This window comes from Desulfomicrobium apsheronum (assembly GCF_900114115.1).
Taxonomy (GTDB): domain Bacteria; phylum Desulfobacterota; class Desulfovibrionia; order Desulfovibrionales; family Desulfomicrobiaceae; genus Desulfomicrobium; species Desulfomicrobium apsheronum.
Window position 1 is genome coordinate 53,128 of the sequence record NZ_FORX01000016.1, and the last position, 57,671, is coordinate 110,798.

51 protein-coding genes (1 of these 51 running past the window's edge) are annotated in these 57,671 nt (G+C 60.6%); 37 read left to right on the top strand and 14 right to left on the bottom strand.

Translation table 11 applies throughout. From position 1 onward, the window contains the following. The first annotated feature begins 48 nt into the window (after window positions 1–48). Together BMZ40_RS14085 and BMZ40_RS14090 are read left to right on the top strand one after the other, a co-directional pair. On the top strand, window positions 49–450 hold the full coding sequence (locus tag BMZ40_RS14085) for a TraR/DksA family transcriptional regulator (RefSeq protein ID WP_177193183.1): 402 nt from the start codon (window positions 49–51) through the stop codon (window positions 448–450). 64 nt (window positions 451–514) lie between these two features. Further along, window positions 515–1,702 (top strand): PhoH family protein, encoded by a 1,188-nt coding sequence (locus BMZ40_RS14090; protein WP_092377074.1) that lies wholly within the window; start codon window positions 515–517, stop codon window positions 1,700–1,702. A gap of 41 nt (window positions 1,703–1,743) precedes the next feature. On the opposite strand, the gene BMZ40_RS14095 is transcribed toward BMZ40_RS14090, so the two are convergent. Next, on the bottom strand, window positions 1,744–4,182 hold the full coding sequence (locus tag BMZ40_RS14095; protein WP_092377076.1) for a glycosyltransferase: 2,439 nt from the start codon (window positions 4,180–4,182) through the stop codon (window positions 1,744–1,746). 217 nt (window positions 4,183–4,399) lie between these two features. Between BMZ40_RS14095 and BMZ40_RS14100 the strand changes: the two genes are divergently transcribed. Genes BMZ40_RS14100 through BMZ40_RS14145 form a run of 10 tightly spaced genes read left to right on the top strand, consistent with a single transcriptional unit; the run spans window position 4,400 to window position 13,162 of the window. Next, a complete protein-coding gene (locus tag BMZ40_RS14100) occupies window positions 4,400–4,933 on the top strand; it encodes a GAK system XXXCH domain-containing protein (RefSeq protein ID WP_177193184.1) in 534 nt (177 codons plus the stop codon). 9 nt (window positions 4,934–4,942) lie between these two features. Further along, window positions 4,943–6,082 carry a hypothetical protein gene (locus tag BMZ40_RS14105; protein WP_092377081.1) on the top strand — a complete coding sequence of 380 codons (1,140 nt, stop codon included), beginning with the start codon at window positions 4,943–4,945 and terminating at the stop codon, window positions 6,080–6,082. A 14-nt stretch (window positions 6,083–6,096) separates the two neighbouring features. Beyond that, entirely contained in the window at window positions 6,097–6,366 is a 270-nt protein-coding gene (locus tag BMZ40_RS14110; RefSeq protein WP_092377083.1) for an amphi-Trp domain-containing protein, read from the top strand. An 8-nt stretch (window positions 6,367–6,374) separates the two neighbouring features. Then, complete coding sequence (locus BMZ40_RS14115; protein ID WP_092377086.1) at window positions 6,375–8,012, top strand: phosphate signaling complex PhoU family protein; 1,638 nt, start codon at window positions 6,375–6,377, stop codon at window positions 8,010–8,012. An 8-nt stretch (window positions 8,013–8,020) separates the two neighbouring features. Continuing rightward, window positions 8,021–8,890, top strand: coding sequence for a GAK system ATP-grasp enzyme (locus BMZ40_RS14120; RefSeq protein ID WP_092377089.1), 870 nt, complete (start codon window positions 8,021–8,023; stop codon window positions 8,888–8,890). Next, entirely contained in the window at window positions 8,883–9,953 is a 1,071-nt protein-coding gene (locus BMZ40_RS14125; RefSeq protein ID WP_092377092.1) for an HprK-related kinase B, read from the top strand. The genes BMZ40_RS14120 and BMZ40_RS14125 overlap by 8 nt, the downstream gene beginning before the upstream one ends. Then, a complete protein-coding gene (locus tag BMZ40_RS14130) occupies window positions 9,950–11,140 on the top strand; it encodes a GAK system CofD-like protein (protein WP_092377095.1) in 1,191 nt (396 codons plus the stop codon). Before BMZ40_RS14125 ends, BMZ40_RS14130 begins: the two co-directional genes overlap by 4 nt. Window positions 11,141–11,159: 19 nt before the next feature. Next, window positions 11,160–11,471 carry an amphi-Trp domain-containing protein gene (locus tag BMZ40_RS14135; RefSeq protein WP_092377098.1) on the top strand — a complete coding sequence of 104 codons (312 nt, stop codon included), beginning with the start codon at window positions 11,160–11,162 and terminating at the stop codon, window positions 11,469–11,471. After that, window positions 11,449–11,844 carry an HU family DNA-binding protein gene (locus BMZ40_RS14140; protein WP_177193185.1) on the top strand — a complete coding sequence of 132 codons (396 nt, stop codon included), beginning with the start codon at window positions 11,449–11,451 and terminating at the stop codon, window positions 11,842–11,844. The genes BMZ40_RS14135 and BMZ40_RS14140 overlap by 23 nt, the downstream gene beginning before the upstream one ends. Before the next feature lie 46 nt (window positions 11,845–11,890). Next, window positions 11,891–13,162: a radical SAM protein gene (locus BMZ40_RS14145; protein ID WP_092377104.1), complete on the top strand. Its 1,272-nt coding sequence runs from the start codon at window positions 11,891–11,893 to the stop codon at window positions 13,160–13,162. A gap of 47 nt (window positions 13,163–13,209) precedes the next feature. On the opposite strand, the gene BMZ40_RS14150 is transcribed toward BMZ40_RS14145, so the two are convergent. Further along, window positions 13,210–13,752: a DedA family protein gene (locus tag BMZ40_RS14150; RefSeq protein ID WP_177193186.1), complete on the bottom strand. Its 543-nt coding sequence runs from the start codon at window positions 13,750–13,752 to the stop codon at window positions 13,210–13,212. 177 nt (window positions 13,753–13,929) lie between these two features. Between BMZ40_RS14150 and BMZ40_RS14155 the strand changes: the two genes are divergently transcribed. The 4 genes from BMZ40_RS14155 to BMZ40_RS14170 are packed head-to-tail and all read left to right on the top strand — an operon-like array spanning window position 13,930 to window position 19,497. Beyond that, entirely contained in the window at window positions 13,930–16,308 is a 2,379-nt protein-coding gene (locus tag BMZ40_RS14155; RefSeq protein ID WP_092377110.1) for a hypothetical protein, read from the top strand. Between the two features lie 20 nt (window positions 16,309–16,328). Continuing rightward, window positions 16,329–17,333: a phosphatidylserine decarboxylase gene (locus BMZ40_RS14160; protein ID WP_092377113.1), complete on the top strand. Its 1,005-nt coding sequence runs from the start codon at window positions 16,329–16,331 to the stop codon at window positions 17,331–17,333. Between the two features lie 34 nt (window positions 17,334–17,367). Beyond that, window positions 17,368–18,399: a prolipoprotein diacylglyceryl transferase family protein gene (locus tag BMZ40_RS14165; RefSeq protein ID WP_092377116.1), complete on the top strand. Its 1,032-nt coding sequence runs from the start codon at window positions 17,368–17,370 to the stop codon at window positions 18,397–18,399. After that, window positions 18,400–19,497 carry a hypothetical protein gene (locus tag BMZ40_RS14170; RefSeq protein ID WP_092377120.1) on the top strand — a complete coding sequence of 366 codons (1,098 nt, stop codon included), beginning with the start codon at window positions 18,400–18,402 and terminating at the stop codon, window positions 19,495–19,497. 2 nt (window positions 19,498–19,499) lie between these two features. On the opposite strand, the gene BMZ40_RS14175 is transcribed toward BMZ40_RS14170, so the two are convergent. Continuing rightward, window positions 19,500–19,700 carry a hypothetical protein gene (locus BMZ40_RS14175; RefSeq protein ID WP_092377123.1) on the bottom strand — a complete coding sequence of 67 codons (201 nt, stop codon included), beginning with the start codon at window positions 19,698–19,700 and terminating at the stop codon, window positions 19,500–19,502. Further along, on the bottom strand, window positions 19,697–20,170 hold the full coding sequence (locus tag BMZ40_RS14180) for an Lrp/AsnC family transcriptional regulator (protein WP_092190906.1): 474 nt from the start codon (window positions 20,168–20,170) through the stop codon (window positions 19,697–19,699). Before BMZ40_RS14180 ends, BMZ40_RS14175 begins: the two co-directional genes overlap by 4 nt. 177 nt (window positions 20,171–20,347) lie before the next feature. Here BMZ40_RS14180 and BMZ40_RS14185 point away from each other — a divergent pair, with 177 nt between their 5' ends. The 5 genes from BMZ40_RS14185 (at window position 20,348) to BMZ40_RS14210 (ending at window position 25,500) form a co-directional block, all read left to right on the top strand. Further along, window positions 20,348–21,532, top strand: coding sequence for a glycine C-acetyltransferase (locus BMZ40_RS14185; protein WP_092377126.1), 1,185 nt, complete (start codon window positions 20,348–20,350; stop codon window positions 21,530–21,532). A gap of 441 nt (window positions 21,533–21,973) precedes the next feature. Then, window positions 21,974–23,011 (top strand): L-threonine 3-dehydrogenase, encoded by a 1,038-nt coding sequence (gene tdh, locus BMZ40_RS14190; RefSeq protein WP_218143779.1) that lies wholly within the window; start codon window positions 21,974–21,976, stop codon window positions 23,009–23,011. Window positions 23,012–23,405: 394 nt separating this feature from the next. Further along, window positions 23,406–23,885, top strand: a complete 480-nt coding sequence (gene ilvN, locus BMZ40_RS14200; RefSeq protein ID WP_092190765.1) for an acetolactate synthase small subunit — start codon at window positions 23,406–23,408, stop codon at window positions 23,883–23,885. Continuing rightward, window positions 23,885–24,811, top strand: coding sequence for a phosphate acyltransferase (locus BMZ40_RS14205; RefSeq protein ID WP_092377132.1), 927 nt, complete (start codon window positions 23,885–23,887; stop codon window positions 24,809–24,811). The genes ilvN and BMZ40_RS14205 overlap by 1 nt, the downstream gene beginning before the upstream one ends. A gap of 251 nt (window positions 24,812–25,062) precedes the next feature. Beyond that, complete coding sequence (locus tag BMZ40_RS14210) at window positions 25,063–25,500, top strand: Hsp20/alpha crystallin family protein (protein ID WP_092377135.1); 438 nt, start codon at window positions 25,063–25,065, stop codon at window positions 25,498–25,500. A 62-nt stretch (window positions 25,501–25,562) separates the two neighbouring features. Here BMZ40_RS14210 and BMZ40_RS14215 read toward each other — a convergent pair whose 3' ends face one another. The 9 genes from BMZ40_RS14215 to BMZ40_RS19660 form a co-directional block, all read right to left on the bottom strand. Continuing rightward, a complete protein-coding gene (locus BMZ40_RS14215; RefSeq protein WP_092377139.1) occupies window positions 25,563–26,384 on the bottom strand; it encodes a hypothetical protein in 822 nt (273 codons plus the stop codon). A 163-nt stretch (window positions 26,385–26,547) separates the two neighbouring features. Further along, window positions 26,548–27,702, bottom strand: coding sequence for a phosphate ABC transporter permease PstA (gene pstA, locus BMZ40_RS14220; RefSeq protein ID WP_092377218.1), 1,155 nt, complete (start codon window positions 27,700–27,702; stop codon window positions 26,548–26,550). A gap of 15 nt (window positions 27,703–27,717) precedes the next feature. After that, window positions 27,718–28,947, bottom strand: a complete 1,230-nt coding sequence (pstC, locus tag BMZ40_RS14225; RefSeq protein WP_092377143.1) for a phosphate ABC transporter permease subunit PstC — start codon at window positions 28,945–28,947, stop codon at window positions 27,718–27,720. Between the two features lie 84 nt (window positions 28,948–29,031). After that, window positions 29,032–30,048 (bottom strand): PstS family phosphate ABC transporter substrate-binding protein, encoded by a 1,017-nt coding sequence (locus BMZ40_RS14230; RefSeq protein ID WP_092377146.1) that lies wholly within the window; start codon window positions 30,046–30,048, stop codon window positions 29,032–29,034. 279 nt (window positions 30,049–30,327) lie between these two features. Then, on the bottom strand, window positions 30,328–31,377 hold the full coding sequence (locus tag BMZ40_RS14235) for a sulfite exporter TauE/SafE family protein (RefSeq protein ID WP_092377149.1): 1,050 nt from the start codon (window positions 31,375–31,377) through the stop codon (window positions 30,328–30,330). A 26-nt stretch (window positions 31,378–31,403) separates the two neighbouring features. After that, complete coding sequence (locus BMZ40_RS14240; RefSeq protein ID WP_092377152.1) at window positions 31,404–31,700, bottom strand: hypothetical protein; 297 nt, start codon at window positions 31,698–31,700, stop codon at window positions 31,404–31,406. 55 nt (window positions 31,701–31,755) lie between these two features. Then, on the bottom strand, window positions 31,756–33,966 hold the full coding sequence (locus tag BMZ40_RS14245; RefSeq protein ID WP_092377156.1) for a SulP family inorganic anion transporter: 2,211 nt from the start codon (window positions 33,964–33,966) through the stop codon (window positions 31,756–31,758). Window positions 33,967–34,057: 91 nt separating this feature from the next. Continuing rightward, complete coding sequence (locus tag BMZ40_RS14250; RefSeq protein ID WP_143075650.1) at window positions 34,058–34,585, bottom strand: hypothetical protein; 528 nt, start codon at window positions 34,583–34,585, stop codon at window positions 34,058–34,060. A gap of 30 nt (window positions 34,586–34,615) precedes the next feature. Beyond that, window positions 34,616–34,792 (bottom strand): hypothetical protein, encoded by a 177-nt coding sequence (locus BMZ40_RS19660; RefSeq protein ID WP_177193187.1) that lies wholly within the window; start codon window positions 34,790–34,792, stop codon window positions 34,616–34,618. Between the two features lie 257 nt (window positions 34,793–35,049). Between BMZ40_RS19660 and BMZ40_RS14255 the strand changes: the two genes are divergently transcribed. The 5 genes from BMZ40_RS14255 to BMZ40_RS14275 all read left to right on the top strand — a co-directional run bounded on the left by BMZ40_RS14255 (window position 35,050) and on the right by BMZ40_RS14275 (window position 42,184). Then, window positions 35,050–37,080, top strand: coding sequence for a S16 family serine protease (locus BMZ40_RS14255; RefSeq protein ID WP_177193188.1), 2,031 nt, complete (start codon window positions 35,050–35,052; stop codon window positions 37,078–37,080). After that, on the top strand, window positions 37,068–38,534 hold the full coding sequence (locus BMZ40_RS14260) for a sensor histidine kinase (protein ID WP_092377162.1): 1,467 nt from the start codon (window positions 37,068–37,070) through the stop codon (window positions 38,532–38,534). Before BMZ40_RS14255 ends, BMZ40_RS14260 begins: the two co-directional genes overlap by 13 nt. Beyond that, a complete protein-coding gene (locus tag BMZ40_RS14265; protein ID WP_092377165.1) occupies window positions 38,531–39,925 on the top strand; it encodes a sigma-54-dependent transcriptional regulator in 1,395 nt (464 codons plus the stop codon). The genes BMZ40_RS14260 and BMZ40_RS14265 overlap by 4 nt, the downstream gene beginning before the upstream one ends. Window positions 39,926–39,939: 14 nt before the next feature. Beyond that, complete coding sequence (locus tag BMZ40_RS14270; protein ID WP_092377169.1) at window positions 39,940–40,695, top strand: hypothetical protein; 756 nt, start codon at window positions 39,940–39,942, stop codon at window positions 40,693–40,695. 106 nt (window positions 40,696–40,801) lie between these two features. Further along, a complete protein-coding gene (locus tag BMZ40_RS14275) occupies window positions 40,802–42,184 on the top strand; it encodes an MATE family efflux transporter (protein ID WP_092377172.1) in 1,383 nt (460 codons plus the stop codon). Between the two features lie 19 nt (window positions 42,185–42,203). Here the strand turns inward: BMZ40_RS14275 and BMZ40_RS14280 are convergent, their stop codons facing one another. Further along, window positions 42,204–42,971 carry a GGDEF domain-containing protein gene (locus BMZ40_RS14280; protein WP_245751118.1) on the bottom strand — a complete coding sequence of 256 codons (768 nt, stop codon included), beginning with the start codon at window positions 42,969–42,971 and terminating at the stop codon, window positions 42,204–42,206. Between the two features lie 369 nt (window positions 42,972–43,340). Between BMZ40_RS14280 and BMZ40_RS14285 the strand changes: the two genes are divergently transcribed. The 11 genes from BMZ40_RS14285 to BMZ40_RS14335 form a co-directional block, all read left to right on the top strand. After that, window positions 43,341–44,036 (top strand): response regulator transcription factor, encoded by a 696-nt coding sequence (locus BMZ40_RS14285; RefSeq protein ID WP_092190795.1) that lies wholly within the window; start codon window positions 43,341–43,343, stop codon window positions 44,034–44,036. 8 nt (window positions 44,037–44,044) lie between these two features. Continuing rightward, window positions 44,045–45,853 (top strand): ATP-binding protein, encoded by a 1,809-nt coding sequence (locus BMZ40_RS14290; RefSeq protein ID WP_092377175.1) that lies wholly within the window; start codon window positions 44,045–44,047, stop codon window positions 45,851–45,853. A gap of 2 nt (window positions 45,854–45,855) precedes the next feature. Next, on the top strand, window positions 45,856–46,617 hold the full coding sequence (gene pstB, locus BMZ40_RS14295) for a phosphate ABC transporter ATP-binding protein PstB (RefSeq protein WP_092377178.1): 762 nt from the start codon (window positions 45,856–45,858) through the stop codon (window positions 46,615–46,617). 49 nt (window positions 46,618–46,666) lie between these two features. Then, on the top strand, window positions 46,667–47,335 hold the full coding sequence (gene phoU, locus BMZ40_RS14300) for a phosphate signaling complex protein PhoU (protein WP_092377181.1): 669 nt from the start codon (window positions 46,667–46,669) through the stop codon (window positions 47,333–47,335). 126 nt (window positions 47,336–47,461) lie between these two features. After that, window positions 47,462–48,757, top strand: a complete 1,296-nt coding sequence (locus BMZ40_RS14305) for a hypothetical protein (RefSeq protein ID WP_092377184.1) — start codon at window positions 47,462–47,464, stop codon at window positions 48,755–48,757. Window positions 48,758–48,765: 8 nt separating this feature from the next. Next, on the top strand, window positions 48,766–49,521 hold the full coding sequence (locus tag BMZ40_RS14310; protein ID WP_092377187.1) for an MlaA family lipoprotein: 756 nt from the start codon (window positions 48,766–48,768) through the stop codon (window positions 49,519–49,521). Between the two features lie 300 nt (window positions 49,522–49,821). Continuing rightward, window positions 49,822–51,561, top strand: coding sequence for a YeiH family protein (locus BMZ40_RS14315; protein ID WP_092377190.1), 1,740 nt, complete (start codon window positions 49,822–49,824; stop codon window positions 51,559–51,561). A gap of 57 nt (window positions 51,562–51,618) precedes the next feature. Further along, complete coding sequence (locus BMZ40_RS14320; protein ID WP_092377193.1) at window positions 51,619–51,852, top strand: hypothetical protein; 234 nt, start codon at window positions 51,619–51,621, stop codon at window positions 51,850–51,852. 203 nt (window positions 51,853–52,055) lie between these two features. Continuing rightward, on the top strand, window positions 52,056–54,497 hold the full coding sequence (locus BMZ40_RS14325) for a c-type heme family protein (RefSeq protein WP_092377195.1): 2,442 nt from the start codon (window positions 52,056–52,058) through the stop codon (window positions 54,495–54,497). A 2-nt stretch (window positions 54,498–54,499) separates the two neighbouring features. Next, window positions 54,500–55,942 (top strand): sigma-54-dependent transcriptional regulator, encoded by a 1,443-nt coding sequence (locus tag BMZ40_RS14330; protein ID WP_177193189.1) that lies wholly within the window; start codon window positions 54,500–54,502, stop codon window positions 55,940–55,942. Between the two features lie 338 nt (window positions 55,943–56,280). Further along, window positions 56,281–57,671: the 5' portion of a PAS domain-containing sensor histidine kinase gene (locus BMZ40_RS14335; protein ID WP_177193190.1), read on the top strand. It continues 973 nt past the right edge of the window; the window shows 1,391 of its 2,364 coding nt (coding positions 1–1,391); the start codon lies at window positions 56,281–56,283; its stop codon lies off the right edge, out of view.

Here is a 57,671-nt window from a genome sequence, read left to right on the forward strand (position 1 = left end):
TCCGGGTGTTCCGGGTGGACCGACTTGCCACACACAATGGAGGTATCCATGTCGCGTGTTTGTCATATCCATCAGGGAATCGAGCTTCAGCTGCGAGAAAAATTCAGGAAGATCGAAAAGGAAAACGATGTGTTACGGGAAGCCATGAGCCAGAACAGGGAGCTTGAGCCGGACCTTGCGGATCAGGCCAGTACCGCTTCCTCCCAGGACTGGAACATGATACGCTACAATCGCAATGTTAAGCTGCTGAGGGACATCACCGTCGCCCTCAAGGCCATTGACAACGATTCCTACGGGATCTGCGAAATGTGCGGAGAGCATATTGCCGACCGCAGGCTCCTGGCCATACCGAGCGCGCTCTTTTGCATAGAGTGCCAGGAGATGGTCGACAGGCATCCCGGAGAATTCGGGCGCACCGGACTTGGGGACGGGGTTCTGGCAGCAGTCTGATCGGCCGCCCTCTCCCGTCAATGGTCCGGACCGGGGCCACCGGCCCCTAAGGATTGAGCCGTCCATGCAGAAGAATTACGTACTTGATACGAATGTGCTCATTGACAACCCCCAATGCATCCGCGCCCTGCGCAACGGCCAGGAGAACCGGGTCATCCTGCCGTACACCGTCCTGCGAGAGCTGGACAAGCTCAAGCGCGAGCCGCGTGTGGCCCACATCGTGGCCCAGGCCATTGCCGCCCTGCAGGACGACCCGGATGTCCTGTTCCTTCCGCCCCGGACGTTCACGGACGCGGAGAGCAAGAGCGGCGATGACCTGATTCTTGACGAACTCAAAGACAGCGGCGTGGATGCGCCCATTCTGGTCACCAATGACCGCATCCTTCAGCTCAAGGCCCGCATTCACGCCGTCGCCAGCGAGGGGTATCGCGATTCAAATCCCTTCCGCTCCGAATCTCAGTCCTACACCGGCTTTGTGCGCGAGGGCGAGCCGCCCATTGCCAACAGCTTCGCCTGGGTTGGCGGCCAGCCGTACATGCACGCCACCTCCGGGCCCCGCTTCATCGATTTTCAGCACAACGTCTGGAACGTGCGCCCGCGTAACGTCTATCAGAACCTGGCTCTGGAGCTGCTTCTCGACGATGCCGTGAATCTGGTCACCATCCAGTCCGAGGCCGGATACGGCAAGACCTTCCTGGCCCTGGCCGCGGCTCTGTTCATGGCCCTGGAGAAGAAGGACAATCCATACCGCAAGATCTATCTTGTCAAACCCGTCATCGAGATCGGCGCCAAGCTCGGCTATCTGCCCGGCGATCTAGAGGAAAAGATGGCTCCCTACGTGCGCTACATCGGCGATCTGCTCATGAAGCTGCACGACCTGCGCCCGGCCAACCGCATCTTCGCCGACAGCGAGAGCGGCAATTTCCGGTACAACCCCAAACGCTTCGAGATTCTGCCCATAGCCTTCATCCGGGGCATGAACCTTGAAAACGCGGTGGTCATCATCGACGAGATGCAGAACCTCTCGCGTACGGAGACACGGGCGCTTTTGACCCGCATGGGCGAAAACGTGAAATGCATCTGCCTTGGCGACACGCGCCAGGTCGACAATCCCTATCTGAACGAATCCAACAACGGCCTGAACTGGACCGTGAAGATGCTCAAAGGGCTGCCTGGATACGGGCACATCGTGCTCAAGGGCGAACGCTCGCGCGGACCTATCACGGACATGGTCATTAAGACCGGGCTCTGATTTTCCGGGCGCCAACGACCCGGTCCTTTCCCCACAAATCTTTATACCCCGCCTGCCGCGTGATTATCTAACGCGGCGGGCGAGGTCGCGTCCTTGTAGAGTTCCCAGGTGGCCAGAAAGGCGGAGCCGAAGCTGCGCTCCTCGGCGAAGCTGCGCGCCGCCTCGCCCATGCGTTTGACTCTTTCCGGATCGCCGCAGAGTTCGATCATGGCCTGCGCCAGGGCTTTTGCATTCCGTCCGGGAACGATGAGTCCGGTCTTGCCGGGATCGATGTTCTCCATGGGTCCGCCCTTGTCGCTGACGATGATCGGCAGCCCCGAGGCCTGGGCTTCCAGAACCACATTGCCGAAAGTGTCCGTGGTCGATGGAAAGACGAAAAGATCGGCGGAGGCATAGGCCTCGGCCAGTGCCTCACCGTGCAGGACTCCGGTGAAGAGCGCCGGCAGTCCTGAAAGTTCCCGCTCCATCTCCTCCCGATACGGCCCGTCGCCGACGATGACGAGGCTGACCCCGTGTCCGCTCAATGACTCATGGGCCGACTTGAAGGCCTCGCAGAGGATGTCCAGATCCTTTTCCCGTGAGACTCTCCCGACATAGATGAGCTTGAACTGCTCCAGGCCCCGCCAGCGTTTGAAAAATCCGTTGCGCTTGATCGGATCGAAGCGCGCGGTGTCCACTCCGCGAGGGTAAACCCGGATGGCCCCGCGCTCCACGCCGAAGGACGACAATTCATCGGCGATGGCCTGGGACGGGGCGTAAACGACGTCCATCTGCTTGTAATACCAGGCCATGTACTTGCGGGTCAGGTCTTCAAGGCCTGAATCGCCGGTCAGGGAGGCGACATATTGGGGAAAGGCCGTGTGATAGGTGCCGTGGATGGGAATCTGCAGAATTCTGCTTATGGCCAGCGCGGCGAGGCCGACAGGACCGGGGGTGGCGGCCAGGATGAGCTTCGCGTCCGCTTCGAGGGTGTATTCGAGCATGCGCAAAAATGGTGGGTAGGAAACGGAAAGTTCGGGATACTCGGGTATCGCGAAGGTGCCGATGGGGTCGAAGACCTGGAGGCCCGGCGCGTTTTCGCCCTGTCCGCAGGTGATCACGGTCATGTTCTTGCCGTGTTCGAGGGCCATGTCCAGCTGCTGGCGGATGGTCCATGAGACGCCGTTCACGTCTTCGAACGTGTCCGTGAAATGCAGGAGCGTGAGGGGCCGGGGCCTCGCCTGTCCGAAAGCGCGGGCGCATTCGCGGCTGAAAGATCTTTCCCGGGCAAAGAGCCCGAAGGATACGAAATACGGGGCTAGCAGCGCGTACAGCGATCCGGCCGTGCCGATGGTGCTGAAGATGTCGAAGATGTCGGCGCCGAGCGCACTGGTGAGCAGGCGGTCCAGGAATGTGGCGATGAGCTTGTCCGAGGCCTGCCCGACGCAGCGGAACCATTCCTGGTCGAGGTCCGCTCCCGTCTCGCCCCTGGCGATGGCCGTGAACACGGCATCGTTCTCGATGATGCGGGTCACTTCCTTCAGGAGCACGGCCTTGATCCCTTCGGCGTCGGCCAGGCGCAGGTAGGTGCTGCTCTTGCGCGTGCCGATGGCTGCGTGCAGGCGGGCCAGAAAGCCGTCCCCGGACGTTTCGCTGGCGCCGAGCATGCGGTCGGCGAACTGCATGCAGAGCAATTTGGAGCGCGAGCGTCGGGTCTTGGCGCGGTAGAACTGGTAGGCAATGGCGTACAGATTGCGCGCCAGCGCATGTCCGGTGGCCGCGCGTCCGGACGGCAGGGAGTTTCGGCCGCGTACCGCTTCCAGAAAATCGTGCGGACCGTCCGCCCTGGCCAGGGTGTGCATGCTTGCGATGTTGAGGCTCGAATGATCGTCGGAGCCGCCGATCAGCCCCTTTTTCCAGGGCCTGGGGCCCAGTGGCGCTATTGCGTGCCTGTCGGCCAGGATCTCGATGGTGGATCGGTCCAGATCGGCCAGGATCTTTCGCAGCACCGTGTTCTGCATATCGTCCCGGCAACCGTTCAACTCGAAGATGTCGAAGAGCAGCAGGCTCTGCTCGAAATGGTCGATGTCCAGCTTGTCGTTGACCGCGAACAGGGGATGGGCCAGCGCGTGCACAAGGTTTTCGCCGCGCAGGTAGCCGCACAGGTCATGGACATTTTCCCGCAGGCGCTGGATCTCCACATGCTGGCCTTCCGTGATGTCATAGACCAGGACGTGCAACTTGCAGCGATCCTCGGGGAAATAGGTGGTGACCTCCTCGCTCACGAAGGCTCCCGGCAGATGGGCGATCTGCAGCGCTCCGTCGATGACGTTGTGGTCGGTGATGGTCACATAGTCCATGCCCGCGGCCTTGGCCCGCTCGTAAATGAAGGCCGGTTCCGTGAAGCTTTCCGGGCAGCCGAGCTTCTGTAGAATCCATTGTGAGGGCCTGCTGGAGAACTTGGAATGAACATGCATGTCCGCCTTGCGCTGTGGGATCATATGCGTACCTCGTTGTGGTTTAAGCACGTTATCCCGCATGGACGTCATTTTTGTTACGCGGTCATGACAATTCGATAAAGATATCGAATTCATGAAAGGCCAGGGTAGGGTTGTCACAAAACTGTGACGCAAATGTCACAGTATGGGAATTGACTTTGCGGCGCTGTTAACAGAAAAAATCGGCATTTATATATCACTTTTCACCAAGGAAGCGTGCATGGCATCGAAACTCAAACACAATTGGCTGCTCTCACGCGCGGAAGCGGCGGATCTGCTGCGCAAACTGGCGGATACCCTGGAGCAGGAGTCCGATGATCTGGCCGAATACGGGATCAGCCTGGCGGAACTTGTCAAATTCAAGGTCAAGGTCGACCTGGGACAGGACGACGCGCTGGAGGTCAAGTTCACGGGCAAGGGCATCAAGGTTTGCGGGGCCGAAGACCCCTGCGGGTCGGGAGTCGTGTGCGAGAGCTACTCGAAACTCAAGAAGCGGATGCAGATCTACTTCAAGGCCATGCGGGAAAGCATCGCTCGGGGCGAAATGCCTTCGCGGGAGATTGTCTCGGTTTTTCTCTTGGATTCTGAAAGGATGATTTCATATCACGGCTACGGCGACGAATTTTATCCTGCGTATGCTGAAATCTGCGAACGTCTGCGCCAGTCCTTCGACAATGAGGATCAGGCCGCGATTGCCGACGTGGTCGAGGAACTGGCCCAGTCCAAAAAATCCTGCCACGACCGTTACAAATAGGTCCAATAAATGCGTTCAATCGATCCCATGAACCCGGCGGCCTGGGACCCGGCCATCACCGAGCAGGATCACGCCGTTTTCGAGCGCGTGATCAGCACGGACCTTAGCGATGAAAAACTGAAGGAACTGGCCTCGCCGCCGCTCACCCTTCCCGTTCAGCAGAGCGTCATGGCCGTGCACTGGCACCCTGAATTCGTGCCCATGCCGGTCATTGAACAGCGCGTTCACAACATGTTTCCGGCCATGACCGAGAGCCTGATCATCCCGACTCAGCACAACGAGATTCTCGAATACGGCGATTTCAGCGGCGTGGAGGTGGACTGCTACTCCCACGGTTTCAACCAGAAAGTGCAGCTGTTGCTGCACTTTGCCACGGCCCGTCTGGACCATGCCCACACGCTGCGCGCCATGCTCCGGCACACCCTGACCTACCGCGCCTCGCAGCTCTTTGATTTCATGCACACCATCACGGCGCCGCTGGAAGACCGCATCGAACAGGCCGCCCGGGAGACCGGGGCCGATCTGGATCTGGTCGAATTCGTGCGCCATCATGTGACCAAGGTGCAGCGCATGGTGGAGGACAACCACGCGCGTCTTCCTCAGGACGCCCTCAAGAACAAGCTGCTGCGCAACTATTTCGACGCGCTGCGTCCCGTGTACGACAGCGAGCTCATCGACCGTATCCAAACATACCTTTCGGCGGTCAAGGCCATCGTCAAAACCCATTTTTCGCTGCGCTATTTCTACCGCACATCGGAGGTGATCGAGGAGGTCCGCGCCCTTGGCGGTGGGATCATCATCCCGCATCCCGAACAGTTCTGGCCCATCCTCCTGGCCGATTACGACGTGGACGGATACGAGGTCTGGAATCCCCAGTCCCAGCGCTATACGGATTTTCTGATCACGGTCGTGGGCAGGGTCAATGCCTGCGAGGGCCTGTCCCAGCGCCGCAAGCTGGTCTTCATGGGCGATGACACGCACATGGGCGAAAAAGTGAAGGACGTCTCACAGCGCAATTCGGAAAAAGCGAACCGTGAGATCGGGTATCAACCCGCCTGGGACGATCTGGAGCTCTCCAAGCGGCTCATCCTTTCGGGCATGAGCCGGGAAATCGTCATCCGGGAATATCGTGAACGCCTGCTGGGCTGAAACAAGGAATGATCATGTCTCAAGACGACAAATTTGAATTCGAGTCCGTACAGGACAGCCAGACCATCCAGAAATATCTGCAAGCCCTGCAGGATGGGTTCGCGCAGGGGCGGATAGTGCTTCATTCCGAGGGCTCGGAAATCTGTCTGCACCCCCGCGGCTTCATGAAATTTCAGGTCTCGGTGAAGAAAAAGGGTTCTGAAAACAAGCTCTCCGTCAAGTTCGCCTGGAAGGACAAGAGCGACGAATCCCCGGCATCCAGCACCATTTCCATCACTTCCTAGGACGGGTCATGCTCAAAAGTTTCGAAGGGCTCGATGAGAATTTCAGGTTCCTGATCATGGAAGTGCAGAACCAGATCAAGGCCACGTTCCAATTTCTGCTGGAGCCGACTCCGGCGACCTATGACAAGATCTTCAGCAAGGACGACTACATAGATAACCTGAAGAACGTCATAGAGAACAAGTGCTTCACCACGCTGAACCAGACCAAGCTGGCTCCGGATCAGATGAAGTGTCTGCGGGCCGTGCATGTCATCAGCATCAATCTTGAACGCATCGGCGACTATTGCGTGAATATCGCCAAGCAGATGGGCTATCTGTCCACCCCTCGCTTTTTGGAGAATTTCGACTATAAAGATAGCTTCCTGAAAATTCACGATACGGTGAGCGAAATTCTTCCCGTGCTGCAAAAGGCCAACCTGTCGGGCGCGCTGTCCATCTGTCGCATGGAGGACGAGCTCGACACCATGTACAAGGAAAATTTCGACAAGATCATGATCCACCTGCGCATCGGTCGCAACGTGGAGGATCACATCACCTCGCTTTTCATCATCCGGTACATGGAGCGCATTGGGGACAGCCTGCTCAACATCGGGGAGGCGCTGCTTTTCGTCATCATCGGCGAACGCATCAAGATTCAGCAGTTCCAGGCCCTGCAGCGCAACCTGAACAAGTCGGGCATGCAGGGGGACGTCACGGATGTGGATTTCCAGGGAATCTGGGGCTCGCGCTCCGGCTGCCGCATCGCCCGCGTGGAAGAGAAGAAATCTCCCCAGGCCCGGGATTCCATCTTCAAGGAAGGCAACCTGCGCAAGATCCGTCAGGAGAAGATCAACCTTGAATGCTGGAACGAAATATTTCCCGGACTGGTTCCGAGGGTTTTCAGTTACCAGGAAGACGGGGAGAATGCGTCGCTTCTGACTGAGTTTCTGTCCGGCTGCACCCTGGATGAGACCATTTTCAATCCGGACCGGGAGATTCTCAAAAACGCCCTCTTCATCTTCGAGCAGACCGTGCAGCACATCTGGGAACAGACCATGAGCGAGCACGCCCTGCCCACGAACATGATGCGTCAGGCCCTGGACCGCATGTCCTCGATCCTGCAGGTCCATCCGGAGCTCATGCGCCCCGCGATGGGCATAGGCTCCATCGCCATCCCCTCGGCCGGGGATCTGATCAAGGGCTGCATGGACATCGAGGCCAGATTCCCGGCGCCTTTTTCGGTCTTCATCCATGGCGACTTTAACATCAACAACGTCATCTACAGCCATCTTGATCAAAAGGTCTATTTCATAGATCTGTATCGATCCCAACATGCCGACTACGTGCAGGACGTCTCGGTCTTTCTCGTCTCCAACTTCCGCCTGCCCGCTTTTGACCGGGAATCGCGCGAACGTATCAGCGAAACCATCACCAGCTTCTACAATTTCGCCCGGAATTTTGCCCGGGCCCATGGCGACGAGAGCTTCGACATCCGGCTGGGGCTCGGTGTGGCCAGGTCGTTTTATACTTCGACCCGTTTCGAGCTGAACCGGGCCTTTGCCCATGCCATGTACAATCGCTGTCTCTTTCTCATGGAGCGGCTCACGGAACATGAATTGAAGTCTCCGGCTGATTTTTCTTTCCCCTTGGAAATACTCAACTATTAGGATTTTTTATGAAGATAGGAGTGGTCGGAACGCGCGGTGGGTGGTCTTCGGAACTTCTTGCGGCCACGGTGGCCGCCAAGACCGGATTTCGCCTGCTGGTGGACATGGAGCAGGTCTGCATGGACCTGGACAGCGGCAAGGTCTGGACCGAAGGGGTCGATCTTGGCAGTCTTGACGGCCTCATCATCAAGAAGATCGGCGCGCGCTATTCTCCGGATCTTCTCGACAGGCTTGAGGTGCTGCGCTTTCTGGCACAGCGCGGGCTGCCCATTTTTTCCTCGCCCATGTCCATCATGCGCGTGCTGGACCGTCTCAGCTGCACCGTGACCCTGCGCCTCGGGAATATCCCCATGCCTCCGACGACCATCACCGAGTCCGTGGACGAAGCGCTGGGCGCGGTTGCGCGTTATGGCGCGGCCGTGTTCAAGCCGCTTTTCACCTCCAAGGCCCGGGGCATGACGGTCATTGACCACGGAGCCGGGGCGCGCGCCGCCATCGAGGCCTTTCACGCGGAAAATCCCATCATGTACATGCAGCAGAAGATCGAGCTGCCCGGGCAGGATCTGGGCATCGTCTTTCTGGGCGGCAAGTACCTGACCACCTACGCCCGTTGCGGCACGGGGGCCTGGAACACGACCACCGAGTCGGGAGGCAAATACGCCCCGGCCACGCCTTCGCCCGAGGCCATGCGCACGGCCGAGGAGGCCCAGGCCCTGTTCAATCTCGATTTCACCTGCGTCGATGTGGTGGAAGCCGCCACCGGGCCAGTGGTCTTCGAGGTTTCGGCCTTCGGCGGGTTCCGTGGCATCCAGGATGCCTGCGGTCTTGATGCCGCGGCCATGTACACCGATTATGTCATGGAGAAGATTCGTGAATAATGACAACGCCCTGCGCGGGCTCGTGCACCATTTGAGCGCCGGCGTCGCGACACCGCACCAGGTCTGCCTGAGCATGGGCGACTGCCGTTTTCGGGTCATGACCAATTCCGGAAATCTGGCCCAGGAATTGACCAGATATTTTGCGCCATTCCTGAACCTAGGATCGGAAGCGGACATATCCATCACAGCCTTGCAGGGCGAGGTTCCTGATCTGGGGCTGATTTTTCAGGTCAAGGAGCCGGATCCGGGCAAGACCAAGATAAAAGAGGAGTGGGCCGACATCGAAGGCGGGCGGGTCATTCGCAAGCGCCTGACCGGCATGCATTTTCTCTTCGGAAACGGGGAAAATCTGGCCGTGGGGGACTGCGAGGCCAATCCCAACCAGGTCGTCAATTTCATCAACAACCGTTTCATCGAGCGCAAGTTGAACGACGGCTGTCTTCTGGCGCATGCCGCCGGAGTAGCGGTGTGTGAGACCGGCATGGCCATGGCCGGGTTTTCGGGCATGGGCAAATCGACCCTGGCCCTGCATCTGGTTAGCAAGGGCGTGACTTTTGTCAGCAACGACCGCCTGATGATCAGTCCGACAAGCTCCGCCCCGGTCATGTTCGGCGTGGCCAAGCACCCGCGCATCAATCCCGGCACGGCCCTGCACAATCCCGATCTGACAGGCATAATCTCCCCCGAGGACACGGCGCGTTTCCAGAGCCTGTCTCCGGAGGAACTCTGGAGCCTGGAGCACAAGTACGACGCCCTCATCGACCAGCTTTTTGGCCCGGACAGGTTCATCCTGCAGTGCCCCATGCGTTATCTGGTGCTGCTGAACTGGCACCGGGACGGCTCGCCCACGCGTTTCGAGGAGATCGACATCAACGCGCGGCACGATTTGCTGGAAGCCTTCATGAAGGACACCGGCCTTTTTTTCACCGCCGAGAACGGCTATGCCCCGACGCCTGACGACTATGCCAAGGCGCTGGCGGGGTGCAGGGTGTTCGAGATCAGCGGAGGCGTGGACTTTGACCAGGCCGCGGACGGCTGTCTGCGGCTGCTGGAAAAGGCATGACGGCCATACGGGTCACCCGGGAGGTCAACGTCCCGGATCCGGTGCGCGTGGCCAGGGCGTTGCGCAGCCCCGATCTTGGGCCGCGAATCCTCTTTTTCACCGGCGGTACGGCACTCAAGGAAACCAGCCAGGCCCTGGTGGGGTACACCCACAACTCCGTGCACCTGGTCACGCCCTTTGATTCGGGGGGCAGTTCTGCCGTGCTGCGACGCTATTTCGACATGCCGGCTGTGGGCGACCTGCGCAACCGGCTCATGGCCCTGGCCGATCGCACCCTGCACGGATACCCAGAGATTTTCGAGCTTTTTGCCCACCGCCTGCCCAAGACCGCAAGTTCCGGACAGCTGCTGGACGAACTCTCCGCCCTGGTCGCAGGCAGCCATCCGCTCATTACCCGGGTGTCGGACCCCATGCGCAAGATCATTCGTCATCACCTGCAACTTTTCGAGAAATCCATCGGCCCGGATTTCGACCTGCGCGGGGCGAGTGTCGGCAATCTCATCCTGACCGCCGGATATCTTGAAAACAGGCGGCACATCGACCCCATCGTCTACATCTATTCCAAACTGGTCCAAGTGCGCGGGGAAGTCCGCCTGCTGATCAATTCCAACCTGCAACTTCGGGCCGTGCTCGAAGGCGGCGGTCACCTCGTCGGCCAGCATTTGCTCACCGGGAAGGAGACTCCCCCTCTTTCCCGCCCTGTGTCCGAGCTGTCCCTCGTCGATCCCGCCAAGGGCAACGCGCCAGTGCGGCCGCTCATCCGCGACAAGATCCGCAGGGCCATCCAGGGCGCGGACCTCATCTGTTATCCGGTGGGCAGCTTCTACAGCTCCATCGTCGCCAACCTGCTGCCTCGGGGAGTGGGGCAGGCCGTGAGCCAGACGCCCTGTCCCAAGGTCTTCATCCCGAACACGTTCAGCGATCCTGAATCCGTGGGGCTTTCCCTGGCTGGTCAGGTCCGAACCCTGCTGCGGCACCTACGCGCCGACGCCCCGGACAGCATCGCCATCAGCGACGTTCTCGATTTTGTCCTGCTTGATCCGTCCGTGAGTTATCCGGACACAAAGAACCCGCAGCGGGAGCTGGCATCGCTTGGCATCCAGATCATCAAGACTCCCCTGACCGACACGAAAACCGGCGCCATTGACCCGCATCTGCTCTGCCAGGCCCTCATCTCCCTGGCGTGATATTTAAAAGGAGGATCTCATGGGAAAAGACAAGCTCAAATCCAAGAACATAATGACCAGGGATGATCTGGTCGCGTATCTGGAAACCGTGCTCTCGGGCCTGAAGCAGGGCACGCTCATCCTCGACAACGAAGAAAGGCCCCTGATTCTGAGGCCTTCGGACAGCATCGAGGCGGAGCTCGAAATAAAGCAGAAAAGCGACAAGGAGAAGCTTGAACTCAAGCTCTCCTGGGTGCCGAACAAGATGCAGCCACTGACCCCGGTGGCAACACAACTTGAAGCCCCAATCCTGTCTTCGCCCCCACTGGGTGACGAAGCAAAAAAAAAATGAGCTGAAGGAAGCGGCAGAAGCGGAAGAGGAAGAGGAAGAAGATAGGACCTATGGGACCTATAGGACGAATGAGACGAATGAGACAACCGAAATCACAGAACTTCCTGCAACCCATACGTCCCATGAGCCCCATACGACCCATTCTTCCCATACTTCCTATTCTTCCCCGCAAAAGGCCCTCTACGCCATCATCCGTGAGGCCCTGGCCCAAGGCCAAAAAATTCCCCTGCCGGGGCTCGGCTCTTTATCCGTGACGCTCCATGCCGCGCACATGGGCCGAAACCCGCGTACCGGGGAGAGCATCGCCATTCCTGCGCGCAGGCGGGTTCACTTCAAGGCGGCAAAGGGACTGCAGCAGCTGCTGAACCCATGACTTGCGCGGCGGCGTCCTGGAAATTTTTGGCCAAAGGAGCCTTTCAATGAAGTTTCTTTCCACCTGTCGCGCACTGTTCCGGGGGCGCCTTCCCGGCCAGGCCGTGATCCAGATCACCACCCGCTGCAACGCCCGTTGCGTGCAATGCGGTATGAGCGCGGACAATTCATTTGCCCGCCACAGTCTTGATCCCGAGATCGTGGACCGCGTTCTCGACACCGTGGCCAGGCTTGGGATGCAGGCCGTGTCCTTCACCGGCGGGGAGCCCCTGCTGGATCTCGGGCGTCTGACGGGCATGATCCGACGCGCAAAGAAGCTCGGTATTCCTTACATCCGCACCGGCACCAACGGGTTCATCTTTCAGCGTCATGAGGCCCTGGATTTTGCGGATCGCATGCGCCGCACGGCCGATGAATTGCTCGAAAGCGGCATCCGCAATTTCTGGATCAGTCTCGATTCGAGCGATCCGGACATTCATGAGAAAAACCGGGGCCTGCCCGGTGTGGTGCGGGGCATGGCCAAGGCTGTGCCCATCTTTCACGAACGCGGCCTTTACCCCTCGGTCAATCTGGGCATCAACCGCCTCTGCGGCGGGCGCATCCCGGCCTTGCAGGCCCCCTTCGATGAGCACGGTTTTCGGCAGGGGTTTTCCGAGGCCTTCACCCGCTTTTTCACGTTTGCGACGGAACTCGGCTTCACCATCGCCAACTGTTGCTACCCCATGAGCGACGAAGACCTTGCCGTGTATCAGGCCACCTCCTCGGACCCGTTCATCCTTTTCAGCCCCGAGGAGAAGCGGGCCATGCTGCTCGCGCTCAAGGATGTGGTGCCGGATTTCAGGTCGCGCATCCGCCTCTTCACGCCGCTGTCCTCCCTGGACGCCCTGGTGCGCCAGGCCGATGGCGAGCCCGGGCAGACATATGCCTGTCGCGGAGGCCTGGATTTCTTCTTCGTGGACGCCACGGCCGGGCACGCCTATCCGTGCGGCTATCGCAGCGCTGAAGACCTTGGGCCATTTTGGGAATTGCAGAATCTGCCCGACGGCGAGCCGGGCTGTCGGCGCTGTGACTGGGAGTGTTTTCGGGACCCGTCAGAGCTGCTCGGGCCCTTCGGGATGGCGCTCTCCAATCCGCTGGAGGTGCTGCGCAGGTTTTCGTCCCGCCGGGAGCTGCCCGGCCTCTGGTATTCCGACCTGCGCTACTACATGGCCTGTGACTTTTTTGACGGCACCAAACCCATGCGCGCGGAAAAAATGGCGCGCTTCGCGCCGCGTCAGGCCGCGCCCGCGCTTTTAGTTTCGACCGAAGCCGCGTCTTGAGCCGCCATCACACTTCGCTGGCCCATGTATTGAGCATGCCCGTGCGTTCAGGACCGGGCCTTGAAGCGATCGCGCACCAGCATCCCCAGACCAAAAAGCAGGGCCGCGCCCGCGCCGAGTAGCGGCAATCTTGCAACGACGGACGGATCGGTCAGGAATTTTCCGGCATGCAGTCCGAGCAGGGTGATGAGCACAGACCATAGTGTTGCCGTGAAAAGGTTGGCGGCGAGAAAGAAGCGCCAGCACAGATCCGAGACGCCAAAAGCAAAGGGGATGACTCCGCGCATGCCGTAGATGAACCTGTAGGTGCCAAGAAGCGGCAGGCGGTGGCGCAGAAGCAGGCCGCCGACGCGGGCGACCCTGGTCCCGAAGCGCGGATGTCCCGCCAGGTATGCGGACCCTTTGAGCCTGCCGAGCCAGAAGAAGAACTGATCTCCCGCCATGCTGCCCGCAAAGGCCGCTCCCACCACGGTCCAGAAATCAAACAGCCCCAGAGCCAGTCCCGCGCCGCCCAGAAGAACCGCCGTCTCCCCTTCCACGAAAGCGCCCAGTGCGATGGCCAGGGGGCCATATTGGGTAATGGTGTTCATATCCATGCCCTGTCTTTGCCGCGAGCCTTGAACCTGCCCGTGACGGGCGCGTGACGCTTCGGTGACAGTCCGGGCCCTCCGCCATGGGGCGCTTAGAAAGCTGTCACCGGGCGGTCACGAATTCTTCGCATCCCCTTCATGTTCGTCTGTTCAAGGCATTCAAACAAGGTGGTGTGCATGTTTTTCGATACAACAACGATGCAGGCGGGCATGGAAGGGCGGTTGGCCGACACGATGGGTTTTGAAGGCGGGTGGAACGACCGCCTCCTGGATTTGCTCCCTTTCGGCCCTGACGACGCCACGGCCGGAAGCGAGAGCGAGTTGCAGGTCGCGGTCATGGGTAGCCCTGATTGCGTGGACCTGCCGCTCAGAATCCGGGAATCGAGCTTTTATCAGAACGTGGCCCGGCGTACCGTGGCCGGGGATACGTCGAGCCACACCCTCCTTGAGCTTGAACGCTATCTGGAGGCCGGTCCGGATGCCGTCTGGGAAAACAGCTGGGTGCGCTTTCCCCTGGACCGGCTGAACACCTTTGCCCGCCATACCCTGGAGCGGGACCTCCTGGCGGACAAGAGCGATCCCGCGTCAGGGCGCAGGAAGGACAGCGCGGACTTCTTTTTTGTAAGGGACGGCGAAGACTGGCTGCGCATTCCCATCAGTTATCTGCTCAAACTTTCCCTGGCCGACCTGGCCGGGTCCGGCGTGACCTCCGAGGTGCGCAGGCTGGCCGAATCCTTTCTTGCCCATTTTCTGAACGACAACACCTCCCCCGAAACCTTCTCCTTTTATCCCGTGCCCATGGACGATGCGTTCCAGGGCGGGCGGGGCATCGCCCGGGAGACCAGCCAGCGTTTCCTGTTGTCCCAGCTCCTGCTCGACCACGCCAATGAAGGGTTCGGGCTCCTGGAACACGGGCAGCAGGCCATGATCTATTTCGCGCCCTTGCCCCCCGCCCGGCAGAAGCGCCTGAACGAGATCATCCCCGACGCCCATTACCGCGAGCTGTTCATGAACCCGTGCCTGTCGGGCTGGGACCGGGGGGAAGCCAAGAAGGAGTACATGGGCCTGTGTCACCGCATGCTCTCGCGCAGTCAGCTGAACACCATCGCCAAGCTGCGCGAGTCCGGCATCCTGACCAACAATCTGGTGGTCCTGCCCAACACCTCGAACACGTGCCTGGCCAACAACGGGACGCACATTTCGCTTGGCAGCAAACGCCTTGGGGAGCTTCTGCGCGCTAAGGGGGATTTTGGCGTCACCGAGGAGAAATACCTCGGGGACCTGGTCATCAAGATCGTTGAGCATTTTTTGCCGCTATTTGTCGGCACCTACAGCGCCGCCCCCATGCGCATGGATTTCGAGGATTTTCATCCGGAGAAGGCGCTCGGATTTCTGCCGCACGAGCTCGATTACACCCATCTGCGCATGATCTGGCGGCGCTGGAAGAAGAAGGCCAAGCTAAAAGTCTGCGGCCGCCCCCTGACCCCTTTTGGTCCGCCGCTCATGGACAGGACCATTGCCCGGATTTTCGGGCTGCGCGGCGACTTCATCCCGGATTTTCGCCTGCTGGACTACATGACCACGCTCATGAGCACCCACCGCTGCGCGGCGCTTGACGGCGAGGTCGGCAACGACCTTAGGCTCAAACGCGATCTTGCGGCCATGGGCGTTTTCCATGAATCCATGTCCACCTATCTGCTCTACAAGCAGCGCTCGTTCGAGGTGATGGGCTTTTCCGGTTTCGAGGGCCGATTCTACAGCCTCTTCGATTCCCTGGAGGCGGACATGCGGCCTGCGGCCCGCTTGCAGCAGTTTTTGAGCGCGCTGGCCTGCAAGCTCGTGCTCAGCGGGCGCGTCAGCCGGTCTTCGATTCCCGACAGTCCGGAAGTGGAGAGCGAGCGACGTCAGATATTTTTCGCCACGGCCATCAACCTGCCCACTTTTTTCGTGCGGCGGGATTCGGGCAATGCCCTGCTTCTTGATCTCGTGTCCAGGGCGTCCGGTGTTCGGGGTAGCCATCGCTATCCCGGCAACCTGCGCGTGCATGTGCAGGAGTATCGCAAGGCGCTGCTTGATTTCATTGAATCCGAAGGGCGGGACGTGATCGAACTTTTTGGGGCCGGGGAGTTGCTGCGCGATCTGCGCGCCCGCATCACGGACCCCGAACTTGGCGCGGGGGGAAAACTGACCCGGCGCATTCTGAAGCATGTCGGGGCGCGCACGCCGCTGGCCCTGCGCGCGCAGGACTTCAACATGGGCGCCGAGGATGTCTACAGGGGGGAACTGCGCACCGCGCATCTGGCCGAGGCCCTCGACTACCTGTTGGAAGATTGCCAGACGGTCAAGGATTTCGGCTGCCTGCCCGCACGGTTCTGCCGCACCGGGCTCCCCGCGCTGCTCGGCGGGCGGGACATCATGGAGTTCGCGCGGGAAGCCCGGACGGAATTGAAACGCACGGGGGAGCTTGGCGGGTGCCGGCCGGTGCTGATCCAGCTTCTGCTCTTGATAATCGGCATGCACGGCGAAAACGCTCGAATCAGTCGGCCGGCCGCATAAGTCGCACAACTGGAAGGAAAATGACGCATCAGTATATAGCCAGAGATTTGGGAAGCATCCGCAACGAGGAACTGTTCTGCGACCGGGTCATTGATTATCTTTATTCCCGCGTGCGGGAGAAGGCTCCGGTCCTGTTCGACGCCGTGACTTCGGCGCGCGCCTCCAGTCTTCTGGGTTTCGTCAATTACGACCTGCCGCTGGGCGCGCGCATCTCGGGCGCAAGCGCGCTCATCAAACGCCTTGGCATCGACATCTCCGAGTGCGTTGAACCCCCGGCCCACTACAACACGGCTCGACGCATCTTCGAACGCCGCATCCGCTACGAAACGGTCCGGCCCATGACGGACGATCACGCCGCCGTGGTTTCCCCGGCGGATTCACGCATGTTCACCGGTTCCCTGAGCGAAGAGAGTGTGCTCTTCATCAAGGACAAGTTCTTTTCCTTCGAGGAATTTCTGGGCCGCCCGAACTGGAATCAGGTCTTCGCGGGCGGAGATTTCGCCATATTTCGCCTGACCCCGGACAAGTACCACTACAATCACGTTCCGGTCAGCGGGGTGGTGCGCGACTTCTATGAAATCGAGGGCGCGTTTCACTCCTGCAACCCGACCGCCGTCATCAGCGAGGTCACTCCCTTTTCCCGCAATCGCAGGACCGTCACGATTATCGACACGGACGTCCCTGGCGGCAGCGGCTGCGGCCAGGTGGCCATGGTCGAGGTGGCGGCGCTCATGATCGGGCAGATCGTGCAGGCCTATGCTTCCTCGGGATACGACCCACATGAACCGGTGCATCCCGGTCTTTTTCTGCGCATGGGACAGCCCAAGAGCCTTTACCGGCCGGGCAGTTCCCTGGATGTGCTCATTTTCGAGCCGGGCCGGGTCGAATTCAGCCCCGACCTGATCGCCAATCAGTTCCGGGGGGACGTGGGCAGCCGTTTTTCAAGCTGGCTGGGACGGCCCTGGGTGGAAACGGACGTGCGCGTGCGCGAGAGCATCGGCCGCGTCCTCAACCAAAACACATGACGGGCGGGATGAACCGCGCCCGGATGGAGAAAATATGGAGTATTTGCTGATCGCCTGCTTCGGGGCCGCGCTTTTTACCTTCATCTTCCTGAGCGGGCGGGTCCTGCCAAGCGAACGCTGGCAGATGATGGCCAGCGTGCCCCTGTTCAAGAATCCCGACGGCATGTGGCAGGCCCTCAACCTGACCTGGTACGGAGGGCTCAGCGCCCTGGCCTACACGCTGGCCACGGCCGTCGCCGTCGTGTTGCTGGGTTCGGTTGGCATGGGCATCCTTGGTCTTGTGCTCATGGTCGCGGGCATGCTCGGGCTGTGCATACCGGCGGCGAAGATCGTCGCCCGCCTCGTCGAAGGCAAGCCCAACACCCTGAGCGTGGGCGGGGCCGCCTTCGTGGGCATTGTCGTGGCTCCTTTCGTGGCCTCGGGCGTGGTCTGGCTGACCGGAAGCGGGGCGGTGCTGCCTGCGCTCGCGGCCCTGGCCATCGCCTATGCCGTGGGCGAGGGCGTGGGGCGCCTGGCCTGCCTGAGCTTCGGCTGCTGTTACGGGCGTCCCGTCGACACCCTGCCCGAGCCCTGGAAGGGGATTTTCAGCCGCTGGAACGTCGTTTTTCATGGCGGAACCAAGAAAGCGGCCTATGCCCATGACCTCTGCGGTCGCAGCCTGGTGCCCGTGCAGCTCATGACCGCCTACCTCTACTGCGCCGCCGCATGTCTGGGGATGATCTTCTTCGCGGCCGAAAGCTTTTCGATGGCCATGATCGTGCCTCTGGTCGTGACCCAGGTCTGGCGCGTGCTGTCCGAATTCTTCCGCGCCGATTACCGGGGCGAGCAAAAGATCTCCGCCTACCAGATCATGGCCGGGGCGGGCGTTCTCTACGGACTTGTGCCGGCCCTTTTGCTGACCGCGCACGATGCCTCCGTGAATTTCGGGCAAGGCCTGGCCGCCTTGTGGAACGTGCCGGTGCTGCTCCTTCTGCAGGGAGTCTTTCTGGTGGTGTTTCTCTACACGGGGCGCAGCTCCGTCACGGGTTCGCAGATCCGATTTTTTGTCAAGGAAGGGGAGATATAAGTGAGTGTCCTTTTTCGTGGCAAAAGGGGATGGGTCCACGGGCTCATCCTCTTTCTTTTCTGCCTTGGCGCGCGCCCGGCCACGGCCCTTGGTCCCCCGCTGCCGGATCTTGAGCGGGCCGTGGAGCACCTGTGCCGCGAGGTGCTTCTCGGCCACGACCCGGACCCGGCCCGCATCGCGCCCATCATCGCCCATGTCCGCGCACACGGCGACACCTCGGGCGCGCTGCCAAGGTACTCGGACGCTCCTGGCGCATACCAGGGCTTTGCGATCAACATGCCCATGCAGCGTCTGCTGCGTTATCTCTACAACCCTGAAATTCCCCAGGAACTCATAAAACCCTTTTCGATCCGTTCCTCGGTCTGGACCACACAGGGCAGCGCCGAAGAGCAGCGGCGACTGTGGGCCGATCCCTGGCCTCCGGCCGGAACTGAAGTCGTGCGGGGAGAGCAGTACGATCGCACCACTGCGGATCTGTCCACGGGTGGATGCTACGGAATGCAGCTGAAGCGGGCGCTTGTGTTTTTGCAGGACGAAAAGGCGCTTTTGTCCGTGAGCGTGCAGCCGGGGCCGTCGGAAGTGGGCACCCGGGGATATCTTGTGGGGCGCGATCAGGACAGCCGCTACGTCTATTCGGATGAGGAAGGATTGACCAAGACCGGGCTTGGCTGGGTCTCGTCCAGGATTCAGACCAATGTCTCCATCGGAGTCTATCTTGGTGAGGGCGGCGTGGTGCGCAGCGGCGTGTTTCAGTGGATGCGGGCGGGCTGGTCGGGCCTGTCGGTCATCAAGGAGAGCCACATTAAGGCCTCGCTGGTGCGCTACCGGGAGCGCATCGGCGCGATCCTGCATGCTCCAGGGCTGCCCGCGCCCGAGGATCTGGAGGCGCTGTTCAGGGAGCTCGATGCAAAATCCGACGAGGAATTGCGCCTAGAGGCGCAGCCCATTGTGGCCGAGTACATCGAGGCGGCCGAGCGGGACAGGAACAGGGCCGCGCTTAAAATCCTGAAGAACGACTACGTCCGGCGGCTTGATCGGACGGAACTGATCGGGCTTTTGATGCGGGATCGGTTGGAGGATTCAGCCCGGCCAAGGTAGGCTCATTCAGATTCGTTTTCGCGGGGCGCGCCGGTTTCCTGGCCCGCTCCGATCTTTTCCTTCCATCCCTTAAGGACTTCCAGATAGGCGGCGAAACGCTGCCTGTCTTCTTCGTCTTCCGCCTCGCGAAGCTGGGTTTCGGCCTTGGCAATCAGGACTTCCAAATATTTAGGATCGGTGAATCCGTGCAGGATGTGGCTCATATGGTGTCTTCCCGGCGCTGCTGCACCCATTTGTTGATGGTTTCCAGATAAAGGAAGGTCTCGGTGTTCTGAATGCCGCCAAGGGCCGACAGGTCATCGACCAGAAAACGGCGCAGATCGCTGCGTGATGCAACGTGGATCTCGACAAGAAGGTCGAAGCGGCCCGAGACGTTGGACACGGACTGCACGCCGTCGAGGTTTGCGATGGCGCGCATGATCTGGGCATTGGCCCGCCCCTCAAGGCTGACTCCCACGGTGGCGGTCAGACCGTCCTCGAAAAACATGGGATTCACCGACGCCGACACGCGCAGATAGCCGCTTTTGAGCAGCCGTTCCGTGCGCAGCCGCACCGTGCCGTCGGACACGCCCAGCCGCTGGGCGATGTTCTTGTAGGATTCGCGCCCGTTTTCCTGCAGGGCCGCGATGATCCGGCGGTCCGTGTGGTCCAGTGTAATTTCTTTTTCGTTCACGTTTATGCTCCCGCGTGAGCGCATACCGAAGTCTCGCCGCAAAGACAAAGCCTGTGCGGGTGGATCCGAAATACGGTTGCCAATTGATTTATTCGTCAATATATTGCCAATTCATTCATTGACAAGAAATTTTATGGCGATAAAATTACGCAAATCGAAATTCTACGGGGAGGCGGCATGAAACGGATACTGGAAGATCTGGCGCGGCGGACGGAGGAATTGCGGGAAGGTGGGCTTTTCAAGGCCGAAAGGGTCATCACCTCACCCCAAGGCGCGCGAATCACCGTGGCGGATGGCCGCGAGGTGCTCAATTTCTGCGCCAACAACTATCTTGGCCTGGCCGGTGACAAGCGTCTGGTCGCGGCCGCGCACGAAGCCCTGGACCGCTACGGTTATGGCCTTTCTTCCGTGCGCTTCATCTGCGGCACCCAGGACGTGCACAAGGAACTCGAAGACCGTCTGTCCGAATTTCTGGGCACCGACGACACCATTCTCTACAGCTCCTGCTTCGACGCCAACGGAGGCCTCTTCGAGACCCTGCTCGGGCCCGAGGATGCCGTCATCAGCGACGCCCTGAACCATGCCTCCATCATCGACGGAGTGCGGCTGTGCAAGGCCAAAAGGTTCCGGTACGCCAGCAACGACATGGCCGATCTGGAAACGCAGCTCAAAGCTGCCGCGGATTGCCGGTACAAGCTCATCGTCACCGACGGCGTCTTTTCCATGGACGGCCATATCGCCGATCTGAAAGCCATCTGCGATCTGGCCGACAGGCATGACGCCCTGGTCATGGTCGATGACTCCCACGCCGTGGGCTTCATGGGCGAAAACGGGCGGGGCACGCATGAACACTGTGGGGTCATGGGCCGGGTGGACATCATCACCGGCACCCTGGGCAAGGCCCTGGGCGGAGCTTCCGGCGGCTACACCTCGGGCCGCAAGGAGATCGTCGAGTGGCTGCGGCAGCGTTCCAGGCCATACCTTTTTTCCAACACCCTGGCTCCGGTCATTGCCGCCACGTCGCTGGCCGTGCTGGACCTGATCCGTGACGAGCCCGGATTGCGCGTCAAACTGGAAGAGAACAGCCGGTATTTCCGTGAGGCCATGACCGAGGCCGGGTTCACCCTGGCTCCGGGCGAGCATCCCATCATTCCGGTCATGCTCGGCGATGCGGTGCTGGCCCAGCGCATGGCGGCGCGGATGCTCGAAGAGGGCATCTACGTGATCGGATTCAGCTTTCCGGTGGTGCCCCAAGGGAAAGCCAGGATACGCACCCAGATGAGCGCGGCGCATACGCGGGAACAGCTGGAGATGGCCGTGGCGGCGTTTGTGAAGGTCGGGAAGGAACTGGGAGTGATTTAAGATGGTGAGGAGGTGGGCGGAAGGGGCTTTGCGGGTTGGCGGGACGGCGGGCCGCCGAAACTCCTTCGCGGGCCTCGTAGAGTTGCATTGTCGCTGCTGCCGAACGAAGGTTTTTACTTCGAGTGATGGGCGACAATGCAACAAACGATGCCTGGCTCAGTCAAACAGTCGACGCCCCGCCGTCCCGCCAACCCGCAAAGCCTTGAGCGCTGACCAAAAAGGCATGAAAGTATGGTTGTCTGTCAATGAAGCAGTGGGGCATTTGCGGCGTCACGAGGGCGTTGTCCCGGTGTCATTCCCGCGCAGGCGGGAATCCATCTGACATGAAGTTTCCGGAGCGTTCCGACTTTAAAACGGCGTCATTCCCGCGCAGGCGGGAATCCATCTTCAAGATTTGTAAAACATTGCGCATAAAATTTCAGAACACACGAGGATTATAAAATGGAAAAAATGAAAGCGCTGGTAAAGGCCAAGGCCGAAGTCGGGATCTGGATGGAAGAGATCCCCGTGCCCGAGGTCGGCCATAACGATATTCTGATCAAGGTCGGCAAGACCGCCATCTGCGGCACCGACATCCACATCTACAACTGGGACGCCTGGGCGGCCAAGACCATTCCCGTGCCCATGGCCGTCGGGCATGAGTTCGTGGGGCGCATCGTGGCCATGGGCTCCGAGGTGCGCGGGCTCAAAGTCGGCGATCGGGTTTCCGCCGAAGGGCATATCACCTGCGGCCACTGCCGCAACTGCAAGGCTGGCAAGCGCCATCTGTGCCGCAACGCCATCGGCGTGGGAGTCAATCGTCCGGGTTGCTTCGCCGAGTACGTCTGCGTTCCGGCCGTCAACGCCTTCAAGATCCCCGACACCATCTCCGGCGACGTGGCCGCCATGCTCGACCCGCTTGGCAACGCCACGCACACCGCCCTGTCCTTCGATCTGGTCGGCGAGGACGTGCTCATCACCGGAGCCGGCCCCATCGGTATCATGGCCGCGGGGATAGCCCGTTTCTGCGGAGCCCGCCACGTGGTCATCACCGACGTCAACGACTACCGCCTGGACCTGGCCCGCAAGATGGGCGTCAGCCGCGCCGTCAACGTCGGCAGCGAGTCCCTGGCCGAGACCATGGCCGACCTGCACATGTCCGAAGGCTTCGACGTGGGCCTTGAGATGTCCGGAAACCCCCACGCCTTCCGTGAGATGCTCGCGCAGATGAACCACGGCGGGCACATCGCCCTGCTCGGCATCATGCCTGAGGACACGGCCATCGACTGGGGACAGGTCGTGTTCAAGGGCCTGAAGCTCAAGGGCATCTACGGCCGCGAAATGTTCGAAACCTGGTACAAGATGACGGCCATGCTGCAGAGTGGATTGGACATGAGCCCGGTCATCACCCACAGCTTCGCGGCCGAGGACTTCCAGAAGGGCTTCGACGTCATGCGCTCGGGCAAATCCGGCAAGGTCATCCTGGACTGGAACGCCTGATTTCGGGCGGAGAAGAGGGGCAAAAGGCATGGATTCCCGCCTGCGCGGGAATGACACGGATACTGTGCCGAAGTTCTGCGTGGCGTTACAGGGGCCTGCAAGGCATGGTGCACAACCTTCGCGGGCGTTAAGCGGATGTTTTGTTGAATCTTTGTGTGTTATTGCAAGGGCCTGTGCCCCGCTACAGTGTCATCCCCGCGCAGGCGGGGATCCATGCTCATGCGCGAGGTCGGTGCGTTTTTGGGCAAGGTCATCCCCGCGAAGGCGGGGATGCATGCCTTTTCGTCTTTCAGCCTCCGGTCCAGGGCAGTGATGCCTGTATCACCTTGCTTCGGAACCCGGGCCCTGACATACTCTTTCCGGTACCGCACCATCCCCAATCAAGGAGCCGCTCATGCGCCACACCATCTCCGCCCTGGTCCAGAACAAGCCCGGCGTCCTGGCCGCCATGGCCCAGGTCTTCCAGCGCCACGACATCAACATCCGTTCCATCTCCTGCGGGGAGACCGAGCGCGAGGACGTGTCGCGCATGATCATCTGCGTCGAGCCCGACGAGGGGAAAATCAGGGCCGTGACCGACGAAATCGAGTCCCTGGAATTTGTCATGCGCCTGGAGGACCTTGCGGGGCAGGATCTCATGGACCGCGAACTGGTCATGATCAAAGTACGCATCACCAAGGACACGGTCAGCCGGATTCTGCAGATTTTCGAGGTTTTTCGGGCCAACGTCATCGACATGGGCAACGAAACCATCTCCGCTGAGCTTTCCGCGCCCCAGGGCAAGGTCGCGGGGCTGATCCGCACCCTGGCCCCGCACGGCATCCAGTCCCTGAGCCGCACCGGGCTCATCGCGCTGTCGCGGGGTGACGGCTGATGGCGGCCCCCGTAGCGCCCGTGCAATCCCTGGAACGAATGGTGGAGCTGGTCCGCTCCCGCCAAACGCCCGTGCGCGTGGTCATCGCCGCCTGCGCCGAACCCAACGCCGTCCTGGCCGGGCTTGAGGCCTCGCGGCAGGGGCTGGCCGAGCCCGTTTTTGTCGGCGACGTGGAACGCATGCGCGGCCTGCCGGAGCTGACCGGGGAGAATTTCGACGCCTTTGAATGCGTGCACGAGCCCGACGACAAGGCGGCCCTGGCGGCCAGCCTTGATCTGCTGCACGAGGGGCGCGCCCAGTTTCTGATGAAGGGCGGGGTCAAGACCGACGTGCTGCTGCGCGCCGTGCTCGGTCGCAAGCGCGGCAGCGCCGGATTGCTCAGCCACATCGGGGTCTTTCCGCATCCGCGAGAGGAGCGTTTGCTCATCGTCACCGACGCAGGCGTGAACATCGCGCCGTCGCTGACGCGCAAGATCGACATCATCAACAACGCCGTGGCCGTGGCCAAGAAGCTGGGCATGGAGCCGCCCCGGGTGGCCGTGCTCTCGGCCACGGAAAAGGTATCCTACAACGACATGGTCTCCAGCAAGGATGCGGACATCCTGGCCAAGCTCTGCCGCATGGGCATCTTCGGCGACGCCGTCGTCGGCGGGCCTTTCGCGCTCGACATCGCGGTGTCGCGGGAAAAGGCCCAGGCCAAGGGCGTGGACCATCCCGCCGCCGGCCGCGCGGACATTCTCTGCTCGCCCAACATCGTCACCGGCAATGTGCTCTACAAGGCCGTGACCAGTCTCATGGACCTGCCCATGGCCGGTATTGTCGTTGGGGCCAGCTATCCTCTGGTCGTGCCTTCGCGCGGGGATTCCGAGCGCTCCAAATTCTACGCCCTGGCCCTGGCGGCATTTCTGGCCGGAACAGAGGCGTGACAATATTAAATCTGAAATTTCAAATTCATTTCCTGCCGGGATTTGCCGGAGTGCCCTCGCAATAGCGATGCAATTTTGGCATGTTGTCCGGCGTCATCCCCGTCAGAGCGCTGATTCCTCCCGGCAATGCCCGCCCCACGGGGGCTTATGCGCCCTTGACTGACCGCGACCGAGTTTTATTTTTCATACGTCCCGGGAACGTTCCGGGCTGTATGAAATTCTATTAAGCTGGTCACGAAAGGAGGTTGGCCATGACACTGATGAAATGGGATCCCTGGCGGGAAGTTGAGGACATGTTCGATCGGTACACCAAGGCCGTAGGTTGGCCGCGCGGAGGGCAGGAGGCCCTTGCGTCGAGTGACTGGACCCCGCGGGTGGATATTGCCGAGACCGAAACGGAGTTTTTGATCAAGGCCGATATTCCCGGCGTGGAGAAGGACCATGTCAAGGTGTCGCTGGAGAACGGAGTGTTGACCATTCAGGGTGAGCGCAAGACAGAGAAGGAGGAGAAGGACAAGAAGTTCCACCGTGTGGAACGATTCACCGGAACCTTCATGCGCCGTTTCACCGTGCCTGAGAATGTCGACCCGGAAGGCATCAAGGCGGTGTTCAAGGAAGGCATGCTGCATCTGCATCTGCCCAAGACGGCAAAGGCGAGCCCCAAGGCCATCGACATTCACGTCGATTGAAAAGACCTTGGCGGACTGTTCGCTAAAGCTCACCCCCAGGACCGGCCCAAGCGCCGGTCCTTTCATTTGGCGCGCAGTATCCTGGCCGCCCGTTCGAGGTGTTCGAGCAATGATTTTTGAGCGTGGGCGGCGTGCTCGGGGCGGGTGTCCAGTTCGTGCATGATCGCGAGGAGTTGCGGGTCTTGAACGTGCGTGCTTGTGATCAGGACCGGGCGCGAGGTGTCTTTCGTGCTGAAAAAATTCCAGGCCAGAGGCGTTTTCTCGTCGCGAAATGGCCAGTTCAATTTGAGCCGCAGCAGATCAGCCAGGGCCCTTTTCCCGTCTTCGGCGAGGGCGTCCGCATCCAGGGCAAAGCCCAGGCGGCTTTCAACGGCGCCCACCATCGCGGCCAGAAAGCGATGTTCCGGAATGATCAGGCCGTATTCATACCAGTCATCCAGCACCTCGCGCGCCAGGCGCTTGATTCTGGATTCAAGCTCGTCATAACTTGGGCAGAAGAAGTACTTGCAGGCCGCGCCGCCGTAAAAGCTCAGCCCGCGCCAATCAATACCGCCGTTCCCGAGAGCCAGGGGATGCAGCAGGCAGCCCACGCGTTCGCCCTCGTCGCGGATCAGGCCGACAAAGACGCAGTGATGAAAATCCCTGGTGGGCGCGGAAGCCCCTTCGATGCGTAAGCGTTCCTGCTCAAAGGCGAGGAGGCCGTCGATGGTGCGCGGGACAGAGGCGAAGGAGTTCGTCCGCGCGCAGAGGATGGCGTGCAGCCGTTCACGGGACAGGTCCGCCATGTTGTAGAGCCCGCAGCAGCTGCCGCAGGACACGCACGTTCCGGTCTGGCAGAGATAGACCTGGCCCCGGACCTCTTTGTCTTCGGGAAGAGTTGTCATTTTTGACCTCCATGACCCGCGCTGGCTATCCCAAAGCCCTGGCCGTGGCAACGCCGCCGATTCGCCGGGGGTGCCTTCTATTTCGTGGCCTGCCCGCGAATGCCCGCGCCAAAAAAAAGGGAAGAACCGGAGTCCTTCCCTGTGACGTTTCGGCGGCGAAGCCTTACCATTTGCGCTCGTATTTGTTGCGCAGCAGGATGGCCAGGGCGTTCATGGACAAAAGGACGACCAAGAGGACGATGATGCCCGCGGAGGTGCGCTCGGTGAAGGCTCGTATCGATTCCGATGACCACACATAGATCTGGGCCGGGAGCACGGTGGCCGCGCTGGTCAGGCCGCGCGGCATGTCCTGGATGTAGGCGACCATGCCGATGATCAGAAGCGGCGCGGTCTCGCCGATGGCGCGGGCCAGGCCGATGATCGTTCCGGTCAGGATGCCAGGCAGGGACAGCGGCAGGATGTGGTCCCAGACCACCTGCCAGTGCGTCGCGCCAAGGGCCAGGGCTCCCTCGCGGATGGAGTCCGGGATGGCCCGGATGGCCGCACGGGTGGAGATGATGATGACCGGCAGGGTCATGAGGGCAAGGGTCAGGCCGCCCACCAGGGCGGATGAGCGGGGCAGCCCCATGAAATTGATGAAGATCGCCAGGCCCAGAAGGCCGAAAAGGATGGACGGGATGGCCGCCAGGTTGTTGATGTTGACTTCGACGATATGCATCAGCCGATTGTCCGGAGCGAATTCTTCCAGGTAGATGGCGGCCATGACTCCCGCCGGGAAGCTGAAGATAAAGGTGATGCCCAAAAGATAGATCGTCCCCACGGCCGCGGACAGAATGCCCGCCATTTCCGCCAGCTTGGAGTCTCCGTTGGTGAAGAAGCCGATGTTGAAGACCTTCTTGATCGAGCCCTCGGCCACAAGTTCGTCCACCAGGGCGATTTCCTTGGGTTTCAGCCGGTTGGGCTTGTTCTTGATGTATTGGTCCACCTCGGCGTTGGCCAACACCCAGACTTCGGAGGTCGTGCCCAGCAGTTGCGGGTTTTCACGCAGCTGCATGGGCAGAATGCGGGTCACCCCGCGACTGACCAGCGGGACGAGCCTTTTGTCCAGGGCGGATCTGGGGTTGTCGTAGATCGACTCTGAAAAGGCGACATTGGCCCGGATTTCGGTCTGCATGAAGGCCGTGTAGCCCTGACGGATGATGTCCGCGAAGAAGACGACCAGAAAGATTCCGGCAACGGAAATGGCCATGAAGGAGATGACCTTGAACTGGCTCTCCGAGTTTTTGCGTTTGCGCAGGCTGCGCGGGTCGATGGGCATGCTCACGTGAGGCTCCTATTCGTATCTTTGGCGGAACTTTCGAATGACTGTCAGGGAGACGATGTTCAAGCACAGGGTCAGGACCAAAAGTACCAGGCCGAGGCCGAATGCGGCCAGCGTCTCGGGGCTGTCAAAGGACTGGTCCCCGGTCAGGGCATCGACGATGCGCACGTTGACCGTGGTCATTCCCTCCAGCGGGTTCCAGGTCAGGTTCGGCTGCAGGCCGGCGGCCATGACCACGATCATGGTTTCCCCGACGGCGCGCGACACGGCCAAGAGACAGGCCGAGACAATGCCCGGCAGCGCGGCGGGCAGGACGACCCGCTTGATGGTCTCGGAAGGATAGGCCCCAAGGGCAAGGGAGCCTTCGCGCAGACTCTGTGGCACGGAACTGATCACGTCGTCGGACAGGGAGGAGACAAGGGGAATGATCATGATGCCCATGACCAGACCGGGGCTCAGCGCGTTGGTGTAGTCGGCGCTTATGCCCACCTTGTCGGCCAGATTCACGATCAGCGGACTGACCGTTATGGCCGCGAAAAATCCGTACACGACGGTGGGGATGCCGGCCAGGATTTCAAGGGCGGGCTTGGCCACCCTTCTGACCGCGAGGGACGCGTACTCGGACATGCAGATGGCCGACATCAGGCCCACGGGGATGGCCACGCACATGGCGATGGCCGTGATCATGAACGTGCCCGCGAAAAGGGGGACCGATCCGAAGAGGGGCTGAATGTTGCCATCGTCGTCAATGGTCGCCGCGTCGGGGTTCCAGGTCGTTCCAGTCAGGAAGTCCCAGAAGTTGACGATGCGAAAAAAATGAACCGCCTCGAAGATGATGGACATGACGATGCCGATGGTCGTCAGGATGGATATGAGCGACGCTACCAGCAGAATGCTGGTAATGGTCTTTTCCAGTGCCGTGCGGACCCGCAGACTCGGTCGGATGGCCTTGAGCGCGAGCCAGATGCTGCCTGCGCCAAGGATCAGGATCGCGGCCGCGAGCATGGTCCAGGGTACCTCGACGAGGTCGAAGAGGTCGAGAATGGAGCCTATCACGCTGATCAGGACAGCGGGCATGAGCATCTTGCTGACGGCATACCATCCAAACAGATTTTCCGATGCCTTGTATCTGGCGTTTGGGTCCTGTTGCGCGCGAATTTTCCTGCGGCCAAGGAAATAACCGAAAAGCGCCAATGGCAGAAGACCGGCAAAAAGATATTGGGCCAGGTAGGTTGTGGTCACGAGGTTCCTCGCATGTTGTCGGGCGCGGCAAAGGGCCGATCCGCAAGCTGGCGGTTCGGCCCTGTGCAGGTTTTTCTTTCTTGACTATTTCTTCAGGTCGTCGAGGGTCAGCTTCTTCTTGGCAAGCACGTTCTCGCGAGTCTGGGCACGCTCTGCCTCGGGCAGCGGAATGAGGCCGATGGACTTCAGCAGGCCGTCCTTGCCGATCATCTTCTCGCTCATGAACAGTTCCACGTATTCCTTCAGGCCGGGGATGGCGTCGTAGTGGGCGTTCTTGACGTAGAAGAACAGGGAGCGGGAGATGGGGTACTGACCGGAAGCGACGGAATCGGGATTCGGAGTCACGCCGTTGATGGCGGTGCCCTGGATGGAGTCGGAGTTTTCTTCCAGGAAGCTGTAGCCGAAGATGCCGAAGGCGTCCTTGTCATTGACCAGCTTCTGCACGATCAGGTTGTCGTTCTCACCGGCGGGAACGTAAGCGTTGTCCTGACGAATCTCGTGGTAGCCTTTCTTGTAGCCTTCCTTCTTGCCGAAGATCTTTTCTACGACCATTTCTTCGAAGGCGTCACGGGTGCCGGAAGAGGTGGGCGGGCCGTAGAAGACGATCTTGCGGGCGGGAAGATTGGGGTTGATCTCGTTCCACATCTTGTAGGGGTTCGGGACGAGCTTGCCGTCGACCATGATGTGGCCGGCAGTAGCCATGGCCAGTTCTTCAAGGGTGATGCTCATGGGAGCGTTGACCTTGCTCTGAGCGACGGCGATGCCGTCAAAGCCGATCTTGGCCTCCGAGATGTCGGTCACGCCGTTTTTGGCGGCATTTTCGAATTCACTGGTCTTCATGCGGCGCGAAGAGTTGGCGATGTCGGGGGTGTTTGCACCCATGCCGGCGCCAAAAAGCTTGTGGCCTCCGCCGGAACCAACGGATTCGACCACAGGTGCGGGAAATTTGGTGGTTGCACCCAGTTCTTCAGCTACGTAGCTGGAGAAGGGGAAAACTGTGGACGATCCGGCAATTTTAACCTGATCGCGGGCATGTGCCATGCCGGTGCCGACCAGCAGCAGGGCCAGGACGAAGATTGCTTTGTTCAGAAAACGGTTCATGAGGGTGCCTCCTTGGCTATGTTTCAAATTCAGGGTTGCGTTGTTGCGCTGGAGGTCTTTCTAGAGGGGGTTTGTTACAGGATGTTGAGGCGATTGTGACAGGATCGTGACAAAGTGTTTGGCCTTCGAGCGTCCGGGTTTAAAGAAAAGCCTGTTGGTTCCGACCCCGCCCCCTCTTTAATGTGCCGCCGAGCATTCCTGACTCAGCGCGAAACGACGAAACCCCGCACTGCGGGGTTTCGTCGTTTCGGAATGTGTTTTGGAGAGCCGGAGCCTGTGTTATGCGGCTTCCGCCAGCTGTGCCCTGCGGCCAATCCACATGCTGCCGAGGATGATGCCGGAGCCGATCAGCAGAGCCAGACACATGGAGGCGAAGCTGACCTTGTCCAGAAGGTTCAGCGTGTTCGGCCCCATGTTCATGACTCCAAGCTTCACGAGATACGTGGGCAAGGCCAGGCCCCTGCTGACCGCGACGATGAGCATGATCGTGGCCATGACCATCTTGATCATGTGCGGGCGGACATAGGTGGTGCCGATGGCGCCGAGCTGAACGCCAAGCAGCGAGCCGCCGAGAATGATGAGCACGAGGCGGATGTCGACCATGCCGTGCATGGCCCAGTTGATGGAGCCGCCCAGACCCATGGCGAAGGCGATGACCAGTTCCGTGGCCGAGGCCATGAGGCCGGGTACGCCGATGACATAGATCATGCCGGGCACGCCCACGAATCCGCCGACGGCGATGGTCGCGGCAAGCATGCCGGTGGCGAAGCCCACGGGCAGGGTGAACCACAGGGAGATGCGCAGGCCCGAGCGGGGGAAGTTGATCATGGGCCACAGCTCGATCTTTTGCAGTCGCTTGGCCAGAGCGGTCGTTTCCTCGACGCCGCCGCAACGGGCGCACTTGATGGCGTCCTTCATGACGTATCCGCCGACAAAAACGAGGACAAAGACGAACGACAGGCTGACATAGAGGTCAGAACCGGCAGCTCCCCACATATCGAGGATGATGCGCTGGATCTGGATGCCGAACTGGACGCCGATGCCGGCCGAGGCGGCCATGATCAGGCCCATTTTCACGTCGACCTGCCCGTAACGGAAGCGCTTGATCGCTCCGACCAGGGCTTTAGGGAATTTGTGGCACATGTTGCTGGCCACCGCCACCGTGCCGGGCACGCCGAGGCTCATCATGCCGGGAGTGAGCACGAAGGCTCCGCCGGAACCGATGAAGCCGCTGACCAGGCCTCCGATGAAGCCGACCAGGAACAGAAAAATGATCGCCATTGCGCTCAGATCGATGAATTTGGTAGCGTCAAGACTCAAGATATCCATTGTTGTGTCTCCTGCAATGCGTTGGTTCAGGCGTTGAGAACGGGGCGCTGGGCCGGGCGCTTGGTGGCTTCGACGGTCTTTCTGGCATCCTTGCGTATGGCGGAAATGCCGAGAACGGACCACAGGTTGCTCGCGAACTCGCCATGCAGGTATGACACGGCAAAAACCGTGGCGATGGGGCCCGCGGCCCAGAAGGATCCCTGGGCGAAGTGCGCTGCGATGTTGTCTCCGAAGGTGAAGAAGCCCGTGTAAAAGGCTGCGGTAAGCGTGCCGAAGAGGATGGTACGTCCGATAGGTTTTTTGTCCGATTGAGATGTGGCCATTGTATTCTCCATGTTGTTGTTTACCGCTTGCAGCGGGTGTTTTGTGAGGGGAATCCTACGGTCGTCCATTAAGGGAAGTCCCTCCCGCTGCATACGCGTGGGCACGTGACTGCCGCGCCGACGGCCGCGAGGGGAGTTGACAGGCCGTGGTCAAGGGACACCGTGCTTCATCGCTGCCGCGATGAGCCCCGGCGTGGACCGTGCACAGCGCCTTTTCCATGTTGGTGTAGATGTGGTCCCGGCCGATCTTGTCCAAGAGCCCGCTGCGGTCCATGATGGCCATGACCGTGTCGTTGACTCCCGCCAGGGAAATATCCACTCCCCGGCTTCGGCAGCGCTCGACGACCAGGCTCAGCGCTTCTTCACCAGAGGCATCCATGTCGTTGATGCCCTTGGCCACCAGCACGATGTGCTTGAGACGCTTCTTGGAAAGCAGACGCTTGGTGATGGCCTCGTCCAGGAAGCTGGCGTTGGCGAAAAACAGGGGCCCGTTGAAGCGGACCATGTCCACGTGCGTGCACAGGTCCAGTCCGAAGCGGGTCGCGTCGCGCAGTTCCCCTTGCTCGGTTCGAGCCAGGGAACTGACCGAGGGGCGCATGTTGCGGTACAGGAATACGCCAAGGGACAGGATAACGCCGATCATGATGCCCTTGTCCAGGTGCGGCGCGAAGGCCAGGGTGGCCAGAAAGGTGATGATGGAAATGGCGCCGTCGTATTTTGCGACCTTCCATGAGTGCAGGAAGCCCGCAGGCTGGATGAGCCCGATGACGGCCATCATGATCACCGCGGCCAATGTGCACTGCGGCAGGTGGTGGAGCAGCGGCGTGAAGAAGAGCAGCGCCGCGAGCACGAACGCGCTGGTGAACACGCTCGCGAACCCGGTCAGGGCTCCGGCCTGCAGATTGACGGCGGAGCGGGAGAAGGACCCGGAAACGGGATAGCTTCTGCCGAAAGCGCCCACAATATTGGCGAGCCCCTGGCCGATGAGTTCCTGATTCGGGTCCAGACTCTGGCCGGTTTTCGCGGCCATGGCCTTGGCGATGGATATGGCTTCCATGAATCCGAGCAGGGCGATGATGGCGGCGTTCGGGAGGAGCCTGAGCATGACCCCGAGATCGAAATGCGGGACGCTCAGGGCGGGCAGACCGCCGGGCACCGCGCCAACCACGGATCCGCCGCCGATCATGGTCATGGCCATGGGATCAAGAGGCGCATTGCCGACGCCAATGCGCCACGTCCGGCCGTCGTTTACCGTCCCCGAGGGCAGGGGGCTGCCTTCGGGATAGAATTTCATGCCGCCGTTGGCTCCGGGCACGCCCTGGAAAAGCATGCCGCGCAGCGAGGCCTTTATGTTTTTGGCCTGGTTTTTGGCGATGTCCATTTCCAGAGCCAGGCGGCGCAGTTCATGTTCTCCGTCAACCATGGCGAAGCGTTCGTTGTGTTTTTCGGCTTCTTCCATGGCCACCGTCAGGGCCGTGCGCTTGGCGGCCAGATCGATTTGGGCCTGCATGGCCGCGTTGTAGGCGTCGATGGCCTCATTCGCCTGGGGCGCGGCCAGGGATGCGACGCCGATCGTGGTGTTGTGCTCGAAGCCGGTGCCCCAGGCGAAGACGGTGGTCAGGGCCACGGCCACCAGCACGTTGGGGACGCGCGGAGTTACGCGCTTCAGCAGATACATGAGCGCAAAGGCAAAGACACCGAGGGCCAATGTCGGCCAGTGCGTGTAATGCATGGCCGCCTGCGCGACATTGATGATTGTCTGGTAGTGATGTTCGGCGCTGTCAACGGACACGCCGAACATCTTGGAGAGCTGGCTGGTGGCGATGATGATGGCCGCCGCATTGGTGAAGCCGGCCACCACGGGATGGGAGAGGAAGTTGACGACCAGGCCCAGCCGCAAAACGCCGAGGGACAGCTGGAAGATGCCCACAGCCAGGGCCAGCAGCACGGCGTAGGCGATGTAGCTTTCGCTGCCCGCCGTGGCCAGGGGTTCGAGGCTGGCGGCGGTCATGAGCGAGACCACGGCCACCGGTCCCGTGGAGAGCTGACGGCTGGAGCCGAACAGCGCGGCGACGAGCGGCGGCAGGAAGGACGCGTAGAGTCCGTAGTACGGAGGCAGTCCGGCGAGCTGGGCGTAGGCCATGCTCTGTGGAATGAGCACCAGGGCCACGGTCAGGCCGGCCATGAAGTCCATTTTGAGATTTTCGGTGGAATACGTTTTGATCCAGCCGAAAAATGGAACCATTCTCAGTACAAGGGTGCCCATTTTGCCTCCTTCGCCGTCAAGGTGCGGTCCTTGGCGGAAGTGCTCCGGATTTGCGTGGGAGCGGGGATGAGATCGCAGGTGTGAGTCCGCATCATTTTACCGTGAACAGGGCCAGCCCGGTCTGGCCGACGACCTGTTCGCCTTCCTCGGGTTCGCTCAGGATGAACTCGATTCTTCCGCAGGCGCGCACGAGTTCACTGACAGCCTCTTCGATGCCGCCGAATCTGACTTCGTGAGCGACGTGCAGGTTCATCCGCGCCGCGCTTTCGGACCAGGAGGAGGCTGCCTGGGAGGACATTTGCGTAAAGGAATCCCGCCATTTCTGGTCGGCGCTACGCATGCCGATGCTCAGGAGCAAAAGATCGCTCCCCATCCTTTCGGCCACGCTCAAGGCGTATTCCCGTAGGCGAGGGGAAAAGGAGCAGCCATGCCCGATGACCAGAATGCGTCTGCGGCCGGTCGCCGGCGGAGTGACCACATCGGCGGCGAGCATCTGCTCTCCGGCCTCGGCCAGGGCGACCGCCTCGCTGTAATCCGCCAGGCGGTCCTGAACGGACCTCGCCCTGCGCAGTGACGGGGCGCCTGTCTGCATCGAATTTCGTAACCAATTGCGCGGCATGTGTGTGCTCCTGATCGTTGCTGTGATGGCCTAGCGTGCCTGCAAGGTCGTGCGGGGGCGTTTTTCGGCGTTCTTGGCCGCTTCGGCCCGAGCCTTGGGCTGTGGCCCATCTCCTTTGAGCAGGAGTTTGGCTTCTTCGCTCAGGTTGCGTTCCGCAAATGCTGTGGCCGCATAGTTCGTTTCGATGGTTTCACGGATGGTGCTCATTTTGCTAACCTCGTGTTAAATGTGTTGCGACAGCCTAAACAAGGCTCGTGCCATGTTTGCTTTTTTTCTAGGCGTCTGTAATTGTTGATTTTAATTTGAAGTGGATGCGGGGTTGGATTTCGTGCAGTGTTGCATATTGCAGCGCCTGATCGTGAAAACCATAACAAGGTCCAGTTGCCGGGGTTGGTGCAGTTTGCAGCGCTGTTGCAATCTGCAACAAAGAGCTGAAATGAAGCGGACTGGGCACAGGGGATGGGATGATGTTTTTTCGCAAACAGGAACTTGAAGCTCCGGTACAACCGGCGGACCCGACGGGATTACGGGAGAAATGTCGACAGGCGGAGCTGCCCGAGGCCGTGGGCGTCGCCGTCGAATCCGAAATCAGCCGCATGGAGAAGACCGATGCGGCGGTGGCGGAATACTCCATCGGGCTCAATTATGTGGAGACCCTTCTTTCGTTGCCGTGGAACGCCGTGACCCAGGACAATCTGGACCTGGCGCAGGCCGCGGAAGTCTTCGACGGAAGCCATGCGGGTCTGGGGCAGGTCCGGGAGCGTGTGCTTGAGCATCTGGCGTCGAGAGTGCTGCATTCCAAACGGCAGGCCTCGCTGCTCATCGTCGACGACGAGCCCATTGCCCGCTCCAACCTGCGCCATGTGCTGGCGCGGGAAGGGTATGCGGTGGAGGTCGCGGCCAACGGCGAAGAGGCTATGGCCCTTCTTGCCCGTCAGGAGTTCGATTGCATCGTCACGGACCTGAAGATGGACCGCATGGACGGCATGCAGCTCCTTGAGGCGGCCAGGGCCGTGGCTCCGGAGACGAAATTCATTCTGGTCACGGGATACGCCACGGTGGACACCGCTGTGCAGGCCTTAAAGACCGGGGCCGTGCATTATCTCTCAAAACCCATAGATCTCAACGAATTGCGGGAGGCGGTGCGTTCGGCGCTGCTCTCTCGCACGCACCGCTATTCCAATCGTTCGCCGATCCTGTGCTTTGTCGGACCTCCGGGCGTGGGCAAGACCTCGGTCGGAAAGGCCATCGCCGAAGCCCTCGGACGGCGCTTCTATCGCATGTCCCTGGCCGATCTGCGCGACGAGGCCGAGCTGCGCGGACACCGTCGGACCTATGTCGGGGCCATGCCCGGGCGCATCATCCAGGCTTTGAAGAGCGTGGGCGTGCGCAATCCGGTCTTCATGCTCGATGAGATGGACAAGATCGGCCAGGACGTGAAAGGCGATCCGGCCATGGCCATGCTCGAAATCCTGGATCCGGAACAGAACGCGCGCTACGTGGACCGCTACCTGGAGATGCCCTTCGATCTGTCCGAGGTGCTCTTCATCGCCACAGCCAACGGGGTCGAGCGCCTGGCCGGGCCGCTTCTGGACCGGCTGGAGGTGGTGCAGTTCTCGGGATACTCCGAGGGCGAAAAGCTCGACATCGCGACCCGCTTCCTGTTGCCGCGCCAGCTGCGCGGGCACGGTCTGATCAGCCCGTATCCCACGATTCTCCCCGAGGCCCTGGTGCGCATCATCCGCGAGTACACCAACGAGTCCGGAGTGCGGGGCCTTGAGCGCGAGATCGCGCGGATGTGCCGTAAGCTGGCCCGGCTGCGTCTGGACGGAGGGGCCGAGGCCGTGGCCGCGCCCGTGGGAAGCGAGGGCGCGGCGGTCCTGCTCGGACCTGCGCGGTTTCGCCATGACGACGCCAAGGCAGGAGGTTTGGTCGGCACCGCCACCGGCCTGGTCTGGTCGGAAACGGGCGGTGAGATCATCTTTGTCGAGGCCACGCGCATGAGGGGGCCGGGCCAGCTCATCCTGACCGGCTCCCTTGGCGGCGTGCTCAAGGAGTCGGCCCAGATCGCGCTCAGCTTCATCCGCAGCAACGCGGGGACGCTTGGCGTCGAGCCGGATTTTTTCGAGGGGCACGACATCCACATCCACATCCCGGCCGGGGGCATCGCCAAGGATGGTCCTTCAGCCGGGCTGACCATCGCCGTGGCCCTGGTCTCCCTTTTGACGGGGCGTCCGGCACGCTCGGACGTCGCCCTTTCCGGGGAACTGTCCCTGGTTGGCCGGGTGCTGCCCGTCAGCGGGGTGCGCGAGAAGATTCTGGCCGCCTTGCGCGGACGGGCGGCCATGGTCGTGCTCCCCGAGGCCAACGCGGCCGATGTCGAGGCCCTGCGCGAAAGTGTCGCGGACCTGCCTCCGGTGGTGCTGGTGGGGCGGGTCGAGCAGGCCCTGGCGGTGGTCATGAGCAGTCAGGAGGGCGAGCCATGTACGGAGTGATCTCGCGATTTGCCAGCGGCAAGATCCGGCGCATCGTCCTTTTCGGCATGATTTTGTCCGTGCTTGGGTTTTCGGTGCTCGGAGCCATCTCCTACCGGTATCTGCTGCAGATCGAGGACGCCCTTGCCCTGGCCGAGGTCGTGGACGATTTGAGCAGTGAGATTCTGGAAATCCGCCGGTACGAGAAGAACTACCTGCTTTACGCGCTGGAAGAGGATTACCTTGAAACCCTGCGCTACTGCGACAAGGCCCTGTCCATCATCGAACGCATCGAGCCCCGGGAAGGCGGTTTGATCGGCGCCGACCTGAAGGGACGGGTGACCCTGGTCCAGCTTCGGGATGACCTGCTCCGTTACAAGGAGCTGTTTTCGATCATCGCCACCCAGCCGGGGAGCAACAATGACGAGAACGATCCCCAGGGCGTCGAACTGCGCGACCAGGGCAAGGATCTGGTCGATGTGGTGCGGCAGTTCGTGCTCTACCAGCGCGAACGCATTCTGGACATTGTCGGGACCCTGAAACATCAGCTGGCCTTGGCTATTGGAGCCTTCACGGGCGTGGCCATATTTTTTTCCTGGCTGGTCGGGCGGAGGATTTTCGGCGCGCTCGGCATCATCGAGCACTCCACGCGCCAGATCGTGCAGGGCAATTTCAAGCCTCTGCCCCTGCCGGACACCAGCGATGAAACGCGGGGCGTGGTGGAGGCCTTCAACCACATGATCGAGGAACTCGAACGCAGGCAGAATCAGCTCCTGCAGGAAAAGAAGCTGGCCTCGCTCGGCGTCCTGACCTCGGGCATCGCCCATCAGCTCAACAATCCGCTCAACAACATCTCCACCTCCTGTCAGATCCTGCAGGAAGACCTGGAGGCGGCCCTGCCCGTCGATCAGGCATTGACCCGGCAGATGCTCGACAACATCTATCAGGAAGTCAGCCGCTCGCGCGACATCGTCAAAGGGCTTCTCGAATTCGCCCGGGAAACGGAATTCTGTCTCAAGCCCGTGCCGCTGCATGCGGTCGTGCAGCGGGCGGTGACACTGGTTTCAAGCGAAGTGCCGTCGGGAGTGCGCATCCTGACCGAGATTCCGGATCACATTAAGCTTCCCCTCGACAGCCAGCGCTTTCAGGAGGTGCTTTTGAACCTGATGATAAACGCCATCCACGCCATAAGCCCCCCCGGAGTGATCTCCCTCTCCGCAAGGTCCGACCCCGGGTCGGGGGAGGCGGTGCTGCAAGTGACCGATACCGGCGGGGGCATCTCGCCGGAACATCTGGGCCGCATCTTCGATCCCTTCTTCACGCTCAAGGACACGGGCACGGGCCTTGGCCTGTCGGTGGTGTTCGGCATCATCAAGAAGCACGGGGGCACCATCAGCGTCGAGAGCCGGATGGGCGAAGGCACCACGTTCACCCTGCACTTGCCCCTCGGCGGTGACACTTCGGGGGCATCGTGAGCGCCCAGGATGTCCACGGCCGCGTTCCGGAGCCGTCAACGCCCCCGCAGGCCAGGATTCTGGTGGTCGATGACGAGCATATCTCGCGCGACAATCTGGCGCTGGCGCTGGCGCGGCAAGGGCACGACACCGTGACCGCTTCCGGCGGGACCGAAGCGCTCGGCCTGTTGCGGGAGTCGGACTTCGACATGGTCCTGACCGACCTGATGATGGAGGGGATGGACGGCCTGGCTCTGTTGCGGGAGGTCAAGTCCCGTCATCCCGATGTCGAGGTCGTGGTCATCACCGGATATCCCACGGTGGATACGGCCGTGGAGGCCATGCGGGCCGGAGCGTACGACTATCTGGCCAAGCCGTACCGCATCGACGAGGCCAGGCTGCTGGTGCACAAGGCGCTGGAAAAGCGCAGGCTCAAGCTGGAGGTGGCGCGTCTGCGCGAGCAGTTGCGCGAGCGGACCCTGCCCGTGCCCATGCTTGGCGCGGCTCCGTGCATGGTTGAACTGAAACGGACCATCGCCCAGGTCGCGCCCTCGGACGTGACGGTGCTGATCCTGGGCGAGACCGGGACGGGCAAGGAGGTGGCGGCGCGCATGGTGCACCTCTTCAGCCGACGCTCCGAGGCCCGCTTTCTGGCCATCAACTGCGGCGCGTTCAACGAGGAGTTGCTCGAAAGCGAGCTTTTCGGACATGAACAGGGCGCTTTTTCCGGAGCCACGCGGCAGAAGAAGGGCCTTTTCGAGGCGGCCGAGGGCGGCACGCTTTTTCTCGACGAGGTGGGGGAAATGTCGCTGGCCATGCAGGTCAAGCTCCTGCGCGCCGTGCAGGAGCGATGCATCCGCCGGGTGGGCGGCACCGCCGACATTCCCGTGGACGTGCGGCTCGTGGCCGCGACCAACAAGGATTTGAAGACCGAGGTCGAGACGGGCCGTTTCCGTCAGGATCTGTATTTTCGCCTGAACGTGCTGGTGCTGAACATGCCGCCGCTGGTGCAGCGGCGCGAGGATCTGCCCCTGCTGGCGCGCTATTTCGCGGAGAAGGCCAGCCGGGAGACCGAGCGCCCCGCGCCGGGCATCTCCGACGAGGTCATGGAGATCCTCGGCCGTTACGCCTTTCCGGGCAATGTCCGCGAGCTGCAGAACGTCATCGAGCGGGCCGTGGTCTTCTGCAACGGCGATGAGATCCGTCCGGCGCATCTCTCGCCGGAGCTGCGCGAAGTATCGATGCATGTCAGCCGGGCGGGAGACAGGCAGCCCATGACCCTGGAAGAGTGCGAGCGGGAGCAGATCCGGTGGACCCTGGAGCATGCGGCGGACAATCGCACCCTTGCCGCCAAGCTGCTGGGCATCGACCGGGCCTCCCTGTGGCGCAAGATCAAACGTCACGGCTTGTAGGCCGGAGGCTTGGCATGGAACCCTCGTCCCTTGATTGCGCCGGATTTTGCCGGGATTGCGGCTGCGAACATGTGTTGCCCGCCGAGGCGGCCCTGCCGTATGCCCGGGAGCTGATGGCGCGGCTTGAGCAATGCGGGAATATTGGGCTTGAACAGGCCGGGGATGATCCGCGCCTGTCCCTTGAGTACCTTTACGGCCCTGCCCGGGGGCAGATGTTCGGAGTGCTTCCGTACGTGGACAAGAGCGGAGCCAGTGGCGTGCTCAAGGCTTTTTCCGGGCAGTACAACGGAATCTGGGAGGTGCCGGGCTGGGTGGGGCCCATCCTTGACCCGGCGGAGTTTGAGCGCGCCATCGAACATGACGAGCCGCGCATCAAGGAGCTGACCCTACGCATAGAGGGCCTTGGGATGGACGATTCGGTCCGCCTGGACATGCTGGCCCGGCGGCGTGAATTGTCCCGGAGCCTCATGGAACGCATCTTCGGCCTGTACCGGCTGACAAATTTTCGCGGCCGGACCAGGGCCCTGTCCGAGGTCTTCACGGGCAAGGCCATGCCCACGGGCACGGGGGAATGCTGCGCGCCCAAGCTGCTGCATCACGCCGCCGTGCACGGACTGACCCCGCTGGGGCTTGCGGAATTCTACGTCGGCCGTGAAAATCGTTCCGCCACCCGTGCTCACGGACGGTTTTTCGCGCCCTGCGCGGAAAAATGCAGGCCGATTCTGGGATTTCTGCTGTGCGGGTTGCATGGTCAGACCCGCCGTCCGTGATCAGGACCGCATTGAAACCTGATTAGGCGTGACTTCGTGGGCGGCACGTCCGCTGCCCACCGTTTTCGATCTTGCCAGCCCGCCGTACTTGCGGCACTCATGGGTCATGATCCACATCTCTCCGGCCACGGCCATCATATACCGACGCATTTTCAAAATATCCATGCCCCTGGTCGTAAGCCTCGGGGCGACCACCATCATGGAGTTCACGGACCGCCTCTTTCTGGCCCGCTATTCCCTCGACGCCATCGCGGCGGCCCTGCCCGCCGGGATCATGGCCCTTTTGGCCATGACCATTTTTCTGGGTACCACGAGCTACGTGTCCGTGTTCGTGGCTCAGTACACCGGCCAGGGGCGTCCCGAGATGGTCGGCAGGGCGGTCTGGCAGGGCATCTATGTGGCGCTTCTGGGCGCGGTCGTGCTGGGGGCGCTGGCCTTTCTGGCCGAGGGCATTTTCGCCTTTGGCGGCCATTCCAAAGAGATCCAGGTCCTTGAATCCATATATTTCAGGACGCTGTGCCTGGGGGCGGGGATTCATCTGGCCGGCGGAGCTTTCGCCGGGTTCTTCACCGGCCAGGGGCGCACGCGCGTGGTCATGCTCGCCAATTCGGCGGGGATGCTCCTGAACATCCCCCTTGACTATTGTCTCATAAACGGCGTCGGGCCGTTTCCGGAGCTGGGTATCCTGGGCGCGGGCCTGGCCACGGTGATAAGCTGGGGTTTGATCACGGCCATTCTCTGGATAGCCATGCGCCGCCCGGAGAACGCCCGGTTCCGTCTGGCCACGGACCGGCGACTGCGGCCCGAGCTGTGGCTGCGGCTCATGCGCTACGGGCTGCCGAGCGGGATGGAATTCTTCCTCGACATCTTCGCCTTCACGGTCTTCATCTTCGTGGTCGGCAGGCTCGGGACCATGGAGCTGGCCGCAACCAACATCGCGCTGAACATCAACGCCCTGGCCTTCATGCCCCTGGTCGGCTTCGCCATGGGTACCAGCACCCTGGTCGGTCAGGCCATGGGCGCGGGCAAGCCCGACGACGTGCCGATGGTGGTGCGGGCCAGCCTTGTGCTGACTTTCGCCTATCTGGCGGCCATGTCGGCGGTTTTTCTTTTCGTCCCGGAAGCGGTCCTGCATCTGTTCCAGCCCCGCGACATGGACCCGGCCGCCTTTGCCTCGGTGGTCGGCATGGGCCGGATCCTGCTCATGATCGTGGTCGCTTACCTGTTCTTCGACGGGGTCAGCTTCATTGTCTATGGGGCGCTCAAAGGGGCGGGGGACACGGTTTTCGTCATGACCTCGCGTCTGGCGCTGGTCTTTCTGGTCATGATCGCGCCGCTATTGGCTGGGGCGTGGCTTGGTTTCGGGCTCTATTATTTCTGGGCCGTGAGCTGCACTTTTTTGATCATGCTCTCGCTTGTGGGGTGGTGGCGCTTCAGGCAGGGAAAATGGCGGAACATGCTGGTGGTGGAGAAAAGGCCGCCCGCGTGAAGCCGGGCGGCTGTCCGGGTCATGCCGCCTGGGTGCATTCCTTGTTGCCGCGCCGGTCCCGAACATAGACGTTGCCGGGCAGGGTCTTGGCGTATCCCTTGATCTGGGCCGCTTTTTCCCCCAGGGCCTGGAGGCTGCACGGGGCCATGCAGTCCACGATGCCGATGGACACGGAAACCAGCGGGAACTGCTGCTCCCTGCCGTCCCGGCCCTTGCCCATGATCCAGCCCCTGGCGCGATCCTGGGCATGGTAGCAGTTCAGGATGAGCCTTTTGAAGCAGCGGGTGACGGCCTGACAGATGCGTTCCGCCTTCTCCGGATTGACCATGGCCACGAAATCATCCCCGCCGATGTGGGCCAGAAAGTCTCCGCTGTGCCCATGCCTGGAGATGGCCCAGGTCATGATGCGCCCCAGCAGCAGTATGACGAGGTCGCCGTCCTTGAAGCCGTAGACGTCATTGTAGACCTTGAAGTTGTCCAGGTCCGCGTAGAGCATGCAGAAGGGCTTGCCCCGCCTGAGCCTCGTCTCGATTTCCTTCTCCAGCGCCACGTTGCCCGGGATGCCGGTCAGCGGGTTGGTGCCCTTGGCCATCTCGACCTGAACCTGCGCCAGGGTGGTCAGCATCTTCTGCACCGTAACCACACCCAGAAATTGTCCGCCACTGGTGACAATGGCCTCGTCATAGGCTTCCAGCATTTCGTGGGCGTTCTTGGCCACTGATTCCACGGATTTGCGTTCGTTCACGACGGTGGACAATCTGGAGTAGCCCGCTCCTACATCGTCCACGGCAATCTTGAATCCCTGGCTGCGGTAATGGTCCAGGGTTTTGTGAATTTTTGAGTTCGAAAATGGGCTTGGTCGTGGCCTGCATGGTTTGGTCTTGAGAGTTGGACATCATTTCCTCTGATGGATGGGACCGGGGTCGTTTTCAGGCAGAATCAAAGCTGGGAAGCTCTTTGTCCGGCGGATGCGACATTTTGGCGACAGGCCCGTGACAGGTGCGTGGCGATTGGATTTGAGTCCCTTTCGGCGGAATGTTACAGGAAATTCATACAGGTGTCACAATGCTGTCACATGCTCCCTGTAGCCCATCATGGGTACGAGGGAGCGGCGCGTCGAAAGTGGCGGGGCTCTTTTCGTGAACAAGGGGGAAACATGGCTCACAAGATTGTCGTCATCGAAGACGAACCGGATATCGCCAACCTTTTGGCTTTTCATCTCAAGTCGGGCGGGTACGACTGCTTCGTGGCCCGGGATGGAAAAAAGGGCCTGCAACTGGTCCAGTCCGAACGGCCGGATCTGGTGCTCCTCGATCTGATGCTGCCCGGCATGAGCGGTACGGACGTGTGCAAGGCCGTCAAGGGCAGCCCGGAATGCGCTCACATACCTATCATAATGCTCACCGCCCGGGGGGACGAAGTCGACCGCATCCTCGGCTTCGAGCTCGGCGCGGACGATTATGTCATAAAGCCTTTCAGCCCCCGGGAACTGATGCTGCGCATCAAGACCGTTCTGCGACGCAACGTGAACATCCTGCCCAAGGTCGCGCACTGGCAGCGCGAGGGCCTGGCTGCCGATTTCGAGGCGTACACGCTGCTTGTGGATGGGGTGGACGCGCACCTGACACCCACGGAATTCAATCTTTTCGGTGAATTTGTGCGCAACGAGGGCAAGGTGCTCTCCCGGGAGCAGCTCCTGAGCAATGCTTGGGGATACGAATTCGAAGGCTATTCGCGCACCGTTGATACCCATGTGCGTCGGCTGCGCAAGAAGCTCGGCCCCTATGCCGACTGGCTGGAGACCGTCCGGGGCATCGGCTATCGCATGAAACGTGAAAATCAGGTCGACTAGGGCGCTTCATGACCACCACGACGATTTCCTTGCGGCTGCGGCTGTTTCTGGCCTTCGGGGTCATTTTGTTTTTGGCGCTGGGCGTGCCTGCCTACTATCTGCACCAGAATCTTGGGCAGACCAGCGAGCGCGAGGCCCGCGACAGCGCGCGGCGAGACCTTCGCTCCGTGGAGTGGATGCTCTCCCATGGCTCTTTTGGCTCCTTTGCGGAGGTCAACGATGCCCTGCGCGACCTTGCAGCGCGCATGGATATCCGTGTCACCTTCATCGATCTTGAAGGTCGGGTGCTGACCGATTCCGGCGTGACGGCGGAACGGGTCGAGAGACTGGAGAACCATTTGGGCCGGCCGGAAGTGACACAGGCCCTTGCCGGAGAGATCGGCCTCAGCCTGCGTTACAGCGATACCGTGGACCAGGAACTGCTCTATGCGGCCATGCGTACCCCTGCCAGCGGGATCATGCCGGAGGGCGTCGTGCGCATCGCGCGTCCCCAGAGCCAGATCCGCAAGACCCTGGACCGGCTTTATGGACGGACAGGCTGGGTCTATGGGTTCAGCGTCATCCTGGCCTTCGGGCTCGTCTCCCTGACCTCACGGCAGATTGGCCGCGCCATAGCGAGCGTCGCCCAGGCCGCCGCCGACATCGGCCAGGGCGAGCCGGGCAAGCGCATCCGCTTTTCGCCGAGCACCGAGCTTACGCCCCTGGTGCAGGCCTTCAACAACATGGTCGAACGCATCGAGTCCAACATGCAGACCATCGTCAAGCAGAAGATGGAATCCGAGGCCGTGCTCAACGGAATGAAGGCCGGGCTGATCGTCCTCGACGGACACGGCCGGATTCTGCGCGGCAACTACGCCGCCCAGGAGATTTTTCCGGGCCTTTCGACCTTCGCCGGGCGCAAGCCCATGGAACTGTCCTTGCTGCAGGATCTTCAGGATGCCTGCGACGCGGCACTTCAAAAGCGCCGGGAAGGTGATTTTTCCCAGGTCGGCGTGGTGGTCTCCCTGGCGGGCGGCAGAAGCTTCGACGTATCCATCGTGCCCATCAAGGGCGACGCCGAGCTTGGCGTGATCATGGTTTTTCACGACATCACCGAAATCAAGAGGGTGGAACAGATCCGTCGTGATTTCGTGGCCAACGTGTCGCACGAGTTGCGTACACCCCTGACATCGATCAAAGGCTACGCCGAAACCCTGGTGGGCATCGAGAAATACGATCCCGAGCAGACGCGCTCCTTCCTGGAGGTCATCCTGCGCAACGCCAACCACATGAACACCATGCTCGACGAGCTGCTCCAGCTTTCGCGCCTGGAGCATGGCAAGCAGCGCCCCGACCTGGTCACGGTGGAGCCTGCTTCGGCGCTGTATTCGGCCTGGAAGAGCTGCCATCCCTTGAGCAAGGACATCGAATTCGTGAGCGAACTGGGTGCCTCAACGCCCCCGGTGCGGGCAAATTTCGAGCAGCTGGTGCAGGTTTTTCGCAATGTCCTTGAAAACGCCGTCAAGTATGTACCTGACGAGACGGCAGTCATCCGTGTCCATGGGCATGCGAGCGGCCGTGAGCTGGTTGTTTTCATCGAGGACAACGGGCCCGGCATTCCGGTGGAGGATCAGGCCCGGATTTTCGAGCGGTTCTACCGTGTGGAAAAGGACCGCAACAGCTCTATCGGCGGCACGGGCCTCGGCCTTGCCATCTGCAGGCACATAATGGCCAATCACGGAGGGCGGATCACGGTGCAGAGCCCCGTGCCCGAAACCGGGATCGGCTCCCGCTTCATCATCACCTTGCCCCTGGCCGGGCAGATCCCAGAGGAATAGACATGACAGAAACGGTCAAGATTTCATCGAGAAATCTCAACTTCTACTATTCGGACTTTCACGCGCTCCAGGATATCAGCTTCGATATGCTGCAGCATCAGGCAACCGCCCTGATCGGGCCTTCGGGTTGCGGCAAGTCCACTTTTCTACGTTGCATCAACCGCATGAACGACCTTATAGCCGGTACCCGGATCGAAGGATCCCTGACCATGGACGGGCAGGACCTGAACGACAACTCCCATGACGTGGTCGTGCTCCGGCGCCGGGTGGGCATGGTCTTCCAGAAGCCCAATCCCTTTCCCAAGAGCATCTACGAGAACGTGGCCTATGGGCTGCGGGTCAACGGCGTCAAGGACCGCGAGTTCATCGATGCGCGGGTCGAGGAGAGCCTCAAGCTCGCCGCCCTGTGGGACGAGGTCAAGGATCGCATGGACCAGTCGGGTCTCAGCCTTTCGGGCGGGCAGCAACAGCGCCTGTGCATCGCCCGGGCCATGGCCGTGGAGCCCGAAGTCCTGCTCATGGACGAGCCCGCTTCCGCGCTTGACCCCATAGCCACCCAGAAGATCGAGGAGCTCATCCACGAGCTCAAGAACAAATTCACCATCGTCATTGTCACGCATTCCATGCAGCAGGCCGCCCGCGTCTCCGATCGGACCGCATTTTTCTATATGGGCAAGCTCATCGAGGTCGGTCCCACGGACAAGCTGTTCACCCGCCCTGAGAACAAGCAGACCGAGGACTATATCACAGGCCGTTTCGGCTGATGCCTCTGCTCTCCTGAATGGTTCGACAAATTTTTAAAGGAAGTGAAAGATGTATACGCATTTGCATGAAGAAATCGAAACGCTGAAGCTCAAGGTGCTGAAGATGGTCTCCCTGACCGAGGACGCCGTCCAGAAGTCCATCCAGGCCTATGTGAACAAGGATCTGTATCTGGCCGAAGAGGTTCAGGACGGGGACGTGGAAGTAAATCGTCTGGAGGTGGAGATCGACGAGCTGGCGCTCAAGCTGTTGGCCCTGGAGCAGCCCGTGGCCGGAGACCTGCGCTTCATCCTCGGGTGCATGCGCATCAGCGTCGATCTCGAGCGCATCGCCGACGAAGCCGTGAACATCGCCGAGCGGTCCATCATGCTCAGTTCGCGGCCGCCGTTGCCTTTTCACCAGGACGTGCTGGAGATGGGCACTAAGGCCCTGGCCATGCTGCGGCACGCGGCCCAGGCGTTCTCCTCCAACAACGTGGAGGCGGCCCTGCAGGTCTGCCATCTGGACAACGAGGTTGACGTGCTGAACCACAAGAACATGCGCCAGGTCATTGAATACATGATCCACGAGACTCCGGCCATCGAGCGTTCCGTACACACCATCATTCTCATCCGCCGTCTCGAGCGCATCGGCGATCTGGCCACCAATATTGCCGAATCAGTGGTGTTCATCGCCCAAGGGGTGAACATAAAACACAAACTGTATTTCGACGAGCGTTGATCCCGTACCCGTACATGATTTGCAAGAGGGCGCCTGCGGGCGCTCTTTTCATTTATGGTGCAAAAGCTTGCGCTCACACCTTCAACTGGCTAGTGATCCCGGATACATCACCGTGGAGGATTGCGCATGCATCGCGCCCTGCTATTATGCTTTTTCGTTCTGGCCACCTTCGCGCCGGCCAGTGCCTATGAATATCCGTTCAAGAATCCTTACGAGGCCACCGTCCTCGGCACTCTGCCGCGTGACGAGTTTCCGCTGGACTCCATCCGTCCCGCCAAGTTGCGCGACCTCAATCCGTTGAGTGAGTTGGGCACGGTGCGCGCAAGAGAGCTCCTGCTGCATGAGCGGCCGGTGCCCGAAATCCTCTGGTATGACGACACGTTGCAGTACTCCGTTGCCCTGCAACGCAACGTGGCGCCGCTGCTGTTCATCATTGCCGGGACAGGCTCTTCCTACGACTCGGCCAACTGCCGCTTCCTGCAGGCGGTCTTTCACCGGGCCGGGTACCATGTGGTCAGCCTGTCATCGCCGACGTATCCGAACTTCGTGGTCAGCGCCTCCACGACCCAGGTTCCGGGGTTCATTCCCCAGGACGTTGCTGACCTGTACCAGAGCATGGACGCCATCGTGAACGAAATTGGCCGCGACAGGATATCCTCCTACAACCTGACCGGTTACAGCCTTGGCGGAACTCAGTCCGCTTTTCTGGCGGAGCTGGATACGCGCGAAAAGCGTTTCGGATTCGACAGGGTGATGCTCCTCAATCCAGCGGTCAGCCTGCTGACCTCTGCGACCATCCTCGACCACTTGCTCTCCGACAACGTGGTCGACCGGACCGAGGCCGCAAGGGTCGTGGCCGATCTGGTCTCCGATCTTTCGGCGGCCTATCGCGGTAGCGACGAGGTCAATTTCGGCGACGAATTTCTTTTTGCACTGCACGGGAGCCGTTCCATTTCCGAAAAGGAGCTCAAGATCCTCATCGGCGTTGCCTTTCGTGTCTCCCTTGCGTCCATGGTCTTTACCAGCGACGTGTGCACGGGAGCGGGATACATCTCCCCGAGAGGGCACGTCATCGAGAAGAACGAGTCCCTGTCGCCTTATCTGGACGCGGCCGTGGGCGTGAGTTTCGAGGATTATGTGGATGAGTATCTTTTGCCTTTCCTGGCCTTCACGGACCCGGCCATGACCCGGGAACGGGCCGTGGTGGCCAGCAGCCTTGAATCCATCGCCCCTTTTCTGCGCGAGTCCACAAGCATCGCGGTCATGACCAATGCCGACGACCCCATTTTGACCCCCGACAACCTCGATTTTCTGAAACGCACGTTCAACGGCCGCCTGACGCTCTATCCGGCAGGGGGGCACTGCGGCAATATTCGTTATCGAGACAACGTCGCGGCCATGCTCGATTTTTTCCGCAAGTGAGACAAACCATGCGCATATTTCTTCTCTGCCTCATCCTCTTCGTCTCCGCCGGATGCGCCACCAACGGACAGCATCAGCCCGGGCCCTTTGAGGCCCCCGTTCATCGCGGCCTGCCGGAGGACCCCACTCTGGAGCGGCATTTTTTGGTGCATGACCCCTGGGAGGGGTTCAACCGTAACATGTACCATTTCAATGCCCAGCTTGATCGCTATGTCTATCTGCCGGTGGTCAGAACCTACGAAGCAATTCTGCCCGACAGCGTTCAGCAGGGTGTTTCGAATGTTTTCAACAATCTGAAAGAAATACCGATTTTCGTGAACTCCGTCCTGCAAGGCAAGGCCAAAAAGGCTTCGGTCTCTTTGGGCCGCTTTGTCTTCAACACGACCATCGGCCTCGGCGGCATCATCGATGTGCTCGGAAATGGCGGCATCCCGCAGGAAAACGAGGATTTCGGGCAGACCCTGGGCTTCTGGGGCGTGCCCCCCGGTCCGTATCTGGTGCTGCCCGTGTTCGGGCCTTCCGGAGTGCGTGACACGGGAGGCGTGTTCGTGGATGCGGCCATGACCATAAACCCATCGTACGGCCTCTTCCAAGACATGAGCTGGATTGCACGCGAGTCGGTGTCCACCGGCGTTTACGGGGTCAAGGCTGTCGATGCGCGTCATCAGGTCAAGTTTCGCTATTACGAGACAGGAAGCCCCTTCGAGTACCAGCTGGTGCGCTTCATCTACTCCAAGAAGCGCGAGCTCGACATCGATAAGTAGTTTTTTTCTTTCCCCGCTGCCTTGAAAAGGCGTGGCGTTCTTCTCGAACGACCACGCCTTTTTTTATCCTTTTGCGAAATTTTAAACGGCAAGAGAATACAGGTCTTGAATTTTGTGGTGCTAACTTGTGTTTGCAGTGCAAATCGTACTTTGCGCTTTTTTTTAAGTATGAAATTGTAACATGCTGAAATCATGATGTCTTATTTTTCTTGCAGACATGGCAGGGCTTTTGCTTTGCCTTGGTCGTCAAAATAACTGGCGAGAATTACGCTTCAAATTATCGAGGAGGAAGAAAGAAACATGTCAGAAGAAAGCAGCAGCGTCGTCATCGACCACGGGAAAAGCCAGTGGTCGGATTTGTGGAAGAAAGAGGACTTCCTTGCCATCTGGCTCGGTTTTATCATTATTTCCGTTTGCGTCCTTGCGTACACGACTTTTGGTCCCAAGGCTGAGTTTGCCGAGAAGATCGCCACCGCCAACCAGATTCAGGAAGCGGAACTTGCCAAGGCTCCGTTCAAGACCATCGCCTGGCACAATGCTCAGGACGCCAAGAAGCTCAAGGGCTCCAGCTCCGCTTTCGGCAAGTTCGCATCCCACTGGACCAAGACGCCCGGTTCCTGGAAGACCAACCCCATGGACTCCTTGATCCGCTCCGAATCCCAGGCCCAGGCTCTGAACGAAAAGGGCATGCCTAAATACGAAGAGGCCAAGGGCAAGCTTGAAGTGGCACTCGCCGCTGCCGTGGCCGCGGAAGAGGCTGCGGCCGGCGCATCCTTCCAGAACCAGGCGCTCAATGACGAGGCCACAGCCAAGATTTCCGAGTGGCGCGACGCACAAAAGGCCGTCGGGGATGCCAAGAAGAAGGTCGGAAACAAGCCCTACAACTACATCCCGACTCTTATCGGCCTGTGCATATTCATCGCGCTTATTTTCGGTGCCGGCATTGCCATGATGGGCAAGAGCGCGCCTGCGTTCCTGCAGGGTTTCGTGATGGTCTTCCTGGTCGCCGTCCTGGCGTACATTCTCGGCGGGCAGGCCATTTCCAAGCAGTACGGATTTGGCGCCGAAGCCTGGGGCGTGCTCCTGGGCATGGTCATAGCCAACACCGTGGGTACTCCCAAATGGGTCCTTCCGGCCTGTGAGGTCGAATTCTTCATCAAGACCGGTCTTGTGCTCCTGGGCGCGGAAGTGCTCTTCAACAAGATCGTGGCCATCGGCACTCCCGGCATTTTCGTGGCCTGGGTGGTCACTCCCGTTGTCCTTGTGCTGACTTATATCTTTGGCCAGAAAGTGCTGAAGATGCCTTCCAAGACACTCAACGTCGTCATCTCCGCCGACATGTCCGTGTGCGGTACCTCCGCCGCCATCGCCGCAGCGGCGGCCTGCCGGGCCAAGAAGGAAGAGTTGACCCTGTCCATCGGTCTGTCCCTGGTCTTCACCGCCATCATGATGATCGCCATGCCCGCCTTCATCAAGGCTGTCGGCATTCCGGAGATTCTGGGCGGCGCCTGGATGGGCGGCACCATCGACTCCACCGGCGCGGTGGCAGCGGCCGGCGCGTTCCTGGGTCAGAAAGCCATGTACGTGGCCGCGACCATCAAGATGATCCAGAACGTCATGATCGGTGTTACCGCGTTCTGCATCGCCGTGTACTGGTGCACGAAGGTTGACCGCGTGGCTGGCAAGACCGTTGGCGCAGGAGAGATCTGGCATCGTTTTCCCAAGTTCGTGCTTGGCTTCATCGCCGCGTCCATCATCTTCTCCATCCTGGATCAGGGCATGGGTAAGGATCTTGGCGACGCGGTCGTGGATCAGGGCATCGTCCGCGGCGGCACCAGGCTTCTGCGCGGCTGGTTCTTCGCCCTGTCTTTTGCCGCCATCGGCCTGTCTACCAACTTCCGTGAACTGGCCAAGTACTTCAAGGGCGGCAAGCCGCTCATCCTGTATGTCTGCGGCCAGAGTCTCAATCTTGTCTTGACTCTGACGATGGCCTACATCATGTTCTACGTGGTCTTCCCCGAAATCACGGCCAAGATCTAAATTGTCTCGAAAAACAGCCGGGAGGAACTCCCTCCCGGCTTTTAAGGACGCAACGTCATGACTGAAAAAAGCTTGTCTGTAAGATTGAAGAATTTCGTTCTGACCATGGGCACCGCCCTGGCCTTCGTCTACCTGTTCCTGCCTTTTTTGACCGACTCCTTTGGTGTCCTGAGCCGCATGTCCTCATATCTGGACGATAACGGCATCGATCCGACCCGTTATTACTACACGGATGTTGCACAGGTGAAGGAAGGAGAGGATTACCTGCGTTTTGCCCTGGAAGAAAAATAATCGAGAGGCCTTCCCGTGAGGGGGCAAATTTCAGATCAGGAGCAGCCGCTCGTTTTCAGGTCTTGATTGGAGGACTGCAGAGCACTATTGAAGCCTTTGGTGGCCTTTTTGGTCCGGTCTCGCCGACTTTCTGAGCGGACGCATCTTCATACACTTCACACACGTTTCCATCGCCACGGGAAGCATCTATTTCAGGCGAGCCCATGCACCTTCTCAAACCATCAAAGATACAGACCAAATTTGTTTCCGGGCTTTTGGTCGCCTCCATTGTTTTGGGCATCGTCTTTTCCGTCGGCTTTTATCTACACATGAAAAATGTCCTTGAGGAGGAGGTGCGGGACAAGGCCCTGCTCATCTTCACCCATGTGGACTCCATCCAGCACTACGTGCGCGACATCCTGCGCCCGGCCATGTACGAGCGCCTGCCCGCTTCGTTCGTCATCGAGGCCATGTCCTCATCCTACATCTCCCGGACCATCATGGCGCCGATCAACGACGATCGCGGCGGCACCATATATCGCCGCGTGGCCATCGACGCACGCAACCCCGCCTACGAGGCCAACACGCATGAACGGGAACTGATCCGCTATTTCAGGGCCAACCCCGAACAGGAGTTGTGGCAGGGGTACAAGACCATGGACGGGGAAAAATATTTTCTGAAAGTCCGTGCCGTGCGTTTCGAGGAAGGGTGCATGTATTGTCACGGCAGGCCCGAGGAAGCTCCGCCTGAGCTGTTGTCCCTTTACGGGGGCCGGGGGTTCGGCAAGGAGGAGAACTCCATCGCCGGGGTCGATTTCGTGGGCATCTCCGTGCAGAGCAGCGTGGGGCGCGTGCAGCAGACCATCCTGACCTACTTCGCCTTTTTCGCTTTCGGCGCGTTGCTGTTTTTTTCCGCGACAAATTTTCTGTTCCGCGTCCTGGTGGTCAACAATTTGAAACGGCTCAACAGCGTTTTCAGACGCAACGTGGTCGATGCGGAAGGCTCCGAGCTCCTGCACAAGCTAGAGCAGGGCGACGAGATCGAGGAACTGGTCGAAGGTATGGAGCAGATGGGCAATCATCTCTTCGAGGTCCGCCACCAGCTCCAGGATTATGCGGAAAATCTGCGCAAGATGGTCGATGAGCGCACCGAGGCCCTCTCGCATGAGGCCGAAGCCCGGCAGGAGGACGTGCATCTCTTTGTGCGTCTGCTGGAGGACATGCGCCGCAGCGGGTCGCGTTCGGAACTCTGGAGCCTGGCCCTGCCCGAGATCTGCAAGCGCTTCGGGGCGCGCAGCATCGCCTATGTGTGCACCATGGTCTCCAGGAACTACTATGTTTGGCCCGAGTCGTCCGTTGTGCCCGAGTTGCCCGAGAACATGGTGGAGGTGCTGACCGGCAGCGCCTGCCTGCAATCGGGCTCCAGGATTTTCGTGCCGGTGGAGTCGAGTTCCGGAAATGCCGAGGGCATCCTCTGCCTCTACTGGGACACCGAGGCCGAGGCTTCGAAGCACGATCAACGGGTACTCACGGCGCTCGGCCGTCAGCTCGGCACGGCAGCGGAGAACCTGACTGCCATCGACAGTCTGCTGCGGCAGATGAACGTGCTTGAAACCATCGTCGAGGGCATCACCGATCCGCTGGCGCTCATGGACTCGAACTGCGCCGTGCTGACCGTGAACCAGGCCGCCCGCCAACTGACCTCGGAATTGACGGACGGCGAGCGCACGGACGGCAACATGCTGTCCATCTTTTTCCATCCGTTGTCCGATCATTGTCCGATGGTTGACGCCATTCGCGGCGGCACACCGGATCTGCGCGAAGTCGAGCTGCCCGGCGGCAGATCGTTTTCACTTTCGATGTACCCGGTGCGCAGTTCCGACGGGCAGACGGACCGGGTGGTCGTCTATGTGCGCGAGACCACCATGGAGAAGCGCATGCGTTCTCAGGTCTGGCATTCGGAGAAGATGGCCACCGTGGGCAAGCTCACGGCGGGGCTGGCGCATGAGATCAACAATCCGCTCGGGGTCATACTCTGTTATGCCGGACTGTTGCGCCAGACGATCTCCGATCCGCAGCAGGCCTCGGACCTGAACATAATCGAGCGTCACACCAGACAGGCGCAGCGGGTCTTGCAGGAGCTGCTCAATTTTGCCCGCCCCAAGGCTGCCGGATCGGGGACGGCGGACGCCTGCGCCGTCGCCGTTTCCGTGTCCGAAGTTTTTTCCGTGCAGGCCGCCAAGAAGCGGGCGCACTTGACCGTGGAACATCCCAGGGAGCCTCTGTCCGTGCGCATGGGGATCGGCGAACTGGAGCAGGTGATCAGCAACCTGGTCATCAACGCCCTCGACGCGGTCGGGGAGGATGATGGTGTGATCGTTGTCCGGGTCGCTCCCAAGGATGGACGGGTGGTCATCGTGGTGGAGGACAACGGGCCGGGTGTCGCGGCGGCGGATGTTCCGCATATTTTCGATCCCTTTTATTCGACCAAGGCCATTGGCGCGGGGACCGGACTGGGTCTGGCCGTGGTCTACGGCATGGTCAGGGACGTGGGCGGAGAGGTCTTTGTCGAGCATTCAGCCCTCGGCGGCGGGCGCTTTGTCGTGCTCCTGCCGTCCGGAAACGATGACCTGGAATCGGATACTGCGCACCAGAGGAAGGATTGAGCATGGAAGTCATGGGAGCACCCAGTGTAGTCATCGGAGGTCGGGTCGTCATTGTCGACGACGAGGTGGACTTCGCGCGCGGTCTGGCCAGGCTTGTCTGCGGACAGTTTCCCGGCCTTGAAGTGGAAGCCGTGCATAGCGCGGCCGAAGCCCTGCGGACCCTTTCGGCAAAGCCCGCCCAGCTCATGATCACGGATTTGCGCATGCCCGAGATGACCGGATTGCAGCTTCTGTCCCAGGCCCTTGGCCTGCTGCCGGATCTGAGCATGGTCGTGCTCACCGCCTACGGGACCATCGAAACGGCGGTGGAGGCCCTGCGGGCCGGAGCCTATGATTTCCTGACCAAACCCATCGAGCCGGAGCAGCTTTTTCGGGTGGTGGAGAAGGGGCTGGAGCGAAGCCGGTTGTTGGAGGAAAACAATCGCCTGCGCAAGATTCTGGCCAACAAGGAATGCGGCGGCGAGCTGGTCGGTGAAGGCGCGGCCATGCGGCAGCTCAAGCGCACCATTGCGGCCGTGGCCCAGTCCGAATACACGGTGCTGGTTCGGGGCGAATCAGGCACCGGCAAGGAGTTGGTGGCCCGCATGGTGCACCATCTGGGCGTACGGGCTTCCCGGCCGTTTCTGGCGGTGAACTGTCCTTCCATTCCCGAGAATCTGCTCGAAAGCGAACTTTTCGGCCACGTCAAGGGCGCCTTTACCGGGGCCGACCGCGACCACAAGGGGCTCTTCGCCGCCGCCGACAAGGGAACCATCCATCTGGACGAAATCGGGGACATTTCCCCGGCGGTCCAGACCAAGCTGCTGCGGGTCATGCAGGACGGGGAGGTTCGGCCAGTTGGATCGAACAGATCCTCACGCGTGGATGTGCGCGTGGTCGCCTCCACAAATCAAAACCTTGAAGCCGCCATGCAGGCCAAGACCTTTCGCGAGGACCTGTATTACCGGTTGAACGTGCTGACCATAACCCTGCCGCCCCTGCGCGAGCGGGCCGAGGACATTCCGCTTTTGGCCGGACACTTCTTCCGGGCGGCCTGCCGCGAGATGGGGCTGGCCGAAAAACAGGTCGATCCGGAGGTCATGCACTGGATGGCCACCCACCCCTGGCCTGGCAACGTACGTGAGTTGCAGAATTTCGTACGCCGTCTGACCGTTTTCGCCACCACGGAGCGGGTGGACATGAATCTGCTGCGCATGGTGCAGCAGGGCGGCTGTCTGCCCGTACCCATGAGCAAGAGCCAGAACGGAGGCGACGCCGCGCTGGAACCCTACAAGAACGCCAAGGCCGATGCCGTGACGGCATTCACCCATTCCTACGTAAACGAGCTTCTGGCCCAGACCAAAGGCAACGTGTCCGAAGCGGCCCGCGTCTCGGGCCTGTCCCGCGTGGCCCTGCAGAAGATCCTCTCGCGCATGGGCGAAAGCGCGGCGCGATTTCGGGATTGAGGCGTCTGCCTTCCTTCTCTTGGCATCGCCAAACGCTTTTCGTCGTTGTAATCTTTGTGTATGTGCAAGTATCTCAAAACATGACACCTGCTTTGTCGGCGCTGGCGGAATGAACCGCAACCTGTCGGCCGTCACCTATTTTAGTTTGAAACTCCAATCATGTTTTGAGATTGGAGGATGCTCTTTTGAACGTGATGAACACGGCATTTCCGTCCGCACTGCATTTTGACGCCGGTCTACCTGCCTTCCTTGCTCTCCTGCTGACATTTGGCGCGATCTCGTTTCTGTTTGGCGCGTTGCTCATTGTCCTTGCCCGCCTTCGATCAACCAGGACTTCCTTGGAAACACGCGCTCGCGAATTGCGTTCCGCCCACAAGAAGATCGAGACGCTGGCTTGTGAAAAACGTGAATTCGAAGAGAAGTTCCAAGCCATTTTCGATAATTCACCGTATTCCATTGCGTTCAACGCGCTCGACGGTACGTATTTGGATGCCAATAAAGCTTTTTTGTCCCGATGGGGCATTTCGCGTGAAGAGGCGCTCGCCCGTTCGGTGCAGGATCTTGCTGCGGTCGACAATGATGAAAGGTTGCGTTTTATTCAGATGCTTGAGCGCGATGGGACTTTCAGCAACATGGAAACGAAGATTTCCAAGCCTGACGGCGGGGTGGGCTATGTGCTGTTTTCCGCATCGCTGGTTTCCCTTGGTGGGCTGACGAGCGTTTTGTCCACGGCCGTGGATGTCACCTCGCTCAAAGAAGCGGAGCAGAACGTCAAGCGCTGGCGGCAGAAGTTCGATCTGACCACTGCCGCAGCCAAACTCACCTTCTATGAATATGACGTGGATAATGACGTTCTGACCTGGAGCGGGAGTATGCTGGACGTGTTGGGGTACGACCCGCAGGAGATGCGGGGGGGGCTCGACGTCTGGATGGAACTGCTTCACCCGGAGGACGCGGACAGGGCGACGGCTCTTTTCGAAGAGGCGTTGTCGCAAAGGAAGAGGTACATCATCGAGTACCGCCTGCGGCGCGAAGATGGTTCGTACGCCGATGTTTTCGAATATGGGCAAATGTTCGCCAGGACACCCGATTCGCCAAGGAGGGTGCTTGGCATCATTCAGGACGTTTCCGAAGCCAAACGCACCGAGAAGGCCTTGATGCAGAGTGAGGAGAAGTATCGGGCCATCTTCAACAACGCTCCCATTGGGATTTTTCGCACCAGCTATGCCGGGCGTTTTCTGGAGGCCAATCCGACCCTTGCGCGCATGTTGGGGTACCGGGACCGGGATGAACTCCGGTCCTCGGTGGAGAGCCTGGACACAGGCATTTATCCCCATCCCCACACGCGTCGCGACATGCTTGAATCCCTGCTCGTCTCACCAGACGGAATACGCAGGGATATCGAATTCAAACGCAAGGATGGATCGCCTTTTTACGCCGTGATCAACGCATCCCTGCAATTCGACGATTCAGGTCGTCCCGCCTACCTCGACGGCACCATAGAAGACATCACCACCCGCAAGGCCGCCGAAGACAGCCTGCGGCAGTCCGAGGAAAAGTTTGCGAGTATATTTCGCCTGTCCCCGGACGCCATCGTGCTTTTCGGACTGGATACGCAGCGCATTCAGGACGTCAACGACGCCTTTGTCGTCCTGTTCGGATTTTCCCGGGAGGAAGTGCTGGGCAAGACGACCCTTGAACTGGGGCTGTATAAGACGCCCGCCTTGAG

What these genes read in the sequence shown, in the direction of transcription:
- BMZ40_RS14085 (WP_177193183.1), top strand. Translation starts at nt 49, where the DNA reads ATGTCGCGTGTTTGTCATATCCATCAGGGAATCGAGCTTCAGCTGCGA.
- BMZ40_RS14090 (WP_092377074.1), top strand. Translation starts at nt 515, where the DNA reads ATGCAGAAGAATTACGTACTTGATACGAATGTGCTCATTGACAACCCC.
- BMZ40_RS14095 (WP_092377076.1), bottom strand. Translation starts at nt 4,182, where the DNA reads ATGATCCCACAGCGCAAGGCGGACATGCATGTTCATTCCAAGTTCTCC.
- BMZ40_RS14100 (WP_177193184.1), top strand. Translation starts at nt 4,400, where the DNA reads ATGGCATCGAAACTCAAACACAATTGGCTGCTCTCACGCGCGGAAGCG.
- BMZ40_RS14105 (WP_092377081.1), top strand. Translation starts at nt 4,943, where the DNA reads ATGCGTTCAATCGATCCCATGAACCCGGCGGCCTGGGACCCGGCCATC.
- BMZ40_RS14110 (WP_092377083.1), top strand. Translation starts at nt 6,097, where the DNA reads ATGTCTCAAGACGACAAATTTGAATTCGAGTCCGTACAGGACAGCCAG.
- BMZ40_RS14115 (WP_092377086.1), top strand. Translation starts at nt 6,375, where the DNA reads ATGCTCAAAAGTTTCGAAGGGCTCGATGAGAATTTCAGGTTCCTGATC.
- BMZ40_RS14120 (WP_092377089.1), top strand. Translation starts at nt 8,021, where the DNA reads ATGAAGATAGGAGTGGTCGGAACGCGCGGTGGGTGGTCTTCGGAACTT.
- BMZ40_RS14130 (WP_092377095.1), top strand. Translation starts at nt 9,950, where the DNA reads ATGACGGCCATACGGGTCACCCGGGAGGTCAACGTCCCGGATCCGGTG.
- BMZ40_RS14135 (WP_092377098.1), top strand. Translation starts at nt 11,160, where the DNA reads ATGGGAAAAGACAAGCTCAAATCCAAGAACATAATGACCAGGGATGAT.
- BMZ40_RS14145 (WP_092377104.1), top strand. Translation starts at nt 11,891, where the DNA reads ATGAAGTTTCTTTCCACCTGTCGCGCACTGTTCCGGGGGCGCCTTCCC.
- BMZ40_RS14150 (WP_177193186.1), bottom strand. Translation starts at nt 13,752, where the DNA reads ATGAACACCATTACCCAATATGGCCCCCTGGCCATCGCACTGGGCGCT.
- BMZ40_RS14155 (WP_092377110.1), top strand. Translation starts at nt 13,930, where the DNA reads ATGTTTTTCGATACAACAACGATGCAGGCGGGCATGGAAGGGCGGTTG.
- BMZ40_RS14160 (WP_092377113.1), top strand. Translation starts at nt 16,329, where the DNA reads ATGACGCATCAGTATATAGCCAGAGATTTGGGAAGCATCCGCAACGAG.
- BMZ40_RS14165 (WP_092377116.1), top strand. Translation starts at nt 17,368, where the DNA reads ATGGAGTATTTGCTGATCGCCTGCTTCGGGGCCGCGCTTTTTACCTTC.
- BMZ40_RS14175 (WP_092377123.1), bottom strand. Translation starts at nt 19,700, where the DNA reads ATGAGCCACATCCTGCACGGATTCACCGATCCTAAATATTTGGAAGTC.
- BMZ40_RS14185 (WP_092377126.1), top strand. Translation starts at nt 20,348, where the DNA reads ATGAAACGGATACTGGAAGATCTGGCGCGGCGGACGGAGGAATTGCGG.
- tdh (WP_218143779.1), top strand. Translation starts at nt 21,974, where the DNA reads ATGGAAAAAATGAAAGCGCTGGTAAAGGCCAAGGCCGAAGTCGGGATC.
- ilvN (WP_092190765.1), top strand. Translation starts at nt 23,406, where the DNA reads ATGCGCCACACCATCTCCGCCCTGGTCCAGAACAAGCCCGGCGTCCTG.
- BMZ40_RS14205 (WP_092377132.1), top strand. Translation starts at nt 23,885, where the DNA reads ATGGCGGCCCCCGTAGCGCCCGTGCAATCCCTGGAACGAATGGTGGAG.
- BMZ40_RS14210 (WP_092377135.1), top strand. Translation starts at nt 25,063, where the DNA reads ATGACACTGATGAAATGGGATCCCTGGCGGGAAGTTGAGGACATGTTC.
- BMZ40_RS14215 (WP_092377139.1), bottom strand. Translation starts at nt 26,384, where the DNA reads ATGACAACTCTTCCCGAAGACAAAGAGGTCCGGGGCCAGGTCTATCTC.
- pstA (WP_092377218.1), bottom strand. Translation starts at nt 27,702, where the DNA reads ATGCCCATCGACCCGCGCAGCCTGCGCAAACGCAAAAACTCGGAGAGC.
- BMZ40_RS14230 (WP_092377146.1), bottom strand. Translation starts at nt 30,048, where the DNA reads ATGAACCGTTTTCTGAACAAAGCAATCTTCGTCCTGGCCCTGCTGCTG.
- BMZ40_RS14235 (WP_092377149.1), bottom strand. Translation starts at nt 31,377, where the DNA reads ATGGATATCTTGAGTCTTGACGCTACCAAATTCATCGATCTGAGCGCA.
- BMZ40_RS14240 (WP_092377152.1), bottom strand. Translation starts at nt 31,700, where the DNA reads ATGGCCACATCTCAATCGGACAAAAAACCTATCGGACGTACCATCCTC.
- BMZ40_RS14245 (WP_092377156.1), bottom strand. Translation starts at nt 33,966, where the DNA reads ATGGGCACCCTTGTACTGAGAATGGTTCCATTTTTCGGCTGGATCAAA.
- BMZ40_RS14250 (WP_143075650.1), bottom strand. Translation starts at nt 34,585, where the DNA reads ATGCCGCGCAATTGGTTACGAAATTCGATGCAGACAGGCGCCCCGTCA.
- BMZ40_RS19660 (WP_177193187.1), bottom strand. Translation starts at nt 34,792, where the DNA reads ATGAGCACCATCCGTGAAACCATCGAAACGAACTATGCGGCCACAGCA.
- BMZ40_RS14255 (WP_177193188.1), top strand. Translation starts at nt 35,050, where the DNA reads ATGATGTTTTTTCGCAAACAGGAACTTGAAGCTCCGGTACAACCGGCG.
- BMZ40_RS14260 (WP_092377162.1), top strand. Translation starts at nt 37,068, where the DNA reads ATGTACGGAGTGATCTCGCGATTTGCCAGCGGCAAGATCCGGCGCATC.
- BMZ40_RS14270 (WP_092377169.1), top strand. Translation starts at nt 39,940, where the DNA reads ATGGAACCCTCGTCCCTTGATTGCGCCGGATTTTGCCGGGATTGCGGC.
- BMZ40_RS14275 (WP_092377172.1), top strand. Translation starts at nt 40,802, where the DNA reads ATGATCCACATCTCTCCGGCCACGGCCATCATATACCGACGCATTTTC.
- BMZ40_RS14285 (WP_092190795.1), top strand. Translation starts at nt 43,341, where the DNA reads ATGGCTCACAAGATTGTCGTCATCGAAGACGAACCGGATATCGCCAAC.
- BMZ40_RS14290 (WP_092377175.1), top strand. Translation starts at nt 44,045, where the DNA reads ATGACCACCACGACGATTTCCTTGCGGCTGCGGCTGTTTCTGGCCTTC.
- pstB (WP_092377178.1), top strand. Translation starts at nt 45,856, where the DNA reads ATGACAGAAACGGTCAAGATTTCATCGAGAAATCTCAACTTCTACTAT.
- phoU (WP_092377181.1), top strand. Translation starts at nt 46,667, where the DNA reads ATGTATACGCATTTGCATGAAGAAATCGAAACGCTGAAGCTCAAGGTG.
- BMZ40_RS14305 (WP_092377184.1), top strand. Translation starts at nt 47,462, where the DNA reads ATGCATCGCGCCCTGCTATTATGCTTTTTCGTTCTGGCCACCTTCGCG.
- BMZ40_RS14310 (WP_092377187.1), top strand. Translation starts at nt 48,766, where the DNA reads ATGCGCATATTTCTTCTCTGCCTCATCCTCTTCGTCTCCGCCGGATGC.
- BMZ40_RS14315 (WP_092377190.1), top strand. Translation starts at nt 49,822, where the DNA reads ATGTCAGAAGAAAGCAGCAGCGTCGTCATCGACCACGGGAAAAGCCAG.
- BMZ40_RS14320 (WP_092377193.1), top strand. Translation starts at nt 51,619, where the DNA reads ATGACTGAAAAAAGCTTGTCTGTAAGATTGAAGAATTTCGTTCTGACC.
- BMZ40_RS14325 (WP_092377195.1), top strand. Translation starts at nt 52,056, where the DNA reads ATGCACCTTCTCAAACCATCAAAGATACAGACCAAATTTGTTTCCGGG.
- BMZ40_RS14330 (WP_177193189.1), top strand. Translation starts at nt 54,500, where the DNA reads ATGGAAGTCATGGGAGCACCCAGTGTAGTCATCGGAGGTCGGGTCGTC.